This is a genomic window from Herbaspirillum sp. FG34 (assembly GCF_057809315.1).
Genome location: NZ_JBMDJS010000002.1, coordinates 113,897 through 171,567, shown reverse-complemented (window position 1 = coordinate 171,567; position 57,671 = coordinate 113,897). Strand labels below are relative to the sequence as shown.

The following is a 57,671-nucleotide window of genomic DNA, read 5'->3' as shown; positions in this document are numbered from 1 at the left end:
GGCCGGCAGCACCACGCAGGGCGGTGAGCTGGAGATCGCCCCGGAGGTGCAGGAACGTGCGGTCTACGTGGTCAAGGGTGAGGTGATGCTGGATGGCGAGCGCATGGAGCCGGGCACGCTGGCCATTCTGGCGCCGGGTGCGGTCGTGGCCTTGAAGGCGGTGGGAGAGACGGTCTTCATGATCCTGGGCGGGGCCCCGCTGGATGGGCCGCGCTTCGTGTGGTGGAACTTCGTGGCCACCTCGCGGGAGAAGATCGAAGCGGCCAAGCAGGCGTGGAGTGGCCGTGACAAGCGCGTGTTCCCGGATATTCCGGGAGAGACCGAGTGGATTCCGTTGCCGGCGCATTGAACGCATCTGGTCGCCCATCCGGACTGCGTCCGGCAGGGCTCAAAACAACACCGCCTGGCCAATTGCTGCGGCAGGCGGTGTTGGGAACAGACATGTCGGCCAGCAGAGGCCGGTCGATCAGATCAAGCCGATGATGCGCCCCATCTCGGTGATGTAGGGGCTGTCCTTCAAGACCTGGTTTTCCAGGCTGTCGGCAGCGCGGCGCAGGGATTGCCAGGTGTCGCCGACTTCGCCGGCATGCGGCTGCGGCTGGCTCAGGTGTTGCCGCAGGCGGGCGATGTCATCGCGCAACTGGTCGGCTTCGGTGCTGCCGGCGGGCAATTTCTGCAATTCCGCCTCGAACTGGCCGACCATGTCCAGCAGGCGCTGGTGGTCGAACGCTGGGGTTTGCATGGGCTCGCTCATGGATTCTCCTTCGGTGATGGACCGGCTCCATCATAGGCGCATTGCGCCCGGGCCGGCAAAAAAAGGCGCCGGGGTTTGCCCGGCATCAAGTTCTGCCATTTGGCCGCAGGCACAGGCGGGAAGTTCCGGCAGCGCTGCGATGGCGCCATGCTTTGTTACACTGGCGGCTGTTTTGGCGCGCCGCTTCCTGCGTCGCCCTCGCTGACCCCTGATTCATGACCTTACACGACGATACCCCACCTTTCATCAGCTGGACCTCCGGCGCTACCCCACAGCGGCTGCGCTGGCACTCGGAGGCCGGCAATGCGCCGCCCCGTCGGGTTGTCGAGGCCGATGACCAGATCGCCGCCGACGCGGCCTACAAGCTGGCCTGCGAGGGTACCGGCCTGCTCTGGCGCGGCGACTTCCAGAACGCGCGACAACTGCTGCAAGCCCTGGGGCGCCGGGTCGACCGCGCCCGCGAGCGCAGCCAGGCCAAAAGCAAGGCCAGACCGGCTAGCCCGGACAGCCCGGCACAAGCCTTCCATCATCATCGTCAGATGCAGGCGCAGCGCGCACGCATCCTGGGCATGTTGCTCATTCCGGTCGATCCCGGCTTCGTGGTGCCGCTGCGCCGCGCGCCGGCGCTGCAGGCGGCCTGCAGCGAAGCCTACGGCACGGCGCTGCAGGGCGAGTCGTTTGCGGTCTCGTTGCGCGAGCTGCAGGGCTTGATCGGTGCCCATGAGTGGCGCAAGAAGGGGGTCGAGATCGGCGCTCTGGGAGGGCGCATCCACCCCTGGTATGGCGTGTTCTCCCCGGTACGGGGCGAATACGTGGAGCTGGTGGCCCAAGCCCCTTTACCCTCGACCGAACTGGCCTTCGATATCGGCGTGGGCAGTGGCGTACTTTGCGCCGTGCTGGCCCGGCGCGGCGTGCGCAAGATCGTCGCCACCGACATGGACCCCCGTGCCCTGGCTTGTGCCCGCGAGAACCTGCAGGCACTGGGCGTACTGCCCCAGGTGACGCTGCAAGAAGCCGACCTGTTCCCGCCCGGCCGCGCCCCGTTGATCGTCTGCAATCCGCCCTGGCTACCGGCGCGGCCCAGTTCACCCATCGAGCACGCGGTCTATGATCCGGACAGTCGCATGCTGCTGGGCTATCTCAATGGCCTGGCCGAGCACCTGACACCGCAGGGCGAAGGCTGGCTCATCATGTCCGACTTCGCCGAACACCTGGGTTTGCGCGCGCCCGGCATGCTGGAGGAGGCCATCACCCGGGCCGGTCTGGAGGTGGTGGCACGGCACGACACCAAGCCGCGCCACGGCAAGGCGATTGACCGTGAGGATCCCCTGCACGCAGCGCGCAGCAAGGAAACCACCAGCCTGTACCGCCTGCGCACCCGCGCGAGCGCCTGAACCGATCTGAATCCAGCGAGGCAGACACCACCCATGAACCACTCGATCCGATTGCTGCCGCTGCTGCTGGGCGTGCTGATGCTGCCGGCCAGCGCCCAGGTCACCACGCGCGATCTCGGCGGACACTATGGTCCGCAGCAGGGTGTGCCCGTTCCGGTGCCGGTCCCTGTACCGGTCCCGGATGCGCTGAACCGCAATGCACCGCTGAGCGAGCCCATCACGACCTCCGGCAATAGTTGCGTCTGCCAGGTGGCCGAGACCGGCGGCAGCGCCTGCATGATCTTCCTGCGCACCAATGCGGCCGACTGGATCGCCCGCAATGCGCCGCAGACACCCTTGCGTTCGTCGGCCAGCGGCCGCTACTACGATGCGTCCTTCGCCCTGGCGGCCAGTGCCTGCGCGGCGCGCAAGGTGGCGCCGGGCAGCGTGAAGCTGCATTGGCTGGATCGCCGCAACGCGATCCTGGAGTGGAAATAGCACATCGGTCCGGCCATCACATCAGGCCGCTTCCGTCCAGGCAGGAAACTCCAGCACGACGGCAAAATGCCCGTCGGGCAGATAGTCGAAGCGCATCTCGCCGCCATGGGCCCGCATCACTTCTTCCACGATGGACAAGCCCAGGCTGGCCCCCATGCGGTTCTCCCCGCGCGGGGCAAAGGGCTTGCGCAATCGTTCCCAGTCCCTGGCGGCAATGCCCGGACCATCATCGATGAAGCTGAGGCGGTGCTGCCGGCCATCGCTGTCCAGGCGCACGTGCAACAGTCCCGGCGCGCCGTATTGCAGGGCATTGTCGAGGATGTTCTTGATGGCCTCGCCCAGCGCAATGGGATCGCCCTGGATCAGACAGGGCAGGGGCGGGACGTCCAGCGCCAGATCGGGCGGCGTACGCGAGCGGTTCGAGAGCACCTCCGTCATCTGTGAACGCACCAGTTCGGCCAGCGCGATGCGCTCCTGCAAGCGATTGTCATTGCGATGCTGGACCATGGCGTGATTGATGAGCTGGTTGACCAGCGCACCCAGGTTGCGCGTGCGTTCGCGCAACTGCGCCAGGTGACGCTGGCGCTTGTCCTCGCTGGATTCGGTGGCCAGCAGTTCCATCTGCGCCACCAGTGCCGTGACGGGCGTGCGCAGCTGGTGCGCGGCATCGCCGATGACGCGACGCATGGTGGCGCGGTGGACCACCAGTCGCTCCATGAAGGCATTGATGGCCGAGACCAGCGCATGGGTCTCGGCCGGCACGGTTAACGACAGAGGTGAAAGATCGTTCAGGTCCCGTTCGCGGATGGCCGCCTCGATGCGCTTGAGGGGCGCCAGTGCCTGATACAGGGTGAACATTGCTGCCAGAATCGTGAGCGCGCTCATGACCACGATCACCACCAGTGCCTTGCCGCCCAGGCTCTGGGCAAAGGACATGCGCGCATTGTTGGTCTGCGCCAGCACGATCACGGCCCAGGGATGGGGACTGTCGACCGGCATACGGCGACCGATGATGGCCATGCGCACCGGTGTGCCCAGATAGTCGCCATCGCGCAGCAGCGGGCCTTGCTCCAGCTCGTTCCAGGGGATCTCCGGGCGGAATTCGCCGTCGCCTGCGATCACCCGGCCGTGCGGATCGAAGACCGCATAGATGGCATGGTCGCCCGTGCCCAGCATGGACAGCGCCGCCAGCGGCACATCGACGTTGACCTCACCATGGTCGTACCAGGTGTTCTCGGCGATCTGCAAGGCACTGCCGGCCAGGATGCGGTCATAGGCCTGGCGCGCAGCCAGCTGGGTCGAGATCCAGATGGCGATGAGCAGCACCACGGCACTGACCAGCAGTACCGCGCCCACCCGCACCACCAGCCGCGTATAGAGCGAACGTCCGACAAGGACGTGCGGGGAACGGCCGTGCATCAGTGCAGGGCACCGGCCGGGTTGGATACCGCCGCCTCTGCCAGCGCCGGCGCCTGCGGCACCAGCTGATAGCCCAGCCCGCGCAGGGTGCGGATCTCGAAGGCGGCACCGGCCAGTTTCTTGCGCAGACGCGCCACGTATTGCTCGACCGTATTGGCGTTGGGCGTATCGTCGACCGTGAAGAGCCGGTCCATCAGTTCATCCTTGTTGAAGATGCGTCCGGGGCGCGCGGCGATGATTTCCAGCAGCGTCACTTCGCGCCGGGTCAGGTCGATGGGCTGGCCATCCAGGGTGGCGGTGCGGCTCTTGCGGTCGATGCACAGGTTGGCGCAGTGCAGCAGGTTGGTCGACTCGCCACCGCTTCTGCGCAAGAGCACCCGGATGCGCGCCTCCAGTTCGCGAAAATCGAAAGGCTTGACCAGGTAATCGTCCGCACCCAGATCGAGCGCGCGGACCCGTTCTTCGATTTCTCCGCAGGCGGTCAGCATCAGCACCGGCGTGTGCTGGCCACGGGCGCGCAACTGCTCCAGCAGGGTGAAGCCATCGGTCTGAGGCAGCATCACGTCCAGGATCAGCAGGTCGAAGGCTTCGCCCAGGCGGCGCGCGGCGTGGCCGCCGTGGCTTTCCCATTCCACGGTGTGGCCGATGCGGGTCAGGTGGGAAACGATGGCCTCGGCCACGTCGGCAGTGTCTTCGACCAGCAGGATGCGCATGGGGATCTCCATTGTCATTTTCCGATGCCGCAGCTGTTGCGCGCTGCTTGGGCAGGGCGCCATTGTATGCCCGAACCGTCCATGAAAAACAGACGTCAGGATTTAGAACCCATTTCATAAATAGGCGTGAGATGCGTTCTGTCCAGAAAGGGCGCTGGCAAGGCGCGCAACGCGGCCAGCGCCCTTTCTGGACAGAACCCGGAGGGAGCGGCCCGTTTGGGCGAATTGCTGCGTTACGAATTTGGGTCAAGACGCCCAGTCTTGACCCAAATTCGCGCCTTGCACTTCATCCCAAACGGGACTCGCTCGCACTCACGTCTATTTATGAAATGGGTTCTAGTCAGATTCGTTACAGCTTGGCGGCCTAGCATCCACTCCAACATAAATCCTATAAATCATTTGGAGACCTGCATGAGCGACCCTGCCCAAGGTGCGTCGGCCCTCGACCCATCGCGTCCGCTGCTGGAAATCGACCGCGTCACCCTGCAATACAAGACCACCGATTCGCTGGTCACCGCCACCCGCAATGTCAGTTTCAACGTCCATCCGGGCGACCGCTACATCCTGCTGGGCCCGTCGGGCTGCGGCAAGTCCACGCTGCTGAAGGCCATCGGCGGCTATCTGCAACCGACCTCGGGCGCGATCCGTCTCAAGGGGCGGGAAGTCCATGAGCCGGGTCCGGACCGCATGATGGTGTTCCAGGAATTCGACCAGCTGCTGCCCTGGAAGACGGTGCGCCAGAACGTGGAGTTCGCGCTGCACGCCAGTGGCCGCCTGCAAGGAAAGGCCGCCGCCGAGCGCGCCGAGTATTACATCGGCAAGGTCGGCCTGGCCAAGTTCATCGACAGCTATCCGCACATGCTCTCCGGCGGCATGAAGCAGCGTGTCTCGATTGCCCGTGGCATGGCCATGGAGCCGGACGTGCTGCTCATGGACGAACCCTTCGCCGCCTTGGACGCACTGACCCGCCGCAAGATGCAGGACGAACTGCTGCGCCTGTGGGATGACACCCAGTTCACGGTGCTCTTCGTGACCCATTCGATTGAAGAAGCCATCCGCGTGGGGACCCGCATCCTCTTGCTCACACCCCATCCCGGCCAGGTCCGCGCCGAACTCAACAGCATTGCGCCGAGCCAGTTGGGAACGGCCGCCCAGGCCGAGCTGGAAACCCGCATCAACGACATGCTGTTCGCCCACCACTGAGCCGCGCCGGAGACCTCATCATGCAAACCAATCTGCCCTTCGTCCGCCCGGAAATCCTGGTGGACCCCAATCCCGACGCCGCTGCCGAAGTACAGCGTCCGCTGTCGGCCTTCGAATCGCTCTACCGCATGGGCTGGCTGCGCAAGACCGTGATCCTGCTGGTACTGGCCCTGATCTGGGAACTCTATGGCCGCTGGCTGGACAATGCCTTGCTCTTCCCCAGCTTCAGCGAGACGGTGCAAGCCTTCTTCGCCGGCATCGGCAGCGGCGTGCTGCTGCAACGTGCGGCGGTGTCCATGCAGACCCTGCTGGTCGGCTACGGCCTGGGCATCCTGCTGGCCGGGCTGTTGACCACGGTCGCCATCAGTTCGCGCATCGGCAATGACCTGCTGGAAACCCTGACCTCGATGTTCAACCCGCTGCCGGCCATCGCGCTGTTGCCGCTGGCGCTGATCTGGTTCGGACTGGGCACCGGCAGCATCATCTTCGTGCTGGTGCATTCGGTGCTGTGGGCGGTCGCGCTCAATACCCATGGCGGCTTCCGCGCGGTATCCAATACGCTGCGCATGGTCGGCCAGAACTATGGCCTGCGCCGCTTCTCGCTGGTGAAATCGATCCTGATTCCGGCGGCATTTCCCAGTATCCTCACCGGCCTGAAAGTGGGCTGGGCCTTCGCCTGGCGCACGCTGATCGCCGCCGAGCTGGTCTTTGGCGTATCCTCCGGCGCCGGTGGCCTGGGCTGGTACATCTTCGAGAACCGCAACCAGCTGGAAACGGCCAACGTGTTCTCGGGCCTGTTCTTCGTCATCATCATCGGCCTGGTGGTGGAGAACCTGATCTTTGCCCAGATCGAGAAGCGCACCATCCGTCGTTGGGGCATGCAGCACTGAGCCGGGTGGATCTTGTCTGCATACAAGATCCACGCAAGCCATACATCAACAAGCAACGATCCATACAAGACCGAACCACTGAACAACTTCAGGAGACAAGCATGCAACGCTACACACGACGTACTTTCACCAGCCTCATGATGGCCAGCGCTCTGGTCCTGTCCGGGGTGTCCGGCACCGCCCATGCCGAAGCGCAGGAGGTGCGGATCTCGCACGGCTACGGACTGCTGTACCTGCCCTTGATGGTCATCCGTGACCAGAACCTGCTGGAGAAGCACGCCAAGGCGATGGGCCTGGGCGATGTGAAAACCAAGTGGGTGCTACTCGATGGCGGCAACGTCATCAACGACGCCATGCTGGCCGGCAACCTCGATATCGCCGGTACCGGTGCGCCGGGCTTCGTGACGCTGTGGTCCAAGGCGCACGGGATTCCGCGTTCGGAAGTGGTGGGCCTGGGCGCACTGTCGACCGCACCGCTCTGGCTCAATACCAACAACCCCAACGTCAAGTCATTGAAGGACTTCACGCCCAAGGACAAGATCGCCATTCCCGGCATCAAGACTTCGCTGTCGGCGGTGCTGTTGCAGATGGCGGCGGCCAAGACTTTCGGTATCGAGAACTACGCCAAGCTGGACCCGCTGACGGTGAGCCTGTCACATCCGGAAGCGATGGCGTCGCTGGTCTCGGGCAAGACCGAGATCACGGCCCACTTCACTTCGCCGCCGTTCTCCTACCAGGAGGGCAAGACACCGGGCATCACCCGCGTATTGAATTCGACCGACGTGCTGGGCCATATCACCATCGATGTGGTCTTCGCCCTGAAATCCTTCACCGACAAGAATCCCAAGCTGACCCAGGCCTTCATGGCGGCACAGGAAGAGGCCAATGCCTACATCGCCAAGAACCGCAAGGGTGCGGCCGAGACCTTCCTGCGCGTGTCCAAGCTGAAACTGCCTCAGGAAGAAGTGGAACAGATGCTGGCCGACCCCGGCACCGAGTTCACCAGCACGCCGGTGGACGTCATGCAGTACGTGGTCTTCATGGGCAAGGCCGGTACCATCAAGACCAAGCCGGCCAGCTGGCAGGAAATGTTCGTGCCGGCCTTCAAGGACCGCAAGGGCAGCTGATCCGGCGGCAGCCTGCGCTGCATGACAGTCCGATAGTCCGACAGCCCGGCAGCACATCCATTTTCTTCCCGTCAGCGGGGAGGGACTGGACGTCCTGCCGGGCTGCGCGTATGTTCGCAGTCTTCATCTTCCTGCGCAAACGCCACCCATGCCATCGCCGCACATCCGTTTCCGTTGTGATCCCGCCCTGGCGGAGCTGTTGCCGCGTCCGCGCCTGGCGCGCGAGATGATCCCGGAGTGGATCCGCAGCATGCCGGCCAAGGCTTTCTCCCCCTTGCATGACCGCGACATTCGTACCGTCAAGCAATGCCCGCCCTTCATCGATGCCATGGCACATGGCGTCATGATCCTGCTGCCTTGTGATGTGCACGTGGACAAGGGCCAGTTCCGCTGGGACTGGGAAGCCCCGCCCACGACGGTAGAAGGGCATCCGCGCGCACCGCTGAGTTTTCATCCACCAGCCCAGGTGACGGGCTCGCCCTTCGAACAGGGCGATGCGCTGGTCCTCAAGTTCAACAGTTTCTGGACCATCGAGCTCGAACCCGGCTGGTCGCTCTTCGCGACCCATCCGGTAAACCGGCATGACCTGCCGTTCCGCTTGTTGTCCGGGCTGGTGGATGCGGATCATTTCCATGACGCCGGGATCAATTTCCCGGCGCTCTGGACCGCTGCGGATTTTGTCGGCGTGCTGCCCAAGGGGACGCCCGTGGCGCAATGTATGGCGGTGCCGCGCGAACGGCCCGAACTGCAATTCGATATTCTGCAGGGCGACAGTGCCAGCCGCTACAGCCACACCGTGGCCGAGGTGCTGGCCAGTCCCAACGTCTATCGCAAGCGGTATCGCCAGCGCAAGTGAAGGCTCACTGCCGTCCGGGCAGGATGGTCGGGGTGGCGCGCGGCAAGGTGCGCGGGTAATCCTGGCTGAAGTGCAGGCCCCGGCTTTCCTTGCGCATCAAGGCGCTGGAGACGATCAGCTGTGCCACGTCCACCAGGTTGCGCAATTCCAGCAGATCGCGCGAGATACGGAAGTTGGCATAGTACTCGTCGATCTCTTCCTTGAGCAGGCGGATGCGGTGCTGTGCGCGCTCCAGGCGCTTGTCGGTGCGTACGATGCTGACGTAATTCCACATGAAGCGGCGCAGTTCGTCCCAGTTGTGGGCGATCACCACTTCCTCGTCGGCATCGCTGACGCGGCTCTCATCCCACTGTGGCACGTCGGCGATGCGCCAGACACCGGCTGACAATTCCCGTTCGATATCGGCCGCAGCGGCGCGGCCCAGCACCAGACATTCCAGCAGCGAGTTGCTGGCCAGACGGTTGGCGCCGTGCAGGCCGGTGCAGGCCGTCTCGCCCACCGCGTACAGGCCCGGCAGGTCGGTGCGCCCGGCCATGTCGGTGACCACCCCGCCGCAGGTATAGTGCGCCGCCGGGACCACCGGAATCGGCTGGCGCGTGATGTCGATGCCGAACTCCAGGCAGCGCGCCTGGATGGTCGGGAAATGCTCGGCGATGAAGGCCGGACTCTGGTGACTGATGTCGAGGTCGACGTGGTCCAGTCCGCGTTTCTTCATCTCGAAGTCGATGGCGCGCGCCACGATGTCGCGCGGGGCCAGTTCGGCGCGCTCGTCATGGTCTGGCATGAAGCGCTGGCCTGCCAGCGCACCGGCCGAGGCGGGCAGCTTGAGCAGCGCGCCTTCGCCCCGCAGGGCCTCGCTGATGAGGAAGGATTTGGCGTACGGGTGGTACAGGCAGGTCGGATGGAACTGGATGAATTCCATATTGGCCACCCGGCAGCCGGCCCGCCAGGCCATGGCGATGCCGTCACCGGTGGCCGAATCCGGGTTGGAGGTGTACAGGTAGACCTTGCCGGCCCCGCCCGTGGCCAGCACCGTACGTCCTGCCGCGATGGCCAGCACGTGGCCGCTGACAGAATCCTGCACATGCACGCCCAGGCAGCGTGGTTCGGCCCCGGGATCAAGCTTGCCGGCGTGGATCAGGTCGATGGCGCAGTGATGTTCCAGCAGGGTGATGTTGGGGTGGGCGCGCACGCGCTGCTCCAGCGTCACCTGAACGGCGTGGCCGGTGGCATCGGCGGCGTGGATGATGCGGCGCTGGCTGTGACCGCCTTCGCGGGTGAGGTGATAGCCCAGCTCGGCGCTGTCGTCGCGGGTGAAGGGCACCCCCTGGGCGATGAGCCACTCGATGGCCTGGCGACCCTGTTCGACGATGGTGCGCGTGGCGCCTTCATCGCACAGGCCGGCTCCGGCCACCAGCGTGTCGGCGATGTGCTGGGCATGGCTGTCGCCCGAATCGAGCACGGCCGCGATGCCGCCCTGTGCCCAGTTGCTGGCTCCGTCCAGCAGTTCGCCCTTGGAAACGACCACCACCTGATATTTTTCAGCCAGATGGAGAGCGACGGAAAGACCGGCCAGACCGCTGCCGAGGATGACGACATCACACTTCATGATCGTGAGCAAAGCTGCTGTAGTGGAGGGAGGCGATGATTATAACCAGTCGCGGCCAGCGTGCTGTCGTATATCGTTTATATCGTTTCCGGAGCCCGGCAGGCACTGCGCCCGGGCCAAAACAAAACGGGCCCCGATCTGCATCGGAGCCCGTTCATGGGGTTCTGCTCAGCGCAGCATCACTGCGCAACGACCGGCTTGACCTTGGCCGCAGCCTGCTTGGCGCGGATGCGAGCGGTTTCCACGCTGTCCCCGGAGGCCAGGGCCACGCCCATGCGGCGGCGGGCGAAGGATTCCGGCTTGCCGAACAGGCGGATGTCGGCGCCGGGGATGCGCAGCGCATCGGCCACGCCGTCGAAGGCGATGCCGCGGGCATCGTGCTGGCCGTAGATCACGGCGGAGGCACCGGGACTGCGCAGAGCGGTATTGACCGGCAGGCCGAGGATGGCCTTGGCATGCAGTTCGAATTCGCTCTGCACCTGGCTGACCATGGTGACCATGCCGGTGTCATGCGGACGCGGGCTCACTTCGGAGAACCAGACCATGTCGCCCTTGACGAACAGCTCCACCCCGAACAGGCCCAGGCCGCCCAGGTTTTCGGTGACCTTGCGGGCGATGTCGCGGGCCTTTTCCAGGGCTGCGGTGGGCATCGGGTGCGGCTGCCAGGATTCGACATAGTCACCCTTGACCTGCACGTGGCCGATGGGATCGCAGAAGCTGGTGATGGTGTCGCCGTTTTCGTTGAGCGAGCGCACCGTCAGCAGGGTGATTTCATAGTCGAAGTCGATGAAGCCTTCCACAATCACGCGGCCGGAATCGACACGGCCACCGGCGGCAGCGTAATTCCACGCGGCTTCGATTTCTTCCGGACCGTCGATCTTGGACTGGCCCTTGCCGGAGGAGGACATGACCGGCTTGATCACGCACGGGAAGCCGATCTGGTCGATGGCTGCCTTGAGTTCTTCCAGGCTGTCGGCAAAGCGGTAGGGCGAGGTGGCCAGACCCAGGGTTTCACCGGCCAGGCGGCGGATGCCTTCGCGGTTCATGGTCAGCCAGGCGGCGCGCGCAGTCGGAATGACGTGGGCGCGGCCGGCTTCTTCCAGCTTGACCAGGGTTTCGGTGGCAATGGCCTCGATCTCGGGCACGATCAGGTCGGGCTGTTCCTGCTCGATCAGCGCAGCCAGGGCGGCACCGTCGGTCATGTTGATGACGTGGGCACGATGGGCGACCTGCTGGCCGGGCGCGTTTTCATAGCGGTCCACGGCGATGACTTCCACGCCCAGGCGTTGCAGGGCGATGATGACTTCCTTGCCGAGTTCGCCGGAGCCCAGCAGCATGACTTTGGTGGCGGAAGGGGACAGCGGAGTACCGAGTCGGATTGCTTTTTTCATATCGGGGGGAGTGTGTCAGCGGGGGGCGCTGATGCAGTGCGAGAATGAATCACGGGCGGACGATACCAAATCTTGCACGGTTTGGACAGTCGCAATGTACGTACTTTCGGGATGGAGAATTGGCTAAAAAATTCCTATTTTTCTCTCGGGCAACGATTCGGGGCCCTCGGGGTGGTTTATATCGAATAACGTCGGTCTTCATTCTCTTTTTTGTGCCGAATCACCCCCTATTCAGCATTCTCCTGTTGGATGAGAAGCTTTTCGGGGGCAGCGTTTTCCTCTGGCAACACCACCAGGACATTTTTGATGGAAAGGAGAGATTCAAATGACTAGAATGAATGCACTGATATCAAATCGGAGTAATGCTGTCATGGCTACGCTGACTGTCCGTAATCTTCCCGATGAAGTACATCGCGCCTTGCGGGTGCGTGCTGCCCAGCATGGGCGCAGCACCGAGGCAGAAATCCGCGAAATCTTGACCCTGGCCGTCAGACCCGGCGGCCAATTGCGACTGGGAGATGCGCTGGTCGACATGAATCGCGCGCTGGGCGTCACCAACGAAGATGTCGAGGCGCTGGAGCAGATGCGTGAGCGTCGCCCTGCACAGCCGATGAGGTTCAAATGATCGTGCTTGATACCAACGTCGTCTCCGAAGCCATGAAGCCGGAGATACATCCCGGCGTACACGCCTGGCTCAACGCACAGGTCCCGCAGACGCTTTACCTGACCAGCATCACGATTGCCGAAATGGGCTTCGGTATTGCCAGCCTTCCTGCAGGTCGCCGTCAGGATGTGCTGGCGCGTCGTTTTGAAGGCATACTGCGCCTGTTCAAGGACAGAATCCTCCCGTTTGATACCGATGCAGCCCGCGCTCACGCCGAGTTGGCCGTCAAGGCCAGGCGGGCGGGCAGGGGTTTTCCCACGCCCGACGGTTACATCGCCGCCATCGCGGCATCTTGCGACTTCAGCGTGGCTTCCCGTGACGTGTCTGCCTATGCAGCAGCCGCTTTGCCGGTCATCAATCCGTGGGAACACTGACGCCGCTTCGCTTCTCAGGGCAGCAATTCCATCTGCAGCATCACCCCCGACAACGCCTTTCCATGCGCATCCAGCGCCAGTGAGCGGGTAACCCCGCCACCCAGCGCCCGCTGCATCACGAAGTTGAGCGCGCCCAGATGCGGCAGCGCGTGGCGCATCACCTCACCATGGACCACCCCGGCAAAATGCGCGCGCACGCGTTCGGCCGTCAGGGTGCGCTCCAGCAGCGCATAGTCCTCCTGCCGATAGGCGATCACGGAGATATTCGAAATGTCGCCCTTGTCCCCGGCACGTGAATGAGCAATCTCTCTGAGCAGCATCTCAGGCCTCCTCGATGAAAACGGATGGATGTACCAGCGTGCGTGGCAGCAGCAGCGACAGCACGGCGATGACTTCGCGGGCCGACTTGGTGGCACCGCCGCCACCGGCCGGGCCGTTGGTATAAAGCGTCTCGACTTCGTTGCCGATGCGGATCGCCTCTTTCATGCTGGCCGTGCGGCCGGTCACGCGCAGGCGGACTTCCTGGGGCTCGGGTGCATGCGCCGACATCTGCTCACCGGCGATGGCATTGATGCCGATCAGGTCCATGCGCAGTTCTTCGGTCTGCGCGCCCGTGAGCGCCAGCCGCTCGCGTACGATCTCGCCGGCCAGTTGCGCACGCGCTCGCGCGCCAGGGCCGGCATAGGAGATCTGGCCTTCACCGATGAAGCTGTCGCGGTAACCCAGCGTGGTCTTGAGTGTCTGCGGTCGCGCACGCCCACGGCCGCCGGTGACGGCCACGCGGTCCGGCCCGACTTCTTCGATGCGGACTTGCGAGAAATCAGCAATCACGTCGGGCGTGATGTAGGCACCCGGATCATGGATCTCGTAGAGCAATTGCTCCTTGCAGGTGCGTGCCGTGACCTGGCCACCGGAACCCGCCACCTTGGTGATGACGGCACTGCCATCGGCCTTCACTTCGCCGATGGGGAAGCCCAGCCTTGCAAGACCGGCCACATCCTTCTTGCCGGGATCGGCAAAGTAGCCGCCGGTGATCTGTCCTGCGCATTCCAGCAGATGGCCGACGAGCGTGCCCTGGCCGAGCCGGTCCCAGTCATCGGCAGCCCAGCCGAACTCGTGCACCAGCGGCGCCAGCACCAGCGCCGGGTCGGCCACGCGCCCGGTGATGATGACCTGGGCGCCGCCCTGCAGCGCTTCCACGATGGGTGCGATGCCCAGATAGGCATTGGCCGAAATGAGGCGCGTACCGAGAGCAGCGACCGGCTGGCCATTGTCCTCGATACGCCATGCTCCCTGCTGCACGGCCTCCAGTACATCGTCGCCGACCACGGCGGCCACCTTCAGCCCAGCCAGTCCGGATGCGCGCGCGATCTCGCGCACCCGCTGCGCCGCAGCCAGCGGATTGGCCGCGCCCATGTTGGTGATGATGCGCACGCCCCGCGTGGCACAGGTCTTCAGGACCGCGTGCATGCGCTCTTCCAGCAGCGGGTCATAGCCTCTGGCCGGGTCGGCCAGTCGGGCCTGCTGGCCGATGGCGATGGTGCGTTCGGCCAGGCATTCGAAGATCAGGTAATCCAGCTGGCCATGCTCGGCCAGTTCGGCGGCCGGTTCGATGCGATCGCCCGAATAGCCGGCACCGGCGCCGATGCGCACGGTGCGCTGTGGATCGTGGGTCATGTACTTCTCCAGAACAGGGGGTTGCGCTTGCCCTTGCCCCCGCTCAGAACAGCGGGAACAATCCCAGCACCACGCAGGCGATGGTCATCACCACGGAAGCGCCGAAGAGGAAAGGGATGGTGTATTTCTGATGGTCTGCCAGTTCGATGCCGGCCAGGCCGCACACCAGGAAGGTGGCGGGCGTGAGCGGACTGACCGGGAAACCCGTGGTCATCTGGCCCAGCAACGCCGCCTGGGCGACCTGGATGGTCGGCACGCCCAGCATGTGACTGACCTCGGCGATCACCGGCAGCACACCGAAGTAGAAGGAATCCGGGTCGAACAGCAGCGACAGCGGCATCGACAACAACCCCAGGGCCACCGGGATATGGCTGGCCATCTCGGGCGGTACCAGGCCCACGGCCGTCTTGGCCATGGCCGAGAGCATGCCGGACTTGGTCATGATGCCGGTGAACACGCCCGCCGCAAACAGGATGCTGGCCATCAGCAGGGCAGCCTTGGCGTGGGCATCGATGCGCTCGCGCTGCATGGCCACGTCACGGTAGTTGATCATCAGGGCCAGCACCACGCCGATCATGAACATGACCACCGGATCGACCTTGCCGCTGATCATCACGCCCAGCACGAATACCGTCAGGACGATATTGGCCCAGAAATTCTGCGGGCGGCGGATCTTCAGTTGCGCTTCGCTCAGTTCATGCTGCTGCACGAAGCCCACGCTGGCTCCCTTGCCCAGCCCGAGACGGCGCTCCTCCTTCAGGCCCAGCAGATACGCGGCGATGAAGACGAAGGCCAGTCCGACCAGTTGGACCGGCACCAGAGGCGTGAAGATGTCCGATACCGGGATATGCAGTGCGGCCGAGGCACGGATCATCGGCCCGGTCCACGGCAGGAAATTCACGCCCGCGGCCAGCGAGGCCACGCAGGCCAGGATGCGCTTGTCGATGCCTAGCCGCGTGTACAGCGGCAGCATGGCGGGGATGGTGATGAGGAAGGTCACCGCACCCGATCCATCCAGGTGGATCAGCAAGGCCAGCAGTGCCGTACCGGGAACGATGCGGGTGGGGCGGCTACCCACGGTCTTGAGGATGCGGCTGATGATGGGGTCCAGCATGCCGGCATCGGTCACGATGCCGAAGAACAGGATGGCAAAGACGAACATTCCCGCCACCGGTGCAATGGCGGTGACGCCCTGAACGATGAACTTGGAAGTCTGCAAGCCGAAGCCGCCGATCAGGGCGGCCATGATGGGAATGGCGATCAGCGCCACCAGCGGCGACATCCTCTTGGTGAGGATGGCGGTGAACAAGGATACGATCGTGACAAAGCCGAGCAGGGCCAACATGCGTGTCTCCGTTTTTTGGTGTGATGTTCTTGTCGTGTCAGCACATCCGGCCCGGTGTGTCGTTTTGCTTTTCTGTTTCAGTCTCCGTACCGGATTCCGCACAGGGGGGGCGAGATGTGAGCAGGGCGAGTGTAGGTGGCGGCCGATTTTGTTGTAAAGTCGCTTTTTTCGATTGATTGACCGGATTTTCAGCATAATCCGGCGACCTCCATCTCATGCAAGCCAACCTTTCCACGCGCCTGCTGCAAGCCTTCCTGGCTCTGGCCGAGTGCCGGCACTTCGGTCATGCGGCCGAGCGCTGCCACCTCTCGCAGTCAGCCTTCAGCGCCATGATCCAGAAACTGGAGAGCGCCACCGGCGCGCGCCTGTTCGAGCGTGATACGCGCAACGTGAGCCTCACGCCCGAAGGTGAAGTCTTCGTCCAGGTGGCCCGCCAGCTGGTGGCGGACATGCAGGCGGCGCTGGCGGACATGAATGATTATGTCGCCCGGCGCAAGGGCAGGGTGGCCATTGCGGCCCTGCCGTCGTTGGCGGCGGGCTGGCTGCCGCCGGTGCTGGCGGCCTACCGGCAGCGCCATCCGGGTGTCACCGTGGAATTGTTCGATGCCATTTCGGACCAGTGCCTGGAGCTGCTGCGGCATGGCAAGGCCGACATCGCCCTGACCGCGCCGGGTCCCGATCTGCTGGAGTTCAGTACCCAGCCGTTGTGTGCCGATCCGTTCTATCTGGTGTGTCGCAAGGACCATCCGCTGGCCGGGACGCGACGCATCAAGGTGGCGCAACTGGCCGGTTGCGAGATGATCCACCTGGCGCGCTCGACCAGCGTACGCCAGCACCTGGAGGCGGTGCTGCGACCTGGTGGCGTGATCCACACCGGGCTGGAGGTAGAGCACCTGGCCACGCTGGCGGCCTTGATAGAAAGCGGGCTGGGCGTGAGCGTGGTGCCGGAGCTGACGCTGTTCCAGTTCCGTCTGCCCAACCTGGTCGCCATTGCCGTGGATGCGCCGGAGCTGGTGCGGCCACTGCTGATCGTCACGCCCAAGGAGCGCAGCCTGTCCATTGCCGCGCAAGGTCTGCTGGAGCTGGTCGAGGCCAAGGCGCGCGCCGAAGCGGGCAGTCCTGTGCGCAGGCGCCGGAACATCGCATAATGGCAGGCCCCGAGCTGCTCTGCTTGCCTGATATCCACCACGCCACTTTCATGCCCGCACACGCAGCCCTTCAATGGATCGTCGATGAAGACCGGCTCTTCACCGACATGGCCGATTCTCCTGACAATCCTTGTACCGCCTGCGGCGGTTGCTGCGCGCACTTTCGCGTGTCCTTCTACTGCGGCGAGCTCAGTGACGGGCTCGGTGGCATGGTGCCGGTGGAGCTGACCAGCAAGGTCAATGCCACGCTGGCCTGCATGAAGGGCACCGAGCACGTGGACTGATCCCTCAAGGGCTGATGGCTTGCTTGCACAATGCCGCCAGGGCATCACCCAGCGACTCCGGACGTCCTTCGAAGAGCCGGCGCAAGGCTTGCGGATCGGCCAGTTGCGCATACAGCGCACGGCGCGCCGGATAGTCCGTGGCCATGCGTACGGCGGCCAGGATGTAGTCATCCAGCGTGGCCGCGATGGTCCAGTCGGGCAGCCCGACGCGGCGGAACAGTCCTTCGTCGATATGTTCGAAGACTTCCGGCCCGGTCTTGCAGACGCCCGGCAGTCCGACCGTGAAGGCATCGATGATGCCGTTGGTATTGCCGAAGGGCAGGGGCGAGAGGAACATGTCGCACTGGTTGAAGATCGACAGGTACTGCTGGTAGGGCTGGTGCGCATAGACCTGCGCCGACGGAATGTAGCGCAGGATCAGGCGCTGCAGCTGCGGATAGAGCAGGCCCTGCGCCTGGCCCACCAGGAAATGCAGTCGCACCTGGCGCGCGGCCCCGCCCTCTGCCCGCGCGGACAATTCCACGATGCGCTGGCACGCCATCAGGAAGCGCGGATTGAGTTTCATGGTAGTGGCTGCAATGGCCACATTGACCACCGTCTGGTCGCGTCGGTCCATGCGCGGTACGGCAAAGGGGATGGCCGTGGGACGGTAGGGCTGGCCATCGGCGGGCAGGCGCAAGAGCTTTTCGCTGAAGCAGGCCGGGTCGCCGACGAAATCCTCTTCCACGCTGATGTAGTCGATGCGCGAGGAATGCGTCGTGGCCGGGTGGCCGAGCGCGGCCACCTGCAAGGGCGCTAGCCGCAGATTGGCCGCGAACATGGTGATGGGGAACATGCCCACGCTGGGCATGTAGAACACGCATGGTCGACGCGCCTGTGCAGTCTCGCGCACGGTGCGCAGACTGGACACCAGGTCGCCGGGCTGCTCCAGCGTGATGAATTCATCGAAGACGGCGCGACCCAGTTCGTCGGTATTGGCCGCGTAGCCCAGGGCAATCACGTGGAAATGGCGGCGTGCCGCCTCCAGCGTCTTGGAGTGGGTACGGTAGATCGAGTGTCCGCCGGAAAACCACTCCAGCAAGACCAGCATGACCGGCTTGCCATTGACGCGCCCGCCACCGTCCTGCGCCAGATCATGCAGGCCGTCGGCAGCGAGCTTGCCGAGCAGCAGCAGGTTGATGGCGCCCTTGATGCGATGGCGCTGCGGCAGGTCGGCGTAGCTGCAGTGCATGTAGACGTCATGCAGCACGGCAACCGGCAGCCCGTCCAGGGAATCCAGTTCATGCAGTCGTTCGGGCAGCCAGTGCAGCAGGGCCTCGCGCTTGGAATGCGCCGCCGGCGTACCGAGAAAGCGCGGCGACATCAATGCCAGGAACAGCGCGGCGGCCAGCGGTTTGTTCTGGACCCAGAGCGCTTCCACATCGAGCGGCAATTCCGATTCGGGGGAGTACAGCAGACAGAATTTCACCAGGTCCAGCGGCTTGACCTCGAATACCGCCGATTGCGGACCGCCGAAATTGAGCGAGCGCAGGATGTGATCGGCATTGATGAAGTGACTCGCCCCGAATAGCGCCGCCAGCCAGCGCTGGAACTGGATGAGCTGGCCGAAACCGTTGGGACTGAGGTGAAAGCCGGGATCCGACAGCAGTGCCGAGATGGCGCCGGTAAGGCGCGCCAGTGTGTGCTGTTCCAGTTCGGCCTGGGTCACCGCCGGCGAGACCTGCAAGGAAAACCTGCCGGCCAGTTGCCCGTACTGCCGATCGATCAGTTGCAGCAGGCGCACCAGTTCCTGTGCGGCGGGCTCCCGCTGGCGTGCGTAGCAGAGGTACTCGAATTTTTCCAGGGAGAAAATGTCGTCTTGGCTGGCCGTCATCGGGGGCTCATTCGGGTGGTCAGTGGCGCAGACGGCATTGTGCCGTCTTCGGCGCCGTGCCGCCAGCAAGATCGTCGCGGCCCGAGGACTGGCTCAATGCCGGGTGCGCGCCTGCACCATGGCCGACGGCGTCTGCCCGAACAGCTTCTTGTAGTCGCAGGAGAACTGGCTGAAGTTGGCGAAGCCCCAGGCGGCAGCGATGTCGCCGATGCTGCCGACGGCCTGGCTGCCATCGCCCGCGCACAGGGCGCGGCGCACCCCGTTCAGGCGCAGCGAGCGCAGATAGCTCATGGGGCTCATGCCCAGCACATCCTCGAAGCAGTATTGCAGCGTGCGGCGACTGACGTGGACGGCCTCGCACAGCATGGGGACGGTCACCGGACTGTCCTGATGCGCCATCGCGAACTCGCGCGCATCGTTGACGATACGGCGGCGGCGCAGAAAGCTGGCACCGGCTTGCGCCTCGATCTCGCCCTCGTCCAGCATGGCCAGCAAGGCTACCAGCACGGCTTCCTGGCGCAGTTGCAGGGCGGCATGGGCGTGGGCGCCGCTGGCCTGGCCCGCCAGGGCGAGCAGGGCAGCGATCTGCTGGCGGCAATCTTCCAGACCCTGATGCCCGACCTTGAGCAGTTCGGCCCGGTGCAGGCGGTTCCAGTCCGGCTGACAGCCCAGCCGTGCGGCACTCGATTGCAGGGCGTCGCGTTGTACCACGATGCCGTAGATTGCATGGGCATCCGGCGTGACCAGTTCGAATTCGCAGGCACCCGGACGGGTCATCACCACATCCTCACCCACCTGGCGGCCATTGATGCGCATGCCGCTGGTGCGCACCTCGATACCGAACCACAAGGCATCGGGCCATACCTGGCAGGACTGGCGCACGGCACGGCTGCTGGCCTCGCGGAAAATCTGCAGACCGCTGCTCTGCCACTCCTGCAGCACGCCTTCAAAGCGACCGCAGGTGATCTGGTCGTAGCGTTGTTCCCAGTCCGTCAGGTTGTGCGCATGCTCATCCACATCGCGCGCAACGGCGGTGCGCAATGCCCGCTGGCTGTGCGTGGCAGGTGTGTCAGGCTGGGACAGTGAGAGCGCGGACATGGGCAGACTCCTTGATCGACCGGCGGCTCGCAAGCCGCGCAGGTTTGCCGAATTTCGATAACGCCGCCGAAATCGCCGTTGCTATATTGGGTCGGCAGGGCAGCGTATTGCGCCAGATCAAGCAAGCGCCATGCCCGCCAGTCCTATCACAGGGGTCGCCACGCAGCGGCCCGTCCTTCGCGCCAACGGGAGAATCCGATGAATGCAAGCTCTTCAGGGCAGGGCCATACCCTCAAGCCCGTCCTGTCCACCCTGCAGCTCTGGGCCATTGCGGTCGGGCTGGTGATTTCCGGCGAATACTTTGGCTGGAGCTATGGCTGGGCCAGCGCCGGCACGCTGGGCTTCACGGTCACGGCCCTGTTCATTGCGGCCATGTATGCCACTTTCATCTTCAGCTTTACCGAACTGACTACTTCCATTCCCCATGCGGGTGGGCCGTTTGCCTACAGCAAGCGCGCCTTCGGGCCGGTGGGCGGCTACCTGGCGGGCGCGGCCACGCTCATCGAATTCGTCTTTGCGCCACCGGCCATCGCCCTGGCCATCGGCGCCTACCTCAATGTGCAGTTCCCCGATATCGATCCCAAGCTGGCGGCGCTGGGCGCGTATCTGGTGTTCATGACGCTCAATATCGTCGGGGTGCAGATTGCGGCCACCTTTGAGCTCTTCGTGACGCTGCTGGCGATCTTCGAATTGCTGGTCTTCATGGGGGTGGTGGCGCCAGGTTTCTCGCTGATCAATTTCACCAAGGGCGGCTGGTCGGGCAGTGACAGCTTCAGCCTGGCGGCGGTGCCGGGCATGTTCGCGGCGATTCCGTTTGCGATCTGGTTCTTCCTCGCCATCGAAGGCGTGGCCATGGCCGCCGAAGAAGCCAAGGACCCCAGGCGCTCCATTCCCATCGCCTACATCACCGGCATCCTCACGCTGGTGGTGCTGGCCATCGGCGTGATGCTCTTCGCTGGCGGGGCCGGCGACTGGACCAAGCTGGCCAATATCAATGATCCGCTGCCGCAGGCCATGAAACTGATCGTGGGCGGCAACAGCAACTGGTTGCACATGCTGGTGTGGCTGGGCCTGTTCGGGTTGGTGGCGTCGTTCCACGGCATCATTCTGGGCTACTCGCGCCAGATCTTTGCGCTGGCCCGCGAAGGCTATCTGCCTGCGTATTTCGCCCGGATCCATCCGCGCTTCAAGACGCCGCACCGCGCCATCCTGGCTGGCGGGGTGGTGGGCATCGCCGCCATCTACAGCGACGAGCTCATCAAGATCGGCGGCCAGACGCTCACCGCCAATATCGTCACCATGTCGGTGTTCGGTGCGATCCTGATGTACATCCTGTCGATGCTGTCGCTGTTGCGCCTGCGCCGCACCGAGCCTGGCCTGGAGCGGCCTTTCCGGGCGCCGCTGTATCCCTACTTCCCGGCCTTTGCATTGTTCGGTGCGCTGGTCTGCATGGCCACCATGATCTACTACAATCCGCTGATCTTCGGCATCTTCGTGGCGCTGATGGCACTGGGATATGTGTGCTACCTTGCATCGGCGCGTCATCGTTCGGGACGTGGCCTGCCGGCTTGAGGCGGGCGCATGTGACAGCGCGCTTTTTCAGGGAGCAACCGATCATGTCGACACCTCGTTTTCGCCACAGCGCGGGGAGCACCAGCTACGCATTTCGTGATCTGAAGGAGCTCATGGCCAAGGCCAGCCCGGCGCGCTCAGGCGACTTGCTGGCCGGTGTGGCCGCTGCCAGTGCCGAGGAGCGCGCCATCGCACAGATGGCGCTGGCCGAGCTGCCGCTGAAGACCTTCCTCCAGGAGCCGCTGATTCCCTACGAAGACGATGAGGTCACCCGCCTCATCCTCGACAGTCATGACCGCGCAGCGTTTGCAGCGATTGCCCACCTGACCGTGGGCGACCTGCGCAACTGGCTGCTGGCCGACGACACCGACAGCACCGTACTGGCAGCGGTCGCCCCCGGTGTCACACCGGAGATGGCGGCTGCCGTCTCCAAGATCATGCGCAATCAGGATCTGATCCTGGTGGCCAAGAAATGCCGTGTGGTCACGGCCTTTCGCAATACCATCGGCCTGCCCGGCCGCTTGTCCACGCGCCTGCAGCCCAATCACCCTACCGATGACGCCAGCGGCATTGCCGCCAGCATGCTCGATGGCCTGCTGTATGGCAACGGCGATGCGGTCATCGGCATCAATCCCGCCACGGACAACGTGCCGCAGGTGGTCAAGCTGGTCGGGATGATGGCCGAGGTGATCGCGCGCTACGAAATCCCCACGCAATCCTGCGTGCTGACCCACGTCACCAACACGATTGCAGCCATCGAGCGCGGCGCGCCGGTGGACCTGGTGTTCCAGTCGATTGCCGGGACCGAGGCAGCCAATCGCGGCTTCGGTATCGACCTGGCCATCCTGGCTGAGGCGCGTGCGGCGGCGCTGTCCCTGCAACGTGGCACCGTGGGTGACAACGTCATGTATTTCGAAACCGGTCAGGGCAGTGCGCTGTCGGCCAATGCCCATCATGGCGTCGATCAGCAGACCTGCGAAGCACGCGCCTATGCGGTGGCGCGGGCGTTCAAGCCGCTGCTGGTCAATACGGTAGTGGGTTTCATCGGGCCGGAATATCTTTATGACGGCAAGCAGATCATCCGTGCCGGACTGGAAGACCATTTCTGCGCCAAGCTGCTGGGCCTGCCCATGGGCTGCGATGTCTGCTACACCAACCACGCCGAGGCCGACCAGAACGACATGGATGTGCTCCTGACCCTGCTGGGCGTGGCAGGCTGCACCTTCATCATGGGCATTCCCGGTTCGGATGACATCATGCTCAACTACCAGACCACTTCCTTCCACGATGCCTTGTATGCCAGGCGGGTACTGGGTTCGCGGCCGGCTCCCGAATTCGAGGCGTGGCTGCAGCGGATGCAGATATTCAATGCGGGCGGCCAGGAGCAGGCATTCCGCCTGCATGCCGACATGCCGCCCGGTTTTCGCGATACCTTGCTGCGCCTTCAATGACCATGGACGACCACGAGCTTTCACCGCATGGTGCAGAAAACGTCAGCCCCGGTGCAGAAAACGTCACGGCCAATCCGTGGGAAGCCCTGCGCCGTTTTACCGCTGCACGCATCGCCCTGGGACGCAGTGGCGTCAGCCTGCCAACCGCGCCGCAGCTGGCTTTCCAGCTGGCCCATGCGCAGGCACGCGATGCCGTGCATCTGCCGCTGGACGTGGCTGGACTGAAGGATCAGTTGCAGCAACAAGGGATCTGCGCCGCCCAGGCTATCCCGGATGTACAGAGTGCGGCCGCCGATCGGCTGATGTACCTGCAGCGGCCGGACTTCGGGCGCAAGCTGTCGGAAAGTTCGCGCCAGCAGTTGCTTGAACGTTTCGGCACCGCGCCGCAACGGCGCTTCGATGTGGGCTTCGTCATCGCTGATGGCTTGTCGGCGCTGGCCATCGTACGCAATGCCGCCCCTTTCCTGGCCCAGGTAATGCAGCGCATCGCGTCCGAAGGATGGTCGATGGCGCCCCCGGTGATCGTGCAGCAGGGGCGGGTCGCGGTGGCTGACGAGATTGGTGAACTGCTGGGCGTGAAGCTGGTGGTGATCCTGATCGGCGAGCGACCGGGCTTGAGTTCGCCTGACAGCATGGGGCTCTATCTGACCTGGATGCCCTCGCGCGGGCTCACCGACGCCAGCCGCAACTGCATCTCCAATGTGCGGCCGGAAGGTCTGCCGTACGCCGAGGCGGCCTATAAGCTGCATTACCTGATGGCGCAGGCGCATGAGCGTGGCTTGTCGGGCGTGGCCTTGAAGGATGAGACGGCCAGTGCGGCAGAGGAACTGGATGTGCGGCGCAATTTCCTGCTGGGAGGCGATTGAGCCGGTAACTTCTGCTCGATACAGCGTTAACGGAAAAGGCCGCGAATCTGCATTCGCGGCCTTTTCGTTTTGCTGCCGGGGAGGTCGGATCATCCCTCCCGGCAACGATCAACGGCTTACAGCGATTCCAGCGCCTGGTTCAGCGTGGCGCTCGGACGCATCACGGCGAAGGTCTTTTCGCGATCCGGCAGGTAGTAGCCGCCGATGTCGACTTCCTTGCCCTGCACCGAGTTGAGCTCTTCGACGATCTTCTGCTCGTTCTCGGCCAGTGCCTTGGCCAGCGGTGCGAACTGCTTGGCCAGCTCGGCGTCGTCCTTCTGCGCGGCCAGTTCCTGGGCCCAGTACAGGGCCAGGTAGAAGTGGCTGCCACGGTTGTCCAGCTCACCGGTCTTGGGCGAGGGCGACTTGTTGTTGTCCAGCAGCTTGCCGGTGGCAGCATCCAGGGTCTTGGCCAGGATCTTGGCGCGGGCGTTGCCGGTCTTGATGCCGACGTCTTCGATGGACACCGCCAGGGCCAGGAATTCACCCAGCGAATCCCAGCGCAGGTGGTTTTCACCGACCAGCTGTTGCACGTGCTTGGGGGCCGAGCCGCCGGCACCGGTTTCGAACATGCCGCCACCGGCCATCAGCGGGACGATCGACAGCATCTTGGCCGAGGTGCCCAGTTCCATGATGGGGAACAGGTCGGTCAGGTAGTCGCGCAGGATGTTGCCGGTCACCGAGATGGTGTCCAGGCCGCGAATGACGCGTTCCAGGGTGTAACGCATGGCGCGCACTTGCGACATGATCTGGATGTCGGCACCGGTCAGGTCGTGATCCTTCAGGTAGGTGTTGACCTTCTTGATCAGTTCGGCTTCGTGCGGACGGTACGGATCCAGCCAGAACACGGCCGGCATGCCGGACAGGCGGGCGCGGGTCACGGCCAGCTTGACCCAGTCACGGACCGCTGCGTCCTTGACCTGGCACATGCGCCAGATGTCGCCTTCTTCCACGTTCTGCTCCAGCAGCACCTGGCCGTCCAGGGTGACGATGCGGGCCACGCCGGCCTGGGCGATTTCGAAGGTCTTGTCGTGCGAACCGTATTCTTCGGCCTTCTGGGCCATCAGGCCGACGTTGGGCACGGTACCCATGGTGGTCGGGTCGAAGGCGCCGTTGGTCTTGCAGAAGTTGATGATTTCCTGGTAGATGCGGGCGAAGGTCGATTCCGGCAGCAGAGCCTTGGTGTCTTCGGTCTTGCCGGCGGCGTTCCACATCTTGCCGCCTGCGCGGATCATGGCCGGCATGGAGGCGTCGACGATCACGTCGTTGGGGGCGTGCAGGTTGGTGATGCCCTTGGCGGAGTCCACCATGGCCAGGCGCGGGCGCTTGGCTTCATCGGCCTTCAGGTCGGCCAGCACTTCGGCCTTCTTGTCTTCGGGCAGGGTGTTGATCTTTTCGTAGACACCGGACATGCCGTTGTTCGGGTTCACGCCGATCTCGGCGAACAGCTTGGCGTGCTTGGTGAAGGTGTCCTTGTAGTAGGTGCGCACGGCGTGGCCGAAGACGATCGGGTGCGAGACCTTCATCATGGTGGCCTTGACGTGCACCGACAGCAGCAGGTCGGTGTCGAAGGCGTCCTGCATCTGCTCTTCGTAGTAGGCACAGAGGGCCTGCTTGCTCATGAACATGCTGTCGATGATTTCACCGGCTTGCAGCGAGATCTTCGGCTTCAGGACGATGGTTTCGCCGGACTTGGTGACCAGGTCCATCTTGACGTCCACGGCCTTGTCCAGGGTCAGGCTCTTTTCGCCGGCGTAGAAGTCGCCGCCGTGCATGTGCGCCACGTGGGTACGCGAGGCCATGGACCACTTGGCCATCGAGTGCGGGTGCTTGCGGGCGTAGTTCTTGACGGCGTTGGGCGCGCGGCGATCCGAGTTGCCTTCGCGCAGGACCGGGTTGACGGCGCTGCCGGTGACCTTGGCGTAACGCTTTTGCAGGGCCTTTTCTTCTTCGGTGGTCGGGTTTTCCGGGTAGTCCGGCAGCTTGTAGCCGCGCGATTGCAGTTCGCGGATGGCGGCTTGCAGTTGCAGGATCGAGGCGCTGATGTTGGGCAGCTTGATGATGTTGGCTTCCGGGCTCTGGGTCAGTGCGCCCAGTGCGGCCAGGTTGTCGGGGACTTTCTGCTCATCGGTGAGGTACTCGGGGAATTCAGCCAGGATACGCGCAGCCACCGAAATATCGCTTTCGACGACGTCGATGCCGGCCGCGGCGGTGAACTTCTTGACGATGGGCAAGAGCGAGTGGGTCGCCAGATAGGGTGCCTCGTCGGTCAGCGTATAGATGATGGTCGGGTTGCCAGTAGTCACGATGATGTCCTTGCGTTGGTGTGTTGATGTGCTTTGGTGCGATCCCCGCAGCGCCGGATGGTCCGCCCTGACTCTGTCGGCCTGGGCTGGCGCCACCTCCTTGTCGGCTGTGCTGCGCGGAAATTCGTCTCCCGGGGCGGCATGGCTGGCGTACTGCTGCCAGAGAGCCGCGGCAAAAAACAGCGGTAGTTTACTCCTAAGCGGGGCGAAATGCTTCAACTCTTATATAAGACTTGAAGAAATTTTTGCTTTTGACTCGATTCCTTCTCTGCTTTTATTCATCTCCCCCTGGCTCTGCTATTGTCATGCGTTCACTTTTTTCTATCGTCCGGCAATTTGCCGTACAATGCCAATCAAGGAGGAATTCATGATGCCTGCCGTTTCAACTGCGCGGCTTGAAGCCCGAATCAGTCCCGAATTGCAGCAATTGCTCAAGCGCGCCGCCGAGATCGAAGGGCGGACGTTGACGGATTTCGTTGTCGCGGCGGTCCAGGACGCGGCGCAACGAGCCATTGAGCAGGCAGAAGTGATCCGCTTGTCGCTGGAAGACCAGCAGCGCTTCGCCGATGCTCTTCTGTCGCCGCCGCCACCGTCGGCCGCATTGCGACGCGCCATGGTGCGTCATGACAAACTGCTGCGCAGCGAAGAATGACGCGCCCGCCGTTTCTGGTGACGGCGCTCGATATCGCATCTCACGACCGTAGTCGCTTTGAATCCGGTTCGCCTGCATTGAATCGCTACCTGCGCGAACAGGTGACGCAGGATATTCGCCGCCGTGTCGCTGCATGCTTCGTGGCGGTGGACGATGAGCAGCGCGTGGCAGGCTTCTACACGCTGGCCAGTGCCAGCGTTCCGCTGGCGGGACTGTCTGACGCGCTGCGCCGCAAGTTGCCGCGCTATGGCGCCATCCCTGCCATCCGTCTGGGACGCCTGGCAGTGGACCGTGAATTCAAAGGTCGCGGCCTCGGGGGCGCCTTGTTGGTCAATGCCTTGTATCGCGCCATCGCCGCCGAGATACCGGGCGCAGTCATGGTAGTTGATGCCAAAGACGCACAGGCAGCGGCCTTCTACCGGCATCATGGTTTCGTCGCCTTTCAGGATGCGCCGCTGACACTGTTCCTGCCGTTGACATCGGTCCGCCAAGTGTGAGTCCGTGTTTCTGCATCACCATAAAAAAGGGCCGCAACGCTGCGGCCCATCCCAATAGCTAGTACAAGAATCAGTCTCAGGCCGTCACCGCCTGCGGTGCCGCCTTGTTGCGGTACAGGATCAGGGTCGCAATCAGCCCGCACACGGCGGCTGCACTCATCCAGATGCCCGGGGCGGCCTTGTCGCCGGTGGCCTGGATCAGACCCGTCGCAATGGCCGGGGTGAACCCGCCGAAGACGGCGGTGGCCAGGCTGTAGGCCAGCGAGAATCCTGCGGTGCGCACGTCGGCCGGCATCACTTCGGTCAGCGCCACCACCATCGCACCGTTGTAGCTGGCGTACAGGAAGGACAGCCACAGTTCGACCATCAGCATCTTGGCAAAGCTGGCGTCATGGACCAGCCAGTTCACGGCCGGGTAGGCGGTCAGGATGGTCAGGACGGTAAAGGTCACCAGGATGGGGCGACGGCCGATACGATCCGACAGCGCGCCCATGATGGGCAGCCAGATGAAGTTGGACAGACCCACGCACAAGGTCACGATCAGGCTGGACTCGGTGGACAGCATCAGGACCTTCTTGCCGAAGGTCGGGGTGTAGACCGTGATCAGGTAGAACGACACGGTCGTCATCGACACCAGCATCATGCCGGCGATCACCAGCTTCCAGTTCTCGATCATGGAGCGGAAGATCTGGCCGGTGCTGGGGCGGTGCTTGCGGCGCATGAACTCTTCGGTCTCCTGCAGCGAGCGGCGGATCACGAACAGCACCGGCACGATCAGGCAGCCGATGAAGAAGGGAACGCGCCAGCCCCAGTCACCGACCTGGGCCGGCGTGAGCGTGGTCGAGAGCAGGTAGCCGATGCCGGCCGCCACGATGATGGCCACCTGCTGGCTGCCCGACTGCCAGCTCACATAGAAGCCCTTGTTGCCGGGCGTGGCCATTTCGGCCAGGTAGACCGACACGCCGCCCAGTTCCACGCCGGCCGAGAAGCCTTGCAGCAGGCGGCCGATGAGCACCAGCATGGGGGCCAGCGCGCCGATGGTGGCGTAGGACGGGACAAAGGCGATGAGCATGGTGCCCAGCGCCATCAGGGCCAGGGTCACGATCAGGCCCTGGCGGCGGCCGACACGGTCCACATAGGCGCCCAGGATGATGGCGCCCAGCGGACGCATCAGGAAGCCGGCGCCGAAGGTCATGAAGGTCAGCATCAGCGAGGCAAAATCGTTGCCGCTGGGGAAGAAGGCCCTGGAGATATGCGTCGCGTAAAATCCGAACAGGAAGAAATCGAACATTTCCATGAAATTGCCGCTGGTCACGCGCAGCACCGTGGAAAACTTCGAGGGTGAAGAAGTGGATGTCGTCATGAGATGTGCCTCGTTATCTGTTGGGCGGACCGTGTTGATTCCGGTCTTGCGCCTGTCTCGTACTGCCCTGCGGCAGCCTGTGTCAGGATCTTTTTTAGTGGGAACAGCTATTGCGCCGGGGATTCTATGCCTGAAAGCGGCCCGTAGGACCGGCTTGCTGCACTGCGTATGCAAATATCGGTTTTTTCGATAGCTGGATGAAAGCTTCAGGCGCCATTTCTCTCACAAAACGCCCTGGGCAGGACAAACTGCGCTGCATCAAGGTGATGTCCGCCGGACTATGGTGCAATGCGGCAAAGCGCCATGATCCCGAACCCGGCTCGCACAGTACATCCATGAAAGGTCCCCATGAAAACCGCCGTCTACAGCGCCCGCCGTTACGACCAGACCCTGCTCTCAAGCGCCAATGCCGCCTGTGGTGCCGGACATGAACTGATCTTCCTGCAGGATCGTCTGGACAGCACGACTGCACAACTGGCCAGTGGCTGCGAGGCCGTGGCGGCCTTCGTCAATGACGACCTGGGGGCCGCCGTGCTGGAGCGGCTGGCCGGGCTGGGCGTGCGTTTCATCACCACGCGTTCTACCGGCTTCAATCACATCGATACCCAGGCGGCCCGTCGGCTGGGCATCACTGTGGCGCGGGTAGCGGATTACTCGCCGTATTCGGTGGCCGAGTTTGCCGTGGGCCTGCTGCTGGCAGTCAATCGCAAGATCGCACGTGCCAGCCTGCGTACGCGGGAAGGCAATTTCGAGCTGGAAGGCTTGATGGGCTTCGACCTGCACGGCAAGACCGTGGGGGTGATCGGGACCGGCAAGATCGGCGCGCTGTTCGCCCGCATCATGGCCGGTTTCGGCTGCACCGTGCTGGGCAGCGACCTGCATCACAATCCGGACTTCGAGGCGCCGGGCGGGCGTTACGTGAGCCGCGATGAACTCTTCGCCGCCAGTGACGTGATCTCGCTGCATTGCCCCCTCACCGAATCGACCCGCTACCTGGTCAATGCCGACAGCCTGGCGCTTGCCAAGCCCGGCTGCATCCTGGTTAATACCAGCCGCGGCGCCCTGGTGGATACGGAAGCTGCCATTGCTGCCTTGAAGAGCGGCCGCTTGCGCGGCTTGGCTATCGATGTCTATGAGCAGGAAGCCAGCCTGTTCTTCCAGGACCTGTCCTCGACCATCATTACCGACGACGTCATCCAGCGGCTGGTGTCCTTTCCCAACGTGATCGTCACCGGCCACCAGGCCTTCTTCACCGAAGAAGCCATCGGCCAGATCATGCAGACCACGATCGACAACCTCAGCGGTTTTGCCGCCGGGACCGACCTGGGTGAGCGGCGGGTGGCCTGATCAGGCGCTTGGGTGGTGGGGGTCGAAGAGCGTCCCCAACTGGTCACCGATGCGGGGACGCAAGTACGCGTACACGCGCCGGATGATGTGCTCGGCGTCATCGGCACCATAGGTCTGCGTCAATTGCCGCTGCATGTCGAAATGCAGGTAGAGCAGGCCGCGCAGGCTCTGGAAGGCGGTCGGATGATACTGGCCGCATACCTGTTCATTGTTGTCCAGCACCCGGTTGAGCACGCCGGGATCGAACAGGCGCACCTGGCAGATGACGGCGCAGCGGACGATTTCCATGTCCAGCGCTTCCAGTTCCTGGGTCAGTTCATCGGGGGTATGGCGCTCGGCGCTCAGCTTTTCGCTCATGACTGTCTTTCGGCGGAAGAGGGGGAGCGCCCAGCATAGCATTTGCTGCATCGCGGAAAACATGTCGAAGATCAATCCTGGTGGGATTGGCCTGGGCTGCCCCTGTCAATTCTGCAAATGACTTCACTTGCCGCAGAGGGAGGATACTGTCGCCCGGAGTCCGGCGGGGGCACATGCCGCCCCCGCTCCATTGGCCGCCGGTCTGGCGTGCCAGGGTCATTCCAGCGCTGCCGCCGGTCCGAAAAATTCATATCGGCTCTGCGCCGCCGGTACGCCCAGCGCGCCCAGTGCAGCCTTGATGGCCTTCATGAACGGCTTGGGACCGACGAAGTAGGCATCCACATCGCGCGTGGCCGGCAGCCATTGCTGCAGCAGCGCGGCATCGATGAAGCCGGTGGCATACGGTGCCGGGTCGCCCGCCCGTGCCCGCTCATAGCAGAAATGCGCCCGCAACTGCGGATGCCGCGCGGCCAGCTCTTCCACCTGGCGGCGGAAGGCATGCACGCCGCCGTGGCGCGCCGCGTGGATGAAATGCACCGGACGACCAGTCGGCAGGGCCGCTGTCAGCATGGTCATCATCGGCGTAACGCCCACGCCGCCGCTGATGAGCACCAGTGGCTTGTCACTGGCGCTGAGCGTGAAGTCGCCGGCGGGCGGGAACAGTTCCACCACCGACCCCACATGGATCTGGTCATGCAGCTGGCGCGAGACCTTGCCTTCGGGTTCGCGCTTGACGCTGATCCGGTACTGCAGCGGCTGGCCGTGCTGACGCAGCGGTGCCGACAGCGAATACTGGCGTCGCTGCTCCAGTCCGTCGACCACCATGCGCAGGCCGATGTACTGGCCCGGCTCGAAGTCCATCAGCGCACCACCATCCTGCGGCACGAAGTAGAAGGAGGTGATCTCCTCGCTCTCGGCCACCTTGCGCGTGACGACGAAATTGCGCGCCCCGCGCCAGCCACCGGGTGCGACCGCCTTGGCATCGTATTGCTGGCGTTCGGCGCCGATCAGAATGTCGGCCAACTGGCCATAGGCGGCGGCCCAGGCGTCGATGACGGCATCGGTGGCGATTTCCGCACCCAGCACTTCGCGGATGGCGCGCAGCAGGCAGTCGCCCACCATCGGGTAGTGCTCCGGCAGCACCTGCACGGCCACATGCTTGTTGATGATCTGCGCGGCCAGTGGGCCCAGTTCCTCCAGGCGGTCGATGTGGCGGGCGTACATCAGCACGCCGTTGGCCAGCGCCCGCGGCTGGTCGCCGCTGGCCTGGTGCGCACGGTTGAATAGCGGGTGGACCTGCGGATAGTCGCGCATGAGCATCTTGTAGAAATGCGTGGTCAGCGCCTCGCCCCCCGATTCGAGCAGGGGAACGGTGGATTTGACGATGGCGAGTTGGGCATCGGTAAGCATGCTGAACCTTTCAGGAGAGTGGGGAAGGGGCCGGAATAGCCGGTTCCCTCTCCTTGTTACAAGACGCGTGCCACCGCATGAATCCAATGAAATCAATGACTTGCTGATTGATGAGGTAGTAATGACCTGTGTCATAATGACTTTTTATTCTTTCGCTGGTAGTCGATATGACCTCAAAAGTGCTGCTGGACGCCTTGTTGCCCCTGGTGGCCGACCTCTCGCGCCAGATCGATGATCGTGAGCGCTATCGCCGCCTGCTGCAGACCTTGCGCACGCTCTTTCCCTGCGATGCGGCTGCGCTGCTGCGGCTGGAGGGTGAGATGCTGGTGCCGCTGGCCATCGACGGACTGGCCAGTGACACGCTGGGACGACGTTTCCGCATTGCCGACCATCCGCGCTTCGGCGTCTTGCTGGCCAATGCCGCGCCGACACGCTTTCCTGCCGATTCGACTCTGCCGGACCCTTACGATGGCCTGGTCGACGGCTTGAACGATGCCCATTCGGGCGCGCTGGAAGTGCATGACTGCATGGGGTGCGCGCTGTCCGTCAATGGTCGCCCCTGGGGCCTGGTCACGCTCGATGCGCTGGGGGCGGGCCGTTTCGACCAGGTGGACATGGCCTCGCTGCAAGCCTTTGCGGCACTGGCGGCGGCGACAGTCAACGTGGCCGAACGCATCGACGATCTGGCGCAAGCCGGGGAGCAGGCACGCCAGCGCGCCGAAGCCTACCGGCTGGGGCTGGAGGAGAGCCAGGGCAAGCGCGAACTGATCGGACAGAGTCCCGCCCGGAAGCAACTGCTGGACGAGATCCGCATGGCCGCGCCCAGCGACATGACCGTGCTGGTCAGCGGTGAGACCGGCACCGGCAAGGAGCTGGTGGCGCACGCCCTGCATGCCGCTTCGCCGCGCGCCCACAAGCCCATGATCAGCCTGAACTGTGCCGCCTTGCCCGACACCCTGGTGGAGAGCGAATTGTTCGGCCACGTGCGCGGCGCCTTTTCCGGCGCGGTGGCGGATCGACGGGGCAAGTTCGAGATGGCCGATGGCGGCACCTTGTTCCTGGATGAAGTCGGGGAACTGCCGCTGGCGGTGCAGGCCAAGCTGTTGCGGGTGCTGCAAAGCGGGCAGTTGCAGCGGGTGGGCTCGGACCGCGAACACCGCGTGGATGTTCGGCTGATCGCGGCCACCAATCGCGATCTGGCCGAGGAGGTCAAACGCGGCCATTTCCGGGCTGATTTCTATCATCGTCTTTCGGTCTTCCCGATTCGCGTACCGCCCTTGCGCGAGCGCGGACGTGACGTGCTGCTGCTGGCGGGCTATTTCCTGGAACAGAACCGGGCGCGCCTGGGCCTGGCCAGCCTGCGCCTGTCCGCCGACGCCCAGCGCGCCTTGCTGGAGTACCCCTGGCCCGGCAACATCCGCGAACTGGAGCACCTGATTGGCCGCAGCGCCCTGCGCGCCCTGGCCGCGCAAGCGCGGCGGCCGAACATCCTCACGCTGGAGGCGACCTCGCTCGAACTGGATCAGGCGCGCACGGCAGCGCCGCCGCAGCAAAGCGCGTCGGAGCAGGATGATCCGGGTCCTCCGGCGCCGAACCTGCGGTCCGCGGTGGAGCGCTTCGAGCGCAAGCTGGTGGCCGACAGCCTGCAGCGCCATGGCGGCAACCTGGCCGCCAGCGCGCGCGAACTGGGCCTGGACCGGGCCAACCTGAACCGCCTGGCCAGGCGCCTGGGCCTGCGCTAGCCGTGGGACGGCGGTTTCCGGGCGATATGAAGAAAAAGAAAAGAAAACGGCCGGAATCCTTCAGGGCCGGGACCCTTCCTGATTCCGGCCGCAATGGCCATGAAGCTTCGTGTCAAAAACCGCGAAGCCCGGGACGACATCAGAGCTACGACATCAGACCTGTTGGTGCTCCACGTCCAGTTCTGCCAGCTGGCCGCGAATGCGGATGGCCGTCAGGTTGCGGGCCGCTGCGGCATCGTCGTTGACGTGCTGCAGGTCTTCGGGCGGGGCGCTGACGACCTTCACGGGTGCACTTGCAGGGTCGGTGCCGGTAATGCCGGGGTTGAGTTGCGACATGATGATCTCCAAGGGATGAAAATCTCGTGCAGGCCCGCCGGTGGCAATGCAGGGCGGGCGGGACTGCCCTACGCGATATCAGGGATATGAACGTTTTGGCAATCCGAATGATGCAATATTAGCCGTTTTGGTTGCGCTGCAACAGGTAGTGAGCGGCTTAAATTTTTGTAGGAAGACGCGCAATGTTGAAGCCTGACAATCCTCGTGGGTCGACGCCTGAGTCCGGGGCCGGGCGGTCGCTGCCACGGATGAGGGATACAGGGGCGCAATGACGACGGGCTGCACATAGCGAGGTTCAATTTGCGCCTCCGTCCCCGGCTCACTAACATGAAGCTTCCTTGCACCTGACGTAAGCAATGAGGGTTCGGGACGCACTTCCTGCTTGCCGTCTTGGTGGTGCTCGCTGCGAAATAATTTAAATGATTTAAATGAGTTAAATGGTTTAAATCGTTTAGATAGTTTGGATGCTTCAAAGCCTTCATGCCGCCCGAATCATTGCGCCGTTTCACCAGCTCATCTGGCAACGCAGTGCCAATGCAGCGTTGCCAGCTCTTCCGTGATCGACCACCGCAAGCCGCCAGCAAGATACCGGCGCAGCGCGTCAACGCAGGCGCGCATGAGGGATTTTTCGCCGCGCTGCAACAGTAGGATTCATCCTACGCCATCTCAGGCCGCTGTCCGATAGTGAGCGGATCTGCCGATCCGTATAACGTCAATCATCGGCGCTCAACAGACTGTCCAGTCCAACATCAACAAGAAGGACATGTTTTCGCCCCGGCCACCGGATCAAGCCACGGCCGGGACGACAAACCATGCGATGCGACGAGCCAAGGGTGCTTTCCATCTCAGGTGCTTTCACACATTAGGGGTCCATCTTGCAAGCTCGAGTTCTGTTAGTCAGCTCAGAGGCCGTACCGCTCGTCAAGACCGGCGGCCTGGCCGACGTGATGACGGCGCTGGCCGTATCGCTGCGCAAAGTCGGTATCGATGCCAGCATCCTCATGCCCGCCTATCCGGAGGCGGTGCGCAACCTTGGCGACACGGTACAGATCGGTTTGAAGCACGGTCTGCCCGGTGGCGCCGGCCGCCTCTTGCGCGGCACCGTCCCCGGCACCGAGGTGCCGGCGCTGTTGCTGGATACGGCGCGTTTTCGCCAGCGTGGCGCCAATCCCTACGTCGATAGTGATGGCGTCGAGTTCAGCGACAACGCCCTGTGCTTCGCCGATCTGTCGCATGCGGCCGTGGCCATCTGCGCCGGCGAAACCAGTCTGCCGGTGCCGCACGTGGTGCATGCCAACGACTGGCATGCCGGCCTGATTCCCTGCCTGCTCAAGCTGCGCGGACTGGATCACATCGGCACCATGCTGACCATCCACAATCTCGCCTTCCAGGGCAATTTTGCGCTGGAATCGGCCGAGCAGATCGGCATCCCCCAGCATCTCCTGACCGGCGACGGCGTCGAATACTGGGGCAAGCTGTCCTTCCTCAAGGCCGGCATCCGTTTCTCGGACTGCGTCTCCACCGTCAGCAAGAACTACGCCGAAGAGATCATGACCCCGCGCTTCGGCTGCGGCATGGACGGCATCCTGTCCTTCCGCAAGCTGGACCTGCGCGCCATCCCCAATGCCATCGATGCCGCGCTGTGGAATCCCGCCGATGATCCGCTCATTGCCCGCAACTTCAGCATCGGCAACATGAAGGGCAAGGCCGCCTGCAAGCGCGACCTGCAAAAGCTCTTCGGCCTGCCGGTTGATCCCTTCGCCCCGGTGATGGGTCTGGGCTCGCGGATCTCGCACCAGAAGATGGCCGATGTGGTGATCGAGGCACTGCCCGGCATCATGGCGCGCCATCCGCGCCTGCAGGTGGTGATCCTGGGGTGTGGCGACCATGATTACGAAGCGGCCTTCCTCGATCTGGCCGAGCACTATCGCGGTCGCATCGCCGTGCATATCGGCTATGACGAGCGCCGGGCCCACGCCCTGCACGCCGGCAGCGACATGCTGCTGCACCCGACCCGTTTCGAGCCTTTCGGCCTCACGCCCCTGTATGCGATGCGTTACGGCGCCATCCCCATCGGCTCGCGTGTGGGCGGGCTGGTCGATACCGTCCGCGATGCCGACCTCGACCCGCAGCGCGCCACCGGCGTGCTCTTCGAAGGCGAGACCGCAGCCGACATGCAGCATGCCGTGGCACGTGCCTTCGCCCTTTACGGTGACACGGAGCGCTGGCAGAGCGTGCAGCGCAATGCCATGAGCATCGACTGCGACTGGGCCGGACCCACCCGCGCCTACCTCGATGCCTATGCCCACGTGGCCGACATGGCGGTGCGTCCGCTGTTCGCTCCACGTCCGCTGGCCGTCGAACGGCCCGCCGCACAGGCCCATGCACAGCATGAGCGCGCGGTCAGCCCGGCTGCCGCCATCGCTGCGGCACTGGCGGGGGCGGTGGGCGTACCGGTGTCAGTGGCCGCTGCCTGAGCGACGCTTGCGGGGCCTGCTGAGCTCTGGGCCCTGGCGACATTCCGATCTGATCCTCACCCGGTCCACGTGGGCCGGGCAGGGGAAGTGTTTGCCGGCGCGCCGCTCCAACGCGCCGGTTTTTGATTCCGTTTTTTTGCGTTATTTCGATCAACCCGATAACAACAACAGGAGTGTGCATGTCCGGCATGTCTGTCACGGCGTACAGGGCTTCCACGGAGTCCATGGAAGATGTTTCCGACGCCAGCTCGGCGCAACCGTCTTCGCCCTCTCATTGCACCGGTTTCCCGGAGCAAACTGCCTTGTCCCTTTCCTTTGAAGAACAGGGCCTGCTTCAGGCCCTGCTGGCAGGGCGTCTGGCGCAGCCCTTCAGCCTGCTGGGCCCGCGCTACGGGCGCCAGCCCGGCGGCGTGTCGTCCCTTCGCGCCTTCCACCCCGGTGCCGCCGCAGTGCGGGTGCGCTGCCGCCACAGTGGGGTGTTGCTGGGCGAGTTGCAGCAACTCCAGCTGCACGGGCAAGCCAGCGGTTTCTTCAGCGGCGTGGTCACCGGGCTGGACCAGCGGCGCCATGCAGTGCCTTATACGCTGGAGGTAGACTGGCCGATCCCCGACGGCAGCCGCAGCGTGCAAGCGACCGAGGATCCTTATGCCTTCGGCCTGCTGCTTGGTGAGCTCGACCTGCACCTGCTGCAGGAGGGGCGGCATCGTCAGCTGGCCGATTGCCTGGGTGCGCGCCCGATGGAGATCGATGGCGTACCCGGTACCCGCTTTGCGGTATGGGCCCCCAATGCCGAGCGCGTCTCGGTGGTGGGCGACTTCAACCAGTGGGATGGCCGCCGCCATGTCATGCGCCTGCGCCACGAGCCGGGCGTGTGGGAGCTGTTCATTCCGCGCATCGGTCCCGGCGACGTCTACAAGTACGAGATCGTCGGGCGCGACGGCGTGTTGCTGCCGCTCAAGGCCGATCCGGTGGCGCGCGCGACCGAAGCCCCGCCGGCCACTGCCTCGGTGGTGGCCGACGCTCGTCCGTATCTCTGGCAGGACCAGCAGTGGATGGCCGAGCGTGCGCAGCGCCAGTCGCGCTCGGCGCCGATGTCCATCTACGAGCTCCATCCCGCTTCCTGGCGCCGCGTGCCGGAACAGGCCCATCGCAACCTGAGCTGGGATGAGCTGGCCGATCAGCTGATCCCCTATGTGCTGGAGATGGGCTTTACCCATATCGAACTCATGCCGGTGATGGAGCATCCCTTCGGCGGCTCCTGGGGCTACCAACCCATCAGCATGTTTGCGCCCAGCGCGCGCTTCGGCAAACCGGAGCGCTTCGCCGCCTTCGTCGACCGTTGCCACCAGGCCGGCATCGGCGTGCTGCTGGACTGGGTGCCGGCGCATTTCCCGAGTGACCAGCATGGGCTGGCGCAATTCGACGGCACCGCGCTCTACGAGCACGCCGATCCGCGCGAGGGCTTCCACCAGGATTGGAACACGCTGATCTTCAATCTCGGCCGCAATGAAGTGCGCGGCTTCCTGATCGCCAGCGCCCTGGAGTGGATTGAGCATTTCCACGTCGACGGTCTGCGTGTGGATGCGGTGGCCTCGATGCTCTATCGCGATTACAGCCGCAAGTCCGGCCAGTGGGTGCCCAACGTTCACGGCGGCCGCGAGAACCTGGAGGCCGTGGCCTTCCTGCGCGAGCTCAATACCGTGGTGGCGCAGCGCTGCCCCGGTGTGCTGATGATCGCCGAAGAATCCACCTCCTGGCCCGGCGTGACCGCCGAGGTCCAGGACCAGGCCGATCATCACGGCCTGGGCTTCAGCTACAAGTGGAACATGGGCTGGATGAACGACACCCTGCGCTACATGGAACATGACCCGCTGTTCCGGCGTTATCACCATCACGACATGACATTCGGTCTGCTGTATGGATTCTCCGAAAACTTCATCTTGCCGATATCGCACGATGAGGTGGTCCACGGCAAGCGCGCGCTGTTGAACAAGATGCCGGGCGATGAATGGCGCCGCTTTGCCAACGTGCGCGCCTATTTCGGCTTCATGTGGAGCCATCCCGGCAAGAAGCTGCTGTTCATGGGCAGCGAGTTCGGCCAGCCCGATGAGTTCGACCATGACAAGTCGCCCTACTGGCATCTGCTGGATGAACACGGCGGCCATCCTGCCGGGCACCGCCAGTTGCGCCAGCTGGTCAGCGATCTCAATCATCTCTATCGCAGCGAACCGGCCCTGCACCAGCGCGACTGTCGCGCCGATGGCTTCTCGTGGGCGGTGGGCGACGACAGTGTCAACAGCGTGCTGGCGTATTTCCGCTATGCCGATGAAGGTCCGCCGGTGCTCATCGTGGTCAACCTGACGCCGGTGCCGCGCACCCGCTACCGCATCGGCGTGCCGCCCGCTGCACCCGGCCGCAACGGGGTCTGGCGCGAAGTGCTCAACACCGATGCCGCCGTCTATGGCGGCAGCAACAGCGGCAACCTGGGCCAGGTACAAGTGCAGGACGTCGGCTGGCATGGCCACCCGACTTCCATCGAGCTGAACCTGCCTCCGCTGTCCACCCTGATCCTGCGCAGAGAGTCCTGATAATGAGCGTCGCCTTTCCTGATCGCCTGATGCCAGGCCTGCCTTACCCCCTGGGCGCCAGCTCCGATGGCCTGGGGGTCAACTTCGCGGTGTTCTCGGCCAACGCCACCCGCATGGATCTGTGCCTGTTCGACCCGTCCGGCAAGCGCGAATTGAAGCGCATCACCCTGCCCGAATGCACCGATGAAGTGTGGCACGGCTATCTGCCCGGTGCCGCCCCCGGACTGGTCTATGGTTTCCGCGCCCACGGTCCCTACGAGCCCAACAAGGGCCATCGTTTCAACCCCAACAAGCTGCTGCTGGACCCCTATGCCAGGCGCCTGGTCGGCCAGGTGCGCTGGACCGATGCGCTCTATGGCTACCGCCTGCACTCGGCACGCGCCGATCTGTCCTTTGATCGCCGCGACAGCGCCGCCGCCATGCCCAAGGCCATGGTCACCGATGATGCCTTCGTGTGGGAACATGATCGCCTGCCGCAAGTGCCCTGGAACAAGACCGTGATCTACGAAGCCCACGTCAAGGGGATTTCCAGGATGCGCGAGGATCTGCTGCCGCATGAGCGCGGCACCTTCGCCGCCTTGTCCGATCCGGCCTTCATCGACCACCTGCTGCGCCTGGGCGTGACCACGCTGGAACTCATGCCGGTGCATGCCTTCCTGCAAGACAGCTTCCTGATCGAACGTGGTCTCTCCAATTACTGGGGCTACAGCACACTGGCCTATTTCGCGCCGGAACCGTCCTACCTCTCCATGGGCGACCCCAATGAACTGCGCATGGCAGTGCGCCGCCTGCACAGCGCCGGTATCGAGGTGATCCTCGACGTGGTCTACAACCACAGCAGCTGCGGCAGCGAACTGGGGCCCACACTGTCCTTCCGTGGCCTGGACAATGCCAGCTACTTCCGCCTGCTGCCGGGCCAGGAGCGTTACCACATCAACGATACCGGCTGTGGCAACACGCTGAACCTGTCGCACCCGCGCGTGTTGCAGATGGTCATGGATTCGCTGCGCTACTGGGCGCAGTCCTTCCATATCGATGGCTTCCGTTTCGACCTGGGTTCCACACTGGGGCGCGAGGCGCACGGTTTCGACCCTGGTTCGGGTTTCTTCGATGCCTTGTTGCAGGACCCGGTGCTGTCGAAGCTCAAGCTCATCTCCGAACCCTGGGACATCGGTCCCGGCGGCTACCAGCTCGGCAAGCACCCGGCCCGTTTCGGCGAATGGAACGACAAGTTCCGCGACGACATGCGCAAGTTCTGGAAGGGCGACGAAGCCATGCGCGGTGGTTTCGCCCAGCGCATGCTGGGTTCGGCTGAACTGTTCGAACACAACCGCCGCAAGCCCTGGGCCAGCGTCAACTTCATCGCCTCGCATGACGGTTTCACCCTGCGTGACCTGGTCAGCTACAACGGCAAGCATAACGAGGCCAACGGCGAGAACAACAACGACGGCCACAACGACAACGCCAGCTACAACTGGGGTGCCGAAGGCGCTACCGATGATCCCGCCATCCAGGCCACACGCGCCTGTGTGCAGCGTTCCATGCTGGCCTCCACGCTGCTGGCGCAAGGCACCCCCATGCTGCTGGCCGGTGACGAATTCCATCGCAGCCAGGGCGGCAACAACAACGCCTACTGCCAGGACAACGAGATCTCCTGGATCGACTGGGAACAGGCCCGCTCACCCGAGGGCGCGGCGCTGACCGCCTTCGTCGGCCGGGTGACCGCCATCCGGCGCGACTTCGAGGTGCTGCGCGCCAGCGACTTCCTGCACGGCAAGCAGACCGTGGCCGATGGTCTGCCGGATGTGGCGTGGTTCGACGAGGCCGCGCAACCGGTCTCCAGCGAGGACTGGAACAATCCGGTGGCGCGCGCCATCACCCTGCAACTGGCGGGCAAGCGCGTGGAGCCGCACAAGCAGCTGAGTTCGCGTCTGCAGGACGCGGCCGGCACCGGTGCGGACGGAGCAGGCGAGGCACAGGACGTGGCGCCGGATGTGCTGATGATTTTCGTCAATGCCGGGCACGAGCCGATCGAATTCCACTTCCCGCGCACCCAAGGCGAGTACTTCCTCCTGCTCGACAGTGCCCGGCCGACCGGCATGCCGGAAGGAGAGGGCGCCCGGCTCAAGACGGCGGGCAGTGCGAGCGTGCAGGTGCAGGCCCATACCTTGCAGGTCTTTGCCAACCGGCCCTTGCACCTGTCATCGGCCATCTATCCACTGGCGGCCAATGAGTGGATCAAACGCAATGAATGGGGAGAACGCGCATGAGTGCCCGCTTTTCCGTGAGGCTGCCGTTTGGCGCCCAGGTCACTGGCCCCGGCCAGGTTCGTTTCCGCGTCTGGGCACCGGGTGCCGAGGCGGTCGCCGTGGAGATCATCGGACGGGGCCGTGTGCCGATGAGGTCGGAAGATCCAGCCGCCCCGGCGTGGTATGTGCTGGAGACCGAATGCGATCCGGGCACCCTGTATCGCTACGTGTTCCAGACCCGCGAGCAGGGTGAGGTGGTGGCACCGGACCCGGCTTCACGCGGGCAGGCCGGAGATGTCTTCGATCCCAGCGTGGTGGTGGATGCGCAAGCCTTCCTCTGGCAGCATCCGAACTGGCAGGGCCGTCCGTGGGAAGAGACCGTGCTCTACGAACTGCATCCGGGCGCGCTGGGCGGCTTTGCCGGTATCCAGCAACGTCTGGCCGAACTGGCCGAGCTGGGCATCACGGCCATCGAACTGATGCCGGTGGCGGAATTCCCCGGTGCCCACAACTGGGGCTACGACGGTGTGCTGCCTTTCGCACCGGATGCCAGCTATGGCACCCCGGACCAGCTCAAGGCCCTGATCGATACCGCCCACGGGCTGGGCATGATGGTGTTCCTTGATGTGGTCTACAACCACTTCGGTCCGGATGGCAATTACCTGCACAGCTATGCCCCGGAATTCTTCCGCCATGACATGAATACGCTATGGGGCGCGACCATCGATTTCCGCCGCCCCGAGGTGGCCGATTTCTTCACCCGGAACGCGCTCTACTGGCTACAGGAATACCGTTTCGACGGTCTGCGCCTGGATGCCGTGCATGCCATCTGCGAACCGGACTGGCTGGTGAATCTGGGCCAGCGCATCCGCGCCGAAATCGGCAGCGAGCGTCACGTGCATCTGGTGCTGGAGCACGATGGCAATGCCGCCCACCTGCTGGGCCATACCGCCGCCGTGCAAGTCGAGGCGGACCTGGCCGAGATCGGGCAGGTGCGCGAGCGTTCCACTCATGTCTACGATGCGCAGTGGAATGACGATGCGCACCACGTCCTGCACGTGCTGCTCACCGGTGAAGACAGCGGCTACTACGCCGCCTATGCCGAGGCGCCTGCCGAGAAACTGGCGCGCTGTCTGCAACAGGGTTTTGTCTACCAGGGCGAGGTCTCGCCCTATTCTGGGGAGCCGCGCGGCGAACCCAGTGCGGACCTGCCGCCGACGGCCTTTGTCAATTTCCTGCAGAACCACGACCAGATCGGCAACCGCGCCTTTGGTGAGCGACTCACCGTGCTGGCCCATCCGCTGGCGCTGCACGCCGCGCAGGCGCTGATCCTGCTGGCACCGCAGGTGCCAATGCTGTTCATGGGCGAGGAATTCTGCGCGGTGCAGCCCTTCCTGTATTTCACCAGCCATCGCGATGAAGAGCTGGTGAGGGCCGTGCGTGAAGGGCGCCGACGCGAGTTCGCACGCTTCCCGCAATTCGCCGATCCCGCATTGCTGGAGCAGATTCCGGACCCCAACAGTTTTGCCACCTTCGTCTCTTCCATCCCGGAGCCGGGCCCGGCGCCCGGTTCGGCGGCCTGTCTGCGTCGTGTGGCCGAACTGCTGCACATCCGCAAGCTGCATATTGCCCCCTATCTGCGCGGCGCCAGGGCGCTGGAGGCCCGCGCCATCGGTCCAAAGGCGGTCCATGCCCGCTGGCAGCTGGCCAATGGCAGCGTCCTCAACATCACCGTCAATCTCGATGAAGCCGCGCTGCCACAGGCCCTGGACCAGTTGAGCCAGCCGGCTGGCGCCGATGTGCTCTTCGACAGTGGCGGCGCACTGGCGGCGCTGGCCGCTGGCAGCTTCCCAGGGCATGCCATCCTGGTACTGCGAGAGCCGCCGGGTGCTGCCACCGCACCCGGGAGCACAGCATGAACGCCGCCCTTGGCCAGCATGCCGACGCGCTCGTGGCACCGACCGCGGCTGCGCCCTTGTACAAGCAGACCACGCTTGAAAACGATTTATATCGTTTGGCTGAGCGTGCCGGCATCGCGATCCACTGGATCGATGCCTATGACCAGCCGCAGGTCGTCGCCGACGAGGCCTTGCAGGCCATCCTGGAAGCGCTGGGCCTGCCCTGCGCCACGTCCGGGGATTGCCATGACAGCCTGGCGCTGCTGGACCGCGAGCACGCCGTCGGTTACCTGCCGCCCTTGCTCACGGGCGTGCAGCACCAGCCTGTCCCGCTGCCTGCGCATTCGCGCCTGCACGGACTGTCCTGCCGCGTCGAGCTGGACAACGGCGCGCGCCTGACCTTGCTGATTTCGTCCGATCTGAACGCGCCGCCGACCCTGCCGCCCATCCACGTGCCCGGCTATCACCGACTGCTGGTGGCGGGGCATATCCTGACCCTGGCCATCGCACCACCGCGCTGCTACAGCATTGCCGACGCGCTGGCAGAGCAGGGCCGCGAGCGCGGCTGGGCGCTGGCCGCGCAAGTCTATGCCTTGCGCACCGACAGTCTCAAGCCGGCGCGCAAGGTCTATGGTGATGGCGGTATCGGCCACTTCGGCGCGCTGGCGGCACTGGCGCCGATGGCCGCGCAATACGGGGCCGCTGCGCTGGCGATGTCGCCGCTGCATGCGATGTTTGCTGCCGATCCCGGCCGCAGCAGTCCGTATTCGCCGTCCAGCCGCTTGTTTCTCAATCCTTTCCTGATCGATCCGGCTGGCATCCTCGGTGCCGACGCCCAGGCTCAGGTGCTGGCCGAAGGCGGGTCGGAAATGATTTCCGCCCACCAGCGCCTGCAACAATCCACGCTGATCGACTGGGCGCGCGCCGGTGCCCATCGCATGACCCTGCTGCGTCGCCTGTATGCCCTGTTTCGTACCGAACATGCGGGCGATGTGAAGCAACAGGCGGCCTTTGCCGCCTTCCAGCTCGAAGGCGGCGCCGCATTGCGCGCCCACGCCTTGTTTGAAGCCTACAGCCATCATCTGAGCAGCCAGGGCATGCCCGGCTGCTGCGACTGGCGAGCGTGGGGCGAGGCTGGCCGCCATCCCGATACGCCGGAAATGCAGGACTTTGCGGCCGGGCATGCCGGCGAGATTGATTTCCACCTGTTCCTGCAATGGCAGGCCGCGCGCCAGTTGGCACAGGCCCAGGAGAGCGCGCGCCAGGCCGGCATGGCCATCGGTCTGATCGCCGACCTGGCCGTCGGTGCCGACAACGGCGGCAGCCAGGCCTGGAGCCATCAGGACGAGATCGCAGCGGGACTGACCGTGGGTGCCCCGCCGGATCGTCTGGCCCCGCAAGGGCAGAACTGGGGGCTGGGCGCTTTCTCGCCGCTGGCCCTGCGCCGGTCCGGCTACCGCGCCTACCTGTCCATGCTGCGCGCCACGTTTGCGCAGGGCGGGGGAGTGCGCATCGACCATGTGCTGGGCCTGAACCGCTTGTGGTTGGTGCCGCAGGGTTGCCATGCCGATGCGGGGGCCTATGTATCTTTCCCGCAGCAGGACATGTTGCGCCTGATTGCGCTGGAGTCGTGGCGTCATCGCACCGTGGTCATCGGCGAGGACCTCGGCACGGTGCCGCCCGGTTTCGATACCGTGCTCGATGCGGCCGGCGTGTCCGGTATCCGTGTGCTCTGGTTCCAGCGCGACCAGCAGGCTTTCCTCCCGCCATCGGCCTGGTCGCCCCAGGCCATTGCGGTGACGACGACGCATGATCTGCCGACCGTGGCCGGTTGGTGGTCTGCTGCCGATCTGGCCTGGCGCGATCACCTGGGCCAGCTCGAGCAGGGCTTGCCGGCTGCCCGCCAGCAGCGCTACCACGAGCGCAGCCAGCTCTGGCAGGCCCTGGTGCAGCAGGGCCTGGCCAGCGGGCCGCTGCCGGAAGTGGCGTGCACCGTGTCCGCAGGCGATGCCGGGTCCGGCTTGCCGGAAGTGCCGCAGGAGTGCGCCATCGCCGTCGATGCGGCACTGGAATATGTGGCAGCCACCCCGGCGCCGCTGGCCGTGGTGCCGGTGGAAGACATTCTCGGCCTGAGCCAGCAACCCAACCTGCCCGGCATGACCGAGCCCCACCCCAACTGGCGTCGTCGCCTGCCCGAGGACATGCCGCAGCTGTTTTGCGCCTATGCCGCCAGGGCCAGGCTGGAGCGCCTGCGCCGTGTGCGCGGCAGTATCGCCAAGGAGATCTGATGGCAGCCCCTTCCTTATCGCCGGACCGCGCCGCGCGCCGCAGCATCCCGCGCGCCACGGCACGGCTGCAGTTGCACCGCGATTTCCGCTTCGAGCATGCCGCCCGGACGGTGGACTATTACCACCGCCTGGGCATCAGCCACCTCTACCTCTCGCCCATTCTGGTGGCGCGCCCCGGTTCGACCCACGGCTACGACGTGGTCGACCCCACTCGCATCAATCCCGAACTGGGCGGCCAGGCCGGACTGCTGCAACTGCACCAGCGCCTGCGCGCGCAGGGAATGGGGCTGGTGGTCGACATCGTGCCCAACCACATGGCGGTGGGCCATCACAATGCCTGGTGGCAGGACGTCCTGCGCTGGGGCCGCCACAGCCGCCACGCCGAATGGTTCGATATCCAATGGGACAGCTCCGACCCGGCACTCGATGGCAAGGTGTTGCTGCCTTTCCTCGGCCAGCCCTATGCCGAAGCGCTGGAAGCGGGCGAACTGATCCTGCGTCTGGACGCCGATCAGGGCCAATTGCAGGTGGCCCACCATGAGCACATTTTCCCGCTCGCGCCGACTGACCATGCCGTCGTGCTGGAGACGGCCGGCAGTACGCGCCTGGGCGAGGTGATCGCGGCCTTCGCCGCCATCGATCCCGCGCATCCGGACAAGGATGGCCATGCCGCAGCCGCCCGCGAGCAACTGCGCCAGCTGGCTGCCGACCCCGATGTCATGGCCGACATCGATGCCGCGCTCGGCGCCTTTTCGGCGGGTCAGCCGCATGGGCGCAGTGCCCTGCATCAGTTGCTGGAGCGCCAGCACTATCGTCTGGCCTGCTGGCGCAATGCCGCCGACGAGATCAACTGGCGCCGCTTCTTCGAAGTGAGCGAACTGGCGGGCATGCGGGTGGAGCGCGAAGACGTCTTCGAGGCCATGCACGCCGAGATCTTCCGTCTCTACGCCGAGGGCATCATCGATGGCCTGCGACTGGACCATATCGACGGCCTCACCGACCCGGGTCGCTATTGCCTGAAGTTGCGCCAGCGTCTGCGCGCGCTGCGGCCCGACCACGAGCCGTATCTGATCGCCGAAAAGATCCTGGCGGGAGACGAGACCCTGCCAGCGGGCTGGCAACTCGACGGCACCACCGGCTATGAATTCATGGAGCAGTGCGCTGCCGTCCTCCATGATGGCGAAGGCGAGCCGATACTCGATGAACTCTGGCGCGACATCGTCGGCGACATGCCGGCCACGGCCGATCAACTGCAAAGTCACGGACCGGGCGAGCTGTGCCATTTCCCGAGCATGGTGCAGGAGGCGCGGCGCAGCTTCCTGGCACGCAACTTTGCCGCAGAATTCAATGCGCTCACGCTGTGCCTGCACCAGCTTGCCCGCAGCGCCACGCAGACTCGCGACCTGACGCTCATGTCCATCCGCCGGGCGGTGGCCGAGCTGCTGGTGCATTTTCCGGTGTACCGCACCTATGCCAACGAGCAGGGCATGCCGGCGCAGCAGCGCGAACTGCTGGCCAGTACGGCTCAGAAGGCCGCCACGACCCTGCATGCAGCCGATCATGCCACGTTGCACGTGGTGGAAGGCTGGCTGGGCGGTGACCTCCTGCTCGACAGCCGCCATGCCCATCGCCGCGCCTTGCAGCTGCGCGCCATCGCCCGCTTCCAGCAACTGACTCCGCCGCTGACGGCCAAGTCGATGGAGGACACGGCCTTCTACCGCTATGGCCGTTTGCTCTCGCGCAACGAAGTAGGGGCCGAACCGGCCCGTCTGGCCATGTCGGTCTCGCACTTTCATCAGCTGGCGGCACGACGCGCCCGGCAGATGCCGGGCAGTCTCCTGGCCACCGCGACGCACGACCACAAGCGTGGCGAGGATGCCCGCATGCGCCTGGCGGCCCTCTCCGAGATCGCCGAGGAGTGGTCCACCGTGCTGCGCCACTGGCACCAGCTCAACGCGCCCATCGCGGCCGCCACGTCAGGCCAGCAAGGCGGCATTGATGCGGTCGATGAGTGCATGCTGTACCAGACCCTGGTGGGCGTCTGGCCGGACGGCATGCGCGTCGGCGATGACGACCTGATTGCCTTGGGCGAGCTGGCCGAGCGGGTCGTCGCCTGGCAGCGCAAGGCCCTGCGCGAAGCCAAGCGCCGCAGCGACTGGGTGGCGCCGCAGAGTGAATACGAGGCGGCCTGCGAGCGCTTTACGCGGGCATTGCTGTGTGATCCGGGGCTGGATCCGCGCCATCATCCTTTCCTCACCGAGCTGGAGGATTTCGTTCGTCGCCTGGCGCCCTTGGGGACTGTCAACAGCTTGTCCCAGACCATGCTCAAACTGACCTCGCCGGGCGTGCCCGATTTCTACCAGGGTAGTGAGCTGTGGGACCTGAGCATGGTCGATCCGGACAACCGTCGGGCGGTGGATTTCGCACTGCGTGAGCGGCGGCTGGCCGATGCCATCAGCCGGCCGGTTTCATTGCGCCAATGGCAGAGCGGCAGCGCCAAGCAGCAATTGATTCATGCGGTGCTGCAGTACCGGCGCGAGCATGCGGACCTGTTCGCTGACGGCCATTACCTGCCGCTGGCCACGCATGGCAAGCTGGCGCGCCATGTGATCGCCTTTGCCCGGCTGCTGCCGGGACAACAGGAAGGCGAGAGCGACTGGCAGGCGACAGTGGTGCTCTGTACGCGCCTGGCGGCCCATCTGCTGTCCTTCGAGGGGCGCCGCGAAGAAGCCTTGCCGCTGGTGTCTGCCGAGGCTTGGGGGGATACCCGCATTGCGCTCCCGCAAGCACTGTCCCACACAGGGAGTACGCTGCGCCGCTGGCGCAGCGTACTCACCAGTGGCGAGGGCGAACTGAGCGAATGTGCCATGCCGGATGGGGAACGCGGCGGCAGCATCGCCGTAGCCGATATCCTGGGTAGTCTACCGGTGGAATTGCTGACGCTCAGTCTCAGTTGAGGGGGAGGTGACGCAGTGCTCTGACGGCTTGCTGTTCGGGGGGCTTCCTTTTTTCCTACACGCGAATATCCCGCCGTCCGATGTCATGCCAGTGCAGCGTCCCACTACCATGACGCGAGCCCGGCATGTCCGCCGGATCCGCCATGTTGTACAAGGAGTTTGCACATGACCAAGCTGCCCGCCACCGATCTGCAGCTGCCGCTGTTTACCTATGGCCAGCGCGAGTCGCTGACCGAGAAGAGCGCCTGGATCGCCCTGCAGGAACACCATCAATACAGCGCCCGCCACTTCCGGCTGGAGCGCCTGTTCGCCGCCGATGACAAGCGCGGCGAGAGCCTGGTGGCCGAAGCCGCCGGCATCTACCTCGACTATTCCAAGAACCTGGTCACCAGCCAGACCATGACCCTGCTCATGAACCTGGCCCGCCAGTGCGGACTGCAGGACCGCATCGAGGCCATGTTCCGGGGTGAGCGCATCAACGCCACCGAGCAGCGCTCGGTCCTGCATACGGCCCTGCGCATGCCGGCCAGCGCCCGGCTGATGGTGGAGGGCGAGGAGGTGATCGCCCAGGTGCAGCAGGTGCTGTCCCGTATGGAGAACTTCGCTCAACAAGTCCGCAGCGGCCAGTGGACCGGTCATACGGGCCGTCGCATCCGCCATGTGGTCAACATCGGCATCGGCGGCTCCGACCTCGGCCCGATGATGGCCTGCGAGGCCTTGCGCCCCTATGCGCAATCGGACCTGTCCCTTCACTTCCTCTCCGACGTGGATGGGGCCGCGCTGCTTGAGACCGTGCGCAGCCTGCCCGCCGAGCAGACGCTCTTCATCGTCTGCTCCAAAACCTTCACTACGCTCGAAACCACCACCAATGCGCGTGCCGCGCGTGACTGGCTGGTCCGGCAATTGGGCGAGCCTGCCGCAGTGGCCCGTCATTTCGTCGGCGTCACCACCAACATCGAAGAGGCCAGCCGCTTTGGCATCGACCCGCAGAACATGTTCGGCTTCTGGGACTGGGTCGGCGGACGCTATTCCATGACCTGTGCCATCGGCCTGTCCACCATGATCGCCATCGGCCCCGCGCAATTCCGCGAGATGCTGGCCGGCTTTCATGCCATGGACGAACACTTCCGCACGGCACCGCTGGAGGCCAATCTGCCGGTCATTCTCGGCATGCTCACGGTGTGGTACACCAATTTCTTCGGTGCGGCCAGTCAGGCAGTGCTGCCCTACAGTCAGTATCTCAAGCGCCTGCCAGCCTACCTGCAGCAACTGACCATGGAGAGCAATGGCAAGCAGGTCACCCTGCAGGGTGATGCCGTGGATTACCAGACCTCGCCCGTGTACTGGGGCGACAATGGCATCAACGGTCAGCATTCGTTCTACCAGATGCTGCATCAGGGTACGCAGATGGTGCCCTGCGATTTCATCGGCTTGTGCCAGCCGCAGGAAGCGCTGGGCCAGCATCACGCCCTGCTCATGGCCAACATGTTTGCCCAGAGCGAGGCGCTGGCCTTTGGCAAGAACGCGCAGCGGGTGCGCGAGGAGGGCGGGCCCGAGGCCCTGACGCCGCATCGCGTCTTCCCTGGCAACCGTCCGAGCAACAGCATGCTGCTCGACAAGCTCACCCCGTATAGCCTCGGCACGCTGGTGGCCTTGTATGAACACAGCGTGTTCACTCAGGGCGTGATCTGGAATATCGATTCCTTCGACCAGTGGGGGGTGGAGCTGGGCAAGCAGTTGGCCCGGCGTACCGCGCGCGAGTTGCTTGATCCCTCCGAACCTCTGCACCATGACAGTTCCACCAACGCCCTGATTCGCCTCTACCGCGCCCGCCAGGGGGCGGATGCAGGTGCAGCCGGGGCGGCATAAGCCGTCGCGGCCCCAAGGTCTGGCATCCCCCGTCCCGACAGCGCGTTGCCGGGCTTGTGTATGGTCCTTGTCAGGGTCTGCACGCGCGGGCATAGTGTGAGTTTATAATCGCACGTAACAAGCGATTACCCTGAAAGTACGCGCCAGGTCCGCAGCTCTTCCGGCAACAGGACCGCGCAGTCAGGGGTGTGCGCAGGACAGAACAACAAGGAAATGTCGAAGGGGGCGCACTGCAGGTCAGGCCCGTTGCGCTCCGAGCTACCCACCCATGTGCGGGGAGCGCTCGGGGACGTGACGGCGCTTGATCGATGGCTTTGCACCGTAACAATGATCATGAAGCGGGCGAACGCACATGAGATTGCTGACCAAGGGCTTGTTGATCGTTGCCATACCAAGCCTGTTTGAAGTGCTGCTGCTGGGGGCGCTGTTCAAGTCACAGGCCGATGCCGAGGACGCCGAGCGCTTGGCTTCGCACTCCCTGCAGGTGATGAACAAGGCCGCCGAGCTGCGTGAGCCCATGCTGCTGGAGGCCGCGCGCATCCGCAATGCGGTCCTGCTGGACCAGCCCGATACGCTCAGCCGGGGCGACCTGTGGGCCGACATCGAGGTCAGGGCTGGCGAACTGGCGCGCCTGGTGGCGGACAACCCCGTGCAGGGCGATACCCTGCGCGCGGTGCACGAATCCATCGCACGCTACCGTGCTTGGGACGACAGTGCCCGCCAGCGCCTGATGCGAGGCCAGCGCGATGATCTGATCCGCCAGTTGCGTGATGAGCAGGGACCGCACCGGCTCTCCGAATTTCTCGTTCTGCTGGGCAACTTCATGTCCGAAGAGCGGCGTCTGGGGGCCGCGCGCCAGCAGCGCCTGCAGGAGGCACGCCATTCGCAGACCTGGCTGCTGGTTCTGGCAGTGCTGGGATCCATCGTCACGGCCGCCCTGGCTTCGCTGGCTTTCACGCGCAGCATCGGCAGTCGTATCGAGGTATTGACCGCCAATGCCCGCCAACTGGCCGATGGTCAGCCACTGGCTGCGCGCGTGGGCGGCAATGATGAAATCTGCCTGCTTGACGATGCCCTGCATCGCAGTCACGAACGCCTCACCGAAGCCGCCCGCCAGGCCCAGGGGTATCGCGAGGAACTGGAACAGCGCGCCCGCGAGCTGGCCGACGTCAACAGCGACCTGCGCCAGCAGACCCAGGACAACGAGATGTTCATCTACAGCGTCTCGCATGACCTGCGTTCGCCGCTGGTCAACCTGCAGGGCTTCAGCAAGGAAATCGGCCATGCCACGCGTGAGCTGCTGGACGAAGTGGATCGCCTGACCTTGCCCGAGCCGGACCGGCAGCGCCTGCGCGCGCTTGTCGAGGACGACCTCCAGGCATCGCTGCGCTTCATCCAGAATGCAGTGACACGCTCGTCGGGCATCATCGATGCCATGTTGCGACTCTCGCGCGCAGGGCGGGTGGAATACCAGCCGGTCATGCTGGACATGCACGCCATCGTCCAGCGCATCGTCGCGGCGATGAGCGGCAGCATTCGTACCAAGTCAGCCCGGGTGGACATCGAGCCCGATCTGCCTCCGGCCTATGGCGATCCGACTTCGGTAGAGCAGGTATTGGGCAACCTGGTCGGCAATGCCGTCAATTACCTGGATCCGTCCCGCCCCGGTCACATCATCATCGGCCACGTGCCGCAGCCCGACAGCGTGGTGGCGGCTCCCAGCCTGGTGACCTATTTCGTGCGCGACAACGGGCTGGGGATTCCCGCGGCCTACATGGACAAGATGTTCATCGCTTTCCAGCGTCTGCACGGCAATGCCGCCAAGGGCGAGGGCATCGGACTGGCACTGGTCAAGCGGGTGGTGGAACGGCATGGCGGGCGCATCTGGGTGGAATCGGTCGAGGGCCAGGGCAGTTGTTTCTATGTCGCCTTGCCGGCTCGTCCGCCGGTGTCTTGAAGGTGGTGCGGACAAACACGGATTACGCAACGGACAAGGGGAAAACAAGATGGCCACAGAGCAGAGCGTCAACATCATCCTGGTCGAAGACGACGACGGCCATGCGGTACTGGTCGAGAAGAACCTGCGGCGCGCCGGACTGGTCAACGGTTTCCAGCGCCTGCGCGATGGCCAGGAAGCGCTGGATTTCTTCTTTGGCGGCGATCTGGCCCGCGCCGACCTGCAGCAGGTGGTGGTACTGCTGGATGTGAACATGCCACGCGTCAATGGCGTGGAGGTGCTGCGACGCATGAAGCAGGCAGCGGCCACTGCGGCCATTCCGGTCATCATGCTCACCACCACGGATGATCCGCGTGAAATCGCGCACTGCTATGACGTGGGCTGCAATGTCTACATCACCAAGCCGGTCGAATACGATGACTTCATCGAAGCCGTGCGGCGCCTGGGCTTCTTCCTGCAGGTGGTCAAGTTGCCGGTACCGGGTGCGGTGGTGCGTGAACCTGAGTCACGATGACGATCACAAGCGCGCACGTGCTGGTACTGGAGGATGACGAAGGCTTGCTGGCGCTGGCCAGCCGGGTCCTCCAGAAGCAGGGCTACCGCGTCACTGCGGTGGCCGATGCCGAGTCCGCCCAGGCGGCCGTGCAGCAGGCTGTTCCTGACCTGCTCATCGTGGACTACCAGCTGCAGGCCCCTGACAGCGGGCTGGACTTCTTTCGCAGTCTGCGTGCGGCGGGGCAGGATATTCCGACCATCATGGTCTCGGGCTTTTCGGACGAATTGCACATCATCGAAGCCTGGCGGGCAGGCGTGGCCGATGTGCTGCCCAAGACCAGCGATTATCTCGACCACCTGCCGCAGATCGTGCAGCGCGTACTGGCGCAGCAAAGGCAGGCGCAAGCGGCAGGGCAAGCCCGGGACGGAGTGCAGCAGCTGCAACAGTTGCAGCAGGAGTGCGCAATGCTGCGAGCCTCGGCAGCCTCCGACCGCGCGGAAATCGAACGCCTGCGCAGCGCACACGAAACCTTCCTTGCTACGCTCTCACACGAACTGCGCACGCCCCTCAATGCCATCCTCGGCTGGACCGGCTATCTACTGCATCACGCCGCCGATCCCGCCACGGTGCAGAAGGGCGTGCAGGTGATCGACCGCAATGCCAGGCTGCAATCACTGTGGGTGGAAGAACTGCTCGATAGCAACCGGATCCTGTTGGGCACGGTGCCGCTGGCGACTGCGCCGGTGCACCTGGCCGAGCTGATCCGCGATGCCATCGCGGCTGCCGAGGGACCCGCGGCGGACAAGCAGATCGCCCTGCGGGCCGAGTCGGCGGCAGTGACCGTGCTGGGGGATGTCGGGCGCTTGCGGCAAGTGCTGGGCCGGCTGCTGATGAATGCCATCCGCTTCACGCCGCCCCAGGGGCGGGTGTTGCTGTGCCTGCACCGCAGGGAGCATGCAATCGAACTGGAGATACGCGATAGCGGCCGGGGGCTGACACCGGCCGAGCTGGAGAGCCTGTTTCCGTCGGCGCCCGAGAGTGGCGCGATCCGGGGTGATATGGTCGCATCAACAGCAGCCCCGGGACTGGCCGTGGCAGGCCGACTGGTGGCGCTGCACGGGGGGCGTCTGCGTGCTGCCAGCGCCGGTCCCGGACAGGGGGCCAGTTTTTTTGTGAGCCTGCCGCTGGCTTAGGGGTTGTTCACGTTAAATCTCGCGCAGATTGAATGTGAACAGGCCCTGGCCCTACACAATGGGCAGAGTGACCGTGAAGGTGATGATGTGGTTGTCGCAGTGGACGACGATCTTGCCGCCATGGCCGCTGATGATTTCGCTGACGATGTACAGGCCCAGGCCCAGGCCGCGGGCATTGCGCTGGTTGCCCATCGACTCCTTCTTGTAGGGCTTGAACATGTGCTCGCGCACGGCACCCGGGATCGCCGGGCCATGATTGGAGACCGAAATGGTCAGCATGTCGTCGCGACGAAACACGATCAGGGTCGAGGGCTTGCCGATCTCGCCATGATGGCGCGTGTTCGACAGCAGGTTGGAGACCACCTGGCTGATGCGGTCGCCATCGACCTCGATTTCGCCGCAATCTTCCGCTTCGAGGATGATCTCGTTGTCGGGGTAGGCCATGCGCGCTTCGCTGACGATTTCGGTGACCATCTTGCACACGTCCACCGGGCGGCGCTGGATATCCAGCCCCATGCCGCTTTGCAGGCGACTGATGTCGAGCACCTGGGAGATCAGGCGGTGCATGCGGCTCGATGAGGAGGAGATGCGCTTGCTCAGGTTGGAGCTTGAAGGCGAATGCTCGCGCACCTCGATCATGCGCGCGGCCATCATGATGGCCTGCAGCGGATCGCGCAGGTCATGGCCCAGCGTGGCCAGCAGGGTCTCGCGGGCGCGCTTGATCATGTTTTCGTTGGACAGCGCCACTTCCTGGAAGTCCAGGCGCAACTGGCTGGCGATTTCGGTTTCGGTCTTTTCCCAGGGCAGGCTCTTGCCGCGTACGGTTTCCTTCCAGACGGCGAAGGAGCCGCGTGGCGTCAGCCGGGGTCCCAGTGGGCCGATGCTGTATTTCTTTTCAGGATTGCCGCCCCAGCGCACGTCTTCCACCTGCTCGGTACGGAACCAGAAGGCATAGCCGTCCTGCTCACGATAGAAGCGCACCGCCAGTACACCGCAGATATCGCCCAGTGCTCCCTTGAGTGCCGGTACGTCGGCGCCCAGCGCACTGGTGGAAAAATAATCGCCCGGCTCGTTTTCGTTGAGCCAGTTGATGAGGGCGTTGACGCCTTCCCGCGTAGGGGCCTTGCCAAATACCTGGGTCTTGCGATCCAGAGTAATGGCACCGCCATGGGCATTCATCAGTCGCAGGAAGCCCTCATGATCGGCGGCCAGGGCCAGCACGATGTCTTCCCGGTCGGTGACCTGGGCCACGATCTGGCGGCGCAGGTCGGCGCTGTACTCCAGGGCGCGGGCACGCTCGCCGTTGAGATTGCGTTCCACCAGCGCGCTGACGAATTGCGAGAGCAACTGACACGACATGCGTACCGCGTGCGGTACCAGGTGCGGACTCATGTGGTGGCAGGCGATCAGGCCCCACAGCCGTTCGCCGATCACGATCGACAGGCTCATGGAAGCACCCACGCCCATGTTGCCGAGGTACTCGACATGCACGGGCGAGACGCTGCGCAACATGCTGTGGCTCAGGTCCAGCGCACGGCCGGTGAGCGGGTTGTGGTCCGGTTCCAGCGCCACGGTGGGCGCGCTCACGTCGGCGATCAGGCGGATCGGATTGATCACGTACAGACGCCGCGCCTGGGCCGGAATGTCGCTGGCCGGATAGCGCTGGCCGAGGAAGGGTTCGAGGTCCTCGCGCTTGTGTTCGGCGATGACTTCGCCACTGTCGTCATGCAGGAAGCGGTAGGCCATCACGCGGTCGAAGCCGGTGATGCGGGCGATCTCGTCCACGGCCAGGGTCAGCAGATCTTCCACGCCGGGTTGGCGCTGGATGCGCTGGATGGCCTGGTGCGCGGCCAGGGCAAAGGCCTCCAGCGACAGCGCATCCGAGGGACGTTGTTCGAATTCGGCGATGAGCACGCCCTCGGACTTGTGGGTGACCAGGTCGAAGGCCCCGGAATCCAGGGTGATCATGCGAGAGTCGACATAGCCCTGCCGGTCTTGCAGCGCCGACTGAATCACTGCACGGGCCGCGGCATTGAGGTGCTCTGCCGCCAGCGGCTGTCCGACCTCGGGCAGCTCGCCCAGCAGTGCAGCAGCATTGGCACTGCGCGTGGCCAGCCGGCCCTCGGGCGTGAAGCACAGGAGGGCGCCATGGTTCTGGATGGAACCGGGAATGTGGATCGGTTCCTGATCACAATTGCTCAGATCGACCGGTCGCCGGCGGCTTGCGTGATACGGATTGCTCATGCACTGCTTTCTCGATGCTGCAGCAGCAGGGCATCGAACTGCCGGCGCATCGATGATCGATGGTTGCGCCAGCAAGTTGGAGGGGGAGAAGAGAGCGGCATCCGGGAGACCCGTGTCTCCGGTCCGGTAGCCAAGGGCTGCGGCGGAGAATGATGCCCATTCTTGGCTTCGGGAAAGCCTGATTATAGGCGTCATCGCAAGCCCGCGCGCAGGCGGCATGACAATTAATTCGTCGCCTTGCCCGCCGGGCGATCCGTCCAGTCTCGTGAGGGGGAGAGCTCTTTCGCTTTGTCCTACAAATCAATCGGGCGCCGTCCGATAGGACTCATCCGTAACCTGGTTCTAAGATCACCAAAACTCGCAGAAACAACGCGGCACCATTGGACTCGTCGCTGGATGGAGCAGCCGTCGTGGATGCCGCATGGGAAAAGAAAGCCCGGTCCTGCGCTGTCATCGAGCCGAAACGACAATTCATGCGCGCGTCCGCTGCATCAAGCTCTTCCAGTTTGGCGCCACGCGGCTAAAATGAAGTGTCATCAGAAGGTGCAGACAGCATGGCGACCTGGCGTACATCAGGGAGCGAACACCCCATGCTGACGATGAAACACAGGGAAGAAACCGATCGCGGCGTCGGCCAGACGACGCGCCCGGTCGGTCAGTGGCAATGCGAACGCCTGCACGTGCGGGCCCGACGCAGTGCCGCACAGGACAAGCTGACGTTGCAACCAGCCTGGCGCAAGCGGTCCGCGCCGGATCTTTGAGCAGGGTAGCCTCATGGACAAGTCTGATTCCACCCATCCTTACGATCCTCTGATCGCCATTGCACAAGGCGACTGGAGCGCATATCGCAACCATATCGCCGCGCAGTCCCAGGCGGACGCCGAACCGCCGCCGGCCTGTCCCGAGCCCGCACAGGACAGCGCAGGACCGCCGTTGCACGGCGAGGAGGACATCCTGGCTTACCGGCGCCGCTGTGCCCGTGCCTACATCGGCATGAACGGGCGCCTGGGCGGGCGGGCCTATCGCGCCAATGAACCGGTGATCCTGACTCAGGAAGCGGTGCAGGAGCTGGCCGAACTGAACCGCCTGCTGCGCGAGGAACGGGCGCAGAAAAAGAAGAGCCGCTCAGACAGCTGAATCACACCTCGCCAGTCACATGCAGGCTTTGCGAAAAAGCACCCTGTGCAAGGACATGGGCGTGTAGGTGCGTGGCGCAATTTC

Annotated in this window: 46 protein-coding genes (1 of these 46 cut by a window edge); 30 read left to right on the top strand and 16 right to left on the bottom strand. The window is 64.3% G+C overall.

Annotated features, from left to right (window positions below):
- A protein-coding gene (locus ACODSZ_RS02825; protein WP_488927003.1) for a pirin family protein crosses the window boundary here: on the top strand, positions 1-349 show its 3' end. It extends 530 nt beyond the left edge of the window; 349 of the gene's 879 nt are visible here — the last part of the coding sequence; its start codon lies off the left edge, out of view; its stop codon occupies positions 347-349.
- 117 nt (positions 350-466) lie between these two features.
- Here ACODSZ_RS02825 and ACODSZ_RS02820 read toward each other — a convergent pair whose 3' ends face one another.
- Positions 467-754: a hypothetical protein gene (locus ACODSZ_RS02820; RefSeq protein WP_008329308.1), complete on the bottom strand. Its 288-nt coding sequence runs from the start codon at positions 752-754 to the stop codon at positions 467-469.
- A 215-nt stretch (positions 755-969) separates the two neighbouring features.
- Between ACODSZ_RS02820 and ACODSZ_RS02815 the strand changes: the two genes are divergently transcribed.
- Together ACODSZ_RS02815 and ACODSZ_RS02810 are read left to right on the top strand one after the other, a co-directional pair.
- A complete protein-coding gene (locus ACODSZ_RS02815) occupies positions 970-2,148 on the top strand; it encodes a methyltransferase (protein ID WP_488927002.1) in 1,179 nt (392 codons plus the stop codon).
- 33 nt (positions 2,149-2,181) lie between these two features.
- On the top strand, positions 2,182-2,625 hold the full coding sequence (locus ACODSZ_RS02810; RefSeq protein ID WP_008329306.1) for a hypothetical protein: 444 nt from the start codon (positions 2,182-2,184) through the stop codon (positions 2,623-2,625).
- Positions 2,626-2,646: 21 nt separating this feature from the next.
- Here the strand turns inward: ACODSZ_RS02810 and ACODSZ_RS02805 are convergent, their stop codons facing one another.
- Positions 2,647-4,044, bottom strand: coding sequence for a sensor histidine kinase (locus ACODSZ_RS02805; RefSeq protein ID WP_299540637.1), 1,398 nt, complete (start codon positions 4,042-4,044; stop codon positions 2,647-2,649).
- Positions 4,044-4,757 carry a response regulator transcription factor gene (locus ACODSZ_RS02800; RefSeq protein ID WP_008329299.1) on the bottom strand — a complete coding sequence of 238 codons (714 nt, stop codon included), beginning with the start codon at positions 4,755-4,757 and terminating at the stop codon, positions 4,044-4,046. Before ACODSZ_RS02800 ends, ACODSZ_RS02805 begins: the two co-directional genes overlap by 1 nt.
- Before the next feature lie 411 nt (positions 4,758-5,168).
- On the opposite strand from ACODSZ_RS02800, the gene ACODSZ_RS02795 reads away from it, so the two are divergent.
- The 4 genes from ACODSZ_RS02795 to ACODSZ_RS02780 all read left to right on the top strand — a co-directional run bounded on the left by ACODSZ_RS02795 (position 5,169) and on the right by ACODSZ_RS02780 (position 8,833).
- Entirely contained in the window at positions 5,169-5,960 is a 792-nt protein-coding gene (locus ACODSZ_RS02795; RefSeq protein WP_008329297.1) for an ABC transporter ATP-binding protein, read from the top strand.
- Positions 5,961-5,980: 20 nt separating this feature from the next.
- A complete protein-coding gene (locus ACODSZ_RS02790) occupies positions 5,981-6,850 on the top strand; it encodes an ABC transporter permease (RefSeq protein ID WP_488927001.1) in 870 nt (289 codons plus the stop codon).
- 101 nt (positions 6,851-6,951) lie between these two features.
- On the top strand, positions 6,952-7,977 hold the full coding sequence (locus ACODSZ_RS02785) for an ABC transporter substrate-binding protein (protein WP_175343465.1): 1,026 nt from the start codon (positions 6,952-6,954) through the stop codon (positions 7,975-7,977).
- Positions 7,978-8,125: 148 nt separating this feature from the next.
- A complete protein-coding gene (locus ACODSZ_RS02780; RefSeq protein ID WP_488927000.1) occupies positions 8,126-8,833 on the top strand; it encodes a hypothetical protein in 708 nt (235 codons plus the stop codon).
- A 4-nt stretch (positions 8,834-8,837) separates the two neighbouring features.
- On the opposite strand, the gene nadB is transcribed toward ACODSZ_RS02780, so the two are convergent.
- On the bottom strand, positions 8,838-10,442 hold the full coding sequence (gene nadB / locus ACODSZ_RS02775) for an L-aspartate oxidase (protein ID WP_175343467.1): 1,605 nt from the start codon (positions 10,440-10,442) through the stop codon (positions 8,838-8,840).
- A gap of 179 nt (positions 10,443-10,621) precedes the next feature.
- A complete protein-coding gene (purT, locus tag ACODSZ_RS02770; protein WP_034350391.1) occupies positions 10,622-11,833 on the bottom strand; it encodes a formate-dependent phosphoribosylglycinamide formyltransferase in 1,212 nt (403 codons plus the stop codon).
- 370 nt (positions 11,834-12,203) lie between these two features.
- Here purT and ACODSZ_RS02765 point away from each other — a divergent pair, with 370 nt between their 5' ends.
- Together ACODSZ_RS02765 and ACODSZ_RS02760 are read left to right on the top strand one after the other, a co-directional pair.
- Positions 12,204-12,458 (top strand): FitA-like ribbon-helix-helix domain-containing protein, encoded by a 255-nt coding sequence (locus tag ACODSZ_RS02765; protein ID WP_008329283.1) that lies wholly within the window; start codon positions 12,204-12,206, stop codon positions 12,456-12,458.
- On the top strand, positions 12,455-12,871 hold the full coding sequence (locus ACODSZ_RS02760) for a type II toxin-antitoxin system VapC family toxin (RefSeq protein ID WP_175343468.1): 417 nt from the start codon (positions 12,455-12,457) through the stop codon (positions 12,869-12,871). The genes ACODSZ_RS02765 and ACODSZ_RS02760 overlap by 4 nt, the downstream gene beginning before the upstream one ends.
- A gap of 14 nt (positions 12,872-12,885) precedes the next feature.
- On the opposite strand, the gene ACODSZ_RS02755 is transcribed toward ACODSZ_RS02760, so the two are convergent.
- The 3 genes from ACODSZ_RS02755 to ACODSZ_RS02745 are packed head-to-tail and all read right to left on the bottom strand — an operon-like array spanning position 12,886 to position 15,893.
- Positions 12,886-13,191: an AtuA-related protein gene (locus ACODSZ_RS02755; RefSeq protein WP_175343469.1), complete on the bottom strand. Its 306-nt coding sequence runs from the start codon at positions 13,189-13,191 to the stop codon at positions 12,886-12,888.
- 1 nt (position 13,192) lies between these two features.
- The gene (locus ACODSZ_RS02750; protein ID WP_488926999.1) at positions 13,193-14,548 is read right to left on the bottom strand and encodes an acyclic terpene utilization AtuA family protein; all 1,356 of its coding nucleotides are present in this window, start codon (positions 14,546-14,548) and stop codon (positions 13,193-13,195) included.
- 43 nt (positions 14,549-14,591) lie between these two features.
- Positions 14,592-15,893, bottom strand: coding sequence for a CitMHS family transporter (locus tag ACODSZ_RS02745; protein ID WP_008329279.1), 1,302 nt, complete (start codon positions 15,891-15,893; stop codon positions 14,592-14,594).
- A gap of 215 nt (positions 15,894-16,108) precedes the next feature.
- On the opposite strand from ACODSZ_RS02745, the gene ACODSZ_RS02740 reads away from it, so the two are divergent.
- Positions 16,109-17,041 carry a LysR family transcriptional regulator gene (locus ACODSZ_RS02740; RefSeq protein WP_488926998.1) on the top strand — a complete coding sequence of 311 codons (933 nt, stop codon included), beginning with the start codon at positions 16,109-16,111 and terminating at the stop codon, positions 17,039-17,041.
- Positions 17,042-17,091: 50 nt separating this feature from the next.
- Positions 17,092-17,325, top strand: coding sequence for a YkgJ family cysteine cluster protein (locus ACODSZ_RS02735; RefSeq protein WP_488926997.1), 234 nt, complete (start codon positions 17,092-17,094; stop codon positions 17,323-17,325).
- 4 nt (positions 17,326-17,329) lie between these two features.
- Here ACODSZ_RS02735 and ACODSZ_RS02730 read toward each other — a convergent pair whose 3' ends face one another.
- On the bottom strand, positions 17,330-19,198 hold the full coding sequence (locus ACODSZ_RS02730; RefSeq protein ID WP_488926996.1) for a peptide transporter: 1,869 nt from the start codon (positions 19,196-19,198) through the stop codon (positions 17,330-17,332).
- A 93-nt stretch (positions 19,199-19,291) separates the two neighbouring features.
- On the bottom strand, positions 19,292-20,296 hold the full coding sequence (locus tag ACODSZ_RS02725; RefSeq protein ID WP_488926995.1) for a helix-turn-helix domain-containing protein: 1,005 nt from the start codon (positions 20,294-20,296) through the stop codon (positions 19,292-19,294).
- Between the two features lie 198 nt (positions 20,297-20,494).
- On the opposite strand from ACODSZ_RS02725, the gene eat reads away from it, so the two are divergent.
- Genes eat through eutC form a run of 3 tightly spaced genes read left to right on the top strand, consistent with a single transcriptional unit; the run spans position 20,495 to position 24,185 of the window.
- Positions 20,495-21,868: an ethanolamine permease gene (gene eat, locus ACODSZ_RS02720; RefSeq protein ID WP_488926994.1), complete on the top strand. Its 1,374-nt coding sequence runs from the start codon at positions 20,495-20,497 to the stop codon at positions 21,866-21,868.
- A 44-nt stretch (positions 21,869-21,912) separates the two neighbouring features.
- Entirely contained in the window at positions 21,913-23,319 is a 1,407-nt protein-coding gene (locus tag ACODSZ_RS02715; protein ID WP_175343474.1) for an ethanolamine ammonia-lyase subunit EutB, read from the top strand.
- Entirely contained in the window at positions 23,316-24,185 is an 870-nt protein-coding gene (eutC, locus tag ACODSZ_RS02710; RefSeq protein WP_175343475.1) for an ethanolamine ammonia-lyase subunit EutC, read from the top strand. Before ACODSZ_RS02715 ends, eutC begins: the two co-directional genes overlap by 4 nt.
- 116 nt (positions 24,186-24,301) lie before the next feature.
- Here eutC and ACODSZ_RS02705 read toward each other — a convergent pair whose 3' ends face one another.
- Complete coding sequence (locus ACODSZ_RS02705; RefSeq protein ID WP_175343476.1) at positions 24,302-26,530, bottom strand: NADP-dependent isocitrate dehydrogenase; 2,229 nt, start codon at positions 26,528-26,530, stop codon at positions 24,302-24,304.
- Positions 26,531-26,897: 367 nt separating this feature from the next.
- Between ACODSZ_RS02705 and ACODSZ_RS02700 the strand changes: the two genes are divergently transcribed.
- Positions 26,898-27,182: a type II toxin-antitoxin system TacA family antitoxin gene (locus ACODSZ_RS02700; RefSeq protein WP_008329267.1), complete on the top strand. Its 285-nt coding sequence runs from the start codon at positions 26,898-26,900 to the stop codon at positions 27,180-27,182.
- Positions 27,179-27,679 carry a GNAT family N-acetyltransferase gene (locus tag ACODSZ_RS02695; protein ID WP_488926993.1) on the top strand — a complete coding sequence of 167 codons (501 nt, stop codon included), beginning with the start codon at positions 27,179-27,181 and terminating at the stop codon, positions 27,677-27,679. Before ACODSZ_RS02700 ends, ACODSZ_RS02695 begins: the two co-directional genes overlap by 4 nt.
- A gap of 76 nt (positions 27,680-27,755) precedes the next feature.
- Here the strand turns inward: ACODSZ_RS02695 and ACODSZ_RS02690 are convergent, their stop codons facing one another.
- Complete coding sequence (locus ACODSZ_RS02690) at positions 27,756-29,042, bottom strand: MFS transporter (protein WP_008329259.1); 1,287 nt, start codon at positions 29,040-29,042, stop codon at positions 27,756-27,758.
- Between the two features lie 348 nt (positions 29,043-29,390).
- Here ACODSZ_RS02690 and ACODSZ_RS02685 point away from each other — a divergent pair, with 348 nt between their 5' ends.
- The gene (locus ACODSZ_RS02685; RefSeq protein WP_175343478.1) at positions 29,391-30,389 is read left to right on the top strand and encodes a 2-hydroxyacid dehydrogenase; all 999 of its coding nucleotides are present in this window, start codon (positions 29,391-29,393) and stop codon (positions 30,387-30,389) included.
- Here ACODSZ_RS02685 and ACODSZ_RS02680 read toward each other — a convergent pair whose 3' ends face one another.
- Both ACODSZ_RS02680 and hmpA read right to left on the bottom strand, forming a co-directional pair.
- Entirely contained in the window at positions 30,390-30,746 is a 357-nt protein-coding gene (locus ACODSZ_RS02680; protein WP_008329255.1) for a hypothetical protein, read from the bottom strand.
- Positions 30,747-30,962: 216 nt separating this feature from the next.
- Positions 30,963-32,156 (bottom strand): NO-inducible flavohemoprotein, encoded by a 1,194-nt coding sequence (gene hmpA / locus ACODSZ_RS02675; protein ID WP_488926992.1) that lies wholly within the window; start codon positions 32,154-32,156, stop codon positions 30,963-30,965.
- A gap of 167 nt (positions 32,157-32,323) precedes the next feature.
- Between hmpA and norR the strand changes: the two genes are divergently transcribed.
- Positions 32,324-33,898 carry a nitric oxide reductase transcriptional regulator NorR gene (gene norR, locus ACODSZ_RS02670; protein WP_488926991.1) on the top strand — a complete coding sequence of 525 codons (1,575 nt, stop codon included), beginning with the start codon at positions 32,324-32,326 and terminating at the stop codon, positions 33,896-33,898.
- Positions 33,899-34,051: 153 nt separating this feature from the next.
- On the opposite strand, the gene ACODSZ_RS02665 is transcribed toward norR, so the two are convergent.
- Positions 34,052-34,234 (bottom strand): hypothetical protein, encoded by a 183-nt coding sequence (locus ACODSZ_RS02665; RefSeq protein ID WP_175343480.1) that lies wholly within the window; start codon positions 34,232-34,234, stop codon positions 34,052-34,054.
- An 875-nt stretch (positions 34,235-35,109) separates the two neighbouring features.
- On the opposite strand from ACODSZ_RS02665, the gene glgA reads away from it, so the two are divergent.
- From glgA to ACODSZ_RS02615, 10 genes are all read left to right on the top strand, one after another.
- On the top strand, positions 35,110-36,711 hold the full coding sequence (gene glgA / locus ACODSZ_RS02660) for a glycogen synthase GlgA (RefSeq protein WP_241822497.1): 1,602 nt from the start codon (positions 35,110-35,112) through the stop codon (positions 36,709-36,711).
- A 224-nt stretch (positions 36,712-36,935) separates the two neighbouring features.
- Complete coding sequence (gene glgB / locus ACODSZ_RS02655; protein WP_488926990.1) at positions 36,936-39,299, top strand: 1,4-alpha-glucan branching protein GlgB; 2,364 nt, start codon at positions 36,936-36,938, stop codon at positions 39,297-39,299.
- A 2-nt stretch (positions 39,300-39,301) separates the two neighbouring features.
- Positions 39,302-41,569, top strand: a complete 2,268-nt coding sequence (gene glgX / locus ACODSZ_RS02650) for a glycogen debranching protein GlgX (protein ID WP_488926989.1) — start codon at positions 39,302-39,304, stop codon at positions 41,567-41,569.
- Positions 41,566-43,467: a malto-oligosyltrehalose trehalohydrolase gene (treZ, locus tag ACODSZ_RS02645; protein WP_175343484.1), complete on the top strand. Its 1,902-nt coding sequence runs from the start codon at positions 41,566-41,568 to the stop codon at positions 43,465-43,467. The genes glgX and treZ overlap by 4 nt, the downstream gene beginning before the upstream one ends.
- On the top strand, positions 43,464-45,734 hold the full coding sequence (malQ, locus tag ACODSZ_RS02640; RefSeq protein WP_175343485.1) for a 4-alpha-glucanotransferase: 2,271 nt from the start codon (positions 43,464-43,466) through the stop codon (positions 45,732-45,734). The genes treZ and malQ overlap by 4 nt, the downstream gene beginning before the upstream one ends.
- Complete coding sequence (treY, locus tag ACODSZ_RS02635) at positions 45,734-48,691, top strand: malto-oligosyltrehalose synthase (protein ID WP_488926988.1); 2,958 nt, start codon at positions 45,734-45,736, stop codon at positions 48,689-48,691. Before malQ ends, treY begins: the two co-directional genes overlap by 1 nt.
- Positions 48,692-48,856: 165 nt before the next feature.
- Positions 48,857-50,560 carry a glucose-6-phosphate isomerase gene (pgi, locus tag ACODSZ_RS02630; RefSeq protein ID WP_488926987.1) on the top strand — a complete coding sequence of 568 codons (1,704 nt, stop codon included), beginning with the start codon at positions 48,857-48,859 and terminating at the stop codon, positions 50,558-50,560.
- A gap of 352 nt (positions 50,561-50,912) precedes the next feature.
- Entirely contained in the window at positions 50,913-52,517 is a 1,605-nt protein-coding gene (locus ACODSZ_RS02625) for a sensor histidine kinase (RefSeq protein WP_175343488.1), read from the top strand.
- Positions 52,518-52,566: 49 nt separating this feature from the next.
- Positions 52,567-53,031, top strand: a complete 465-nt coding sequence (locus ACODSZ_RS02620; RefSeq protein WP_008329193.1) for a response regulator — start codon at positions 52,567-52,569, stop codon at positions 53,029-53,031.
- Entirely contained in the window at positions 53,028-54,206 is a 1,179-nt protein-coding gene (locus ACODSZ_RS02615) for a hybrid sensor histidine kinase/response regulator (protein WP_488926986.1), read from the top strand. Before ACODSZ_RS02620 ends, ACODSZ_RS02615 begins: the two co-directional genes overlap by 4 nt.
- A gap of 51 nt (positions 54,207-54,257) precedes the next feature.
- Here ACODSZ_RS02615 and ACODSZ_RS02610 read toward each other — a convergent pair whose 3' ends face one another.
- Positions 54,258-56,450 carry an ATP-binding protein gene (locus tag ACODSZ_RS02610; protein ID WP_175343490.1) on the bottom strand — a complete coding sequence of 731 codons (2,193 nt, stop codon included), beginning with the start codon at positions 56,448-56,450 and terminating at the stop codon, positions 54,258-54,260.
- Between the two features lie 590 nt (positions 56,451-57,040).
- Here ACODSZ_RS02610 and ACODSZ_RS02605 point away from each other — a divergent pair.
- Both ACODSZ_RS02605 and ACODSZ_RS02600 read left to right on the top strand, forming a co-directional pair.
- Entirely contained in the window at positions 57,041-57,211 is a 171-nt protein-coding gene (locus tag ACODSZ_RS02605) for a hypothetical protein (RefSeq protein WP_488926985.1), read from the top strand.
- A gap of 13 nt (positions 57,212-57,224) precedes the next feature.
- Positions 57,225-57,587 carry a hypothetical protein gene (locus ACODSZ_RS02600; protein ID WP_008329186.1) on the top strand — a complete coding sequence of 121 codons (363 nt, stop codon included), beginning with the start codon at positions 57,225-57,227 and terminating at the stop codon, positions 57,585-57,587.
- Positions 57,588-57,671 lie beyond the last annotated feature (84 nt).

Excerpts from the sequence above, each read along its gene's own strand:
- ACODSZ_RS02820 (WP_008329308.1), bottom strand. The coding sequence starts at position 754 with ATGAGCGAGCCCATGCAAACCCCAGCGTTCGACCACCAGCGCCTGCTG.
- ACODSZ_RS02815 (WP_488927002.1), top strand. The coding sequence starts at position 970 with ATGACCTTACACGACGATACCCCACCTTTCATCAGCTGGACCTCCGGC.
- ACODSZ_RS02810 (WP_008329306.1), top strand. The coding sequence starts at position 2,182 with ATGAACCACTCGATCCGATTGCTGCCGCTGCTGCTGGGCGTGCTGATG.
- ACODSZ_RS02805 (WP_299540637.1), bottom strand. The coding sequence starts at position 4,044 with ATGCACGGCCGTTCCCCGCACGTCCTTGTCGGACGTTCGCTCTATACG.
- ACODSZ_RS02800 (WP_008329299.1), bottom strand. The coding sequence starts at position 4,757 with ATGCGCATCCTGCTGGTCGAAGACACTGCCGACGTGGCCGAGGCCATC.
- ACODSZ_RS02795 (WP_008329297.1), top strand. The coding sequence starts at position 5,169 with ATGAGCGACCCTGCCCAAGGTGCGTCGGCCCTCGACCCATCGCGTCCG.
- ACODSZ_RS02790 (WP_488927001.1), top strand. The coding sequence starts at position 5,981 with ATGCAAACCAATCTGCCCTTCGTCCGCCCGGAAATCCTGGTGGACCCC.
- ACODSZ_RS02785 (WP_175343465.1), top strand. The coding sequence starts at position 6,952 with ATGCAACGCTACACACGACGTACTTTCACCAGCCTCATGATGGCCAGC.
- ACODSZ_RS02780 (WP_488927000.1), top strand. The coding sequence starts at position 8,126 with ATGCCATCGCCGCACATCCGTTTCCGTTGTGATCCCGCCCTGGCGGAG.
- nadB (WP_175343467.1), bottom strand. The coding sequence starts at position 10,442 with ATGAAGTGTGATGTCGTCATCCTCGGCAGCGGTCTGGCCGGTCTTTCC.
- purT (WP_034350391.1), bottom strand. The coding sequence starts at position 11,833 with ATGAAAAAAGCAATCCGACTCGGTACTCCGCTGTCCCCTTCCGCCACC.
- ACODSZ_RS02765 (WP_008329283.1), top strand. The coding sequence starts at position 12,204 with ATGGCTACGCTGACTGTCCGTAATCTTCCCGATGAAGTACATCGCGCC.
- ACODSZ_RS02760 (WP_175343468.1), top strand. The coding sequence starts at position 12,455 with ATGATCGTGCTTGATACCAACGTCGTCTCCGAAGCCATGAAGCCGGAG.
- ACODSZ_RS02755 (WP_175343469.1), bottom strand. The coding sequence starts at position 13,191 with ATGCTGCTCAGAGAGATTGCTCATTCACGTGCCGGGGACAAGGGCGAC.
- ACODSZ_RS02750 (WP_488926999.1), bottom strand. The coding sequence starts at position 14,548 with ATGACCCACGATCCACAGCGCACCGTGCGCATCGGCGCCGGTGCCGGC.
- ACODSZ_RS02745 (WP_008329279.1), bottom strand. The coding sequence starts at position 15,893 with ATGTTGGCCCTGCTCGGCTTTGTCACGATCGTATCCTTGTTCACCGCC.
- ACODSZ_RS02740 (WP_488926998.1), top strand. The coding sequence starts at position 16,109 with ATGCAAGCCAACCTTTCCACGCGCCTGCTGCAAGCCTTCCTGGCTCTG.
- ACODSZ_RS02735 (WP_488926997.1), top strand. The coding sequence starts at position 17,092 with ATGCCCGCACACGCAGCCCTTCAATGGATCGTCGATGAAGACCGGCTC.
- ACODSZ_RS02730 (WP_488926996.1), bottom strand. The coding sequence starts at position 19,198 with ATGACGGCCAGCCAAGACGACATTTTCTCCCTGGAAAAATTCGAGTAC.
- ACODSZ_RS02725 (WP_488926995.1), bottom strand. The coding sequence starts at position 20,296 with ATGTCCGCGCTCTCACTGTCCCAGCCTGACACACCTGCCACGCACAGC.
- eat (WP_488926994.1), top strand. The coding sequence starts at position 20,495 with ATGAATGCAAGCTCTTCAGGGCAGGGCCATACCCTCAAGCCCGTCCTG.
- ACODSZ_RS02715 (WP_175343474.1), top strand. The coding sequence starts at position 21,913 with ATGTCGACACCTCGTTTTCGCCACAGCGCGGGGAGCACCAGCTACGCA.
- eutC (WP_175343475.1), top strand. The coding sequence starts at position 23,316 with ATGACCATGGACGACCACGAGCTTTCACCGCATGGTGCAGAAAACGTC.
- ACODSZ_RS02700 (WP_008329267.1), top strand. The coding sequence starts at position 26,898 with ATGATGCCTGCCGTTTCAACTGCGCGGCTTGAAGCCCGAATCAGTCCC.
- ACODSZ_RS02695 (WP_488926993.1), top strand. The coding sequence starts at position 27,179 with ATGACGCGCCCGCCGTTTCTGGTGACGGCGCTCGATATCGCATCTCAC.
- ACODSZ_RS02690 (WP_008329259.1), bottom strand. The coding sequence starts at position 29,042 with ATGACGACATCCACTTCTTCACCCTCGAAGTTTTCCACGGTGCTGCGC.
- ACODSZ_RS02685 (WP_175343478.1), top strand. The coding sequence starts at position 29,391 with ATGAAAACCGCCGTCTACAGCGCCCGCCGTTACGACCAGACCCTGCTC.
- ACODSZ_RS02680 (WP_008329255.1), bottom strand. The coding sequence starts at position 30,746 with ATGAGCGAAAAGCTGAGCGCCGAGCGCCATACCCCCGATGAACTGACC.
- hmpA (WP_488926992.1), bottom strand. The coding sequence starts at position 32,156 with ATGCTTACCGATGCCCAACTCGCCATCGTCAAATCCACCGTTCCCCTG.
- norR (WP_488926991.1), top strand. The coding sequence starts at position 32,324 with ATGACCTCAAAAGTGCTGCTGGACGCCTTGTTGCCCCTGGTGGCCGAC.
- ACODSZ_RS02665 (WP_175343480.1), bottom strand. The coding sequence starts at position 34,234 with ATGTCGCAACTCAACCCCGGCATTACCGGCACCGACCCTGCAAGTGCA.
- glgB (WP_488926990.1), top strand. The coding sequence starts at position 36,936 with ATGGAAGATGTTTCCGACGCCAGCTCGGCGCAACCGTCTTCGCCCTCT.
- glgX (WP_488926989.1), top strand. The coding sequence starts at position 39,302 with ATGAGCGTCGCCTTTCCTGATCGCCTGATGCCAGGCCTGCCTTACCCC.
- treZ (WP_175343484.1), top strand. The coding sequence starts at position 41,566 with ATGAGTGCCCGCTTTTCCGTGAGGCTGCCGTTTGGCGCCCAGGTCACT.
- malQ (WP_175343485.1), top strand. The coding sequence starts at position 43,464 with ATGAACGCCGCCCTTGGCCAGCATGCCGACGCGCTCGTGGCACCGACC.
- treY (WP_488926988.1), top strand. The coding sequence starts at position 45,734 with ATGGCAGCCCCTTCCTTATCGCCGGACCGCGCCGCGCGCCGCAGCATC.
- pgi (WP_488926987.1), top strand. The coding sequence starts at position 48,857 with ATGACCAAGCTGCCCGCCACCGATCTGCAGCTGCCGCTGTTTACCTAT.
- ACODSZ_RS02625 (WP_175343488.1), top strand. The coding sequence starts at position 50,913 with ATGAGATTGCTGACCAAGGGCTTGTTGATCGTTGCCATACCAAGCCTG.
- ACODSZ_RS02620 (WP_008329193.1), top strand. The coding sequence starts at position 52,567 with ATGGCCACAGAGCAGAGCGTCAACATCATCCTGGTCGAAGACGACGAC.
- ACODSZ_RS02615 (WP_488926986.1), top strand. The coding sequence starts at position 53,028 with ATGACGATCACAAGCGCGCACGTGCTGGTACTGGAGGATGACGAAGGC.
- ACODSZ_RS02610 (WP_175343490.1), bottom strand. The coding sequence starts at position 56,450 with ATGAGCAATCCGTATCACGCAAGCCGCCGGCGACCGGTCGATCTGAGC.
- ACODSZ_RS02605 (WP_488926985.1), top strand. The coding sequence starts at position 57,041 with ATGCTGACGATGAAACACAGGGAAGAAACCGATCGCGGCGTCGGCCAG.
- ACODSZ_RS02600 (WP_008329186.1), top strand. The coding sequence starts at position 57,225 with ATGGACAAGTCTGATTCCACCCATCCTTACGATCCTCTGATCGCCATT.